This window comes from Paenarthrobacter nitroguajacolicus (assembly GCF_029952445.1).
In the GTDB taxonomy this organism is placed as follows: Bacteria; Actinomycetota; Actinomycetes; order Actinomycetales; family Micrococcaceae; genus Arthrobacter; species Arthrobacter nitroguajacolicus_B.
Genome location: NZ_JAQPPK010000012.1, coordinates 56,519 through 114,189, shown reverse-complemented (window position 1 = coordinate 114,189; position 57,671 = coordinate 56,519). Strand labels below are relative to the sequence as shown.

The 57,671-nt window shown below is 61.1% G+C and carries 44 protein-coding genes (2 of these 44 running past the window's edge); 30 read left to right on the top strand and 14 right to left on the bottom strand.

Going from position 1 to position 57,671, the window contains the following annotated elements; genetic code table 11:
* Positions 1-843, top strand: the 3' portion of a protein-coding gene (locus tag PJL15_RS10885; RefSeq protein ID WP_281451157.1) for a hypothetical protein. It extends 192 nt beyond the left edge of the window; the window shows 843 of its 1,035 coding nt (coding positions 193-1,035); the start codon falls outside the window, past its left edge; its stop codon occupies positions 841-843.
* On the opposite strand, the gene PJL15_RS10880 is transcribed toward PJL15_RS10885, so the two are convergent.
* The 6 genes from PJL15_RS10880 to PJL15_RS10855 are packed head-to-tail and all read right to left on the bottom strand — an operon-like array spanning position 840 to position 6,844.
* Entirely contained in the window at positions 840-1,559 is a 720-nt protein-coding gene (locus PJL15_RS10880; RefSeq protein WP_281451156.1) for a DUF4166 domain-containing protein, read from the bottom strand. The genes PJL15_RS10885 and PJL15_RS10880 overlap by 4 nt on opposite strands.
* Before the next feature lie 24 nt (positions 1,560-1,583).
* Positions 1,584-2,876 (bottom strand): DUF58 domain-containing protein, encoded by a 1,293-nt coding sequence (locus tag PJL15_RS10875; RefSeq protein WP_281451155.1) that lies wholly within the window; start codon positions 2,874-2,876, stop codon positions 1,584-1,586.
* 29 nt (positions 2,877-2,905) lie between these two features.
* Entirely contained in the window at positions 2,906-4,042 is a 1,137-nt protein-coding gene (locus tag PJL15_RS10870) for an AAA family ATPase (RefSeq protein ID WP_281451154.1), read from the bottom strand.
* Positions 4,039-5,238 carry a DUF4350 domain-containing protein gene (locus PJL15_RS10865; RefSeq protein WP_281451153.1) on the bottom strand — a complete coding sequence of 400 codons (1,200 nt, stop codon included), beginning with the start codon at positions 5,236-5,238 and terminating at the stop codon, positions 4,039-4,041. The genes PJL15_RS10870 and PJL15_RS10865 overlap by 4 nt, the downstream gene beginning before the upstream one ends.
* Complete coding sequence (locus PJL15_RS10860) at positions 5,235-5,873, bottom strand: DUF4129 domain-containing protein (protein ID WP_281451152.1); 639 nt, start codon at positions 5,871-5,873, stop codon at positions 5,235-5,237. The genes PJL15_RS10865 and PJL15_RS10860 overlap by 4 nt, the downstream gene beginning before the upstream one ends.
* Positions 5,874-5,923: 50 nt before the next feature.
* Positions 5,924-6,844 (bottom strand): glycerophosphoryl diester phosphodiesterase membrane domain-containing protein, encoded by a 921-nt coding sequence (locus tag PJL15_RS10855; RefSeq protein ID WP_281451151.1) that lies wholly within the window; start codon positions 6,842-6,844, stop codon positions 5,924-5,926.
* 499 nt (positions 6,845-7,343) lie between these two features.
* Here PJL15_RS10855 and mtrA point away from each other — a divergent pair, with 499 nt between their 5' ends.
* From mtrA to PJL15_RS10840, 3 genes are read left to right on the top strand one after another with little or no spacing between them, the layout of a single operon-like run.
* Complete coding sequence (mtrA, locus tag PJL15_RS10850; RefSeq protein WP_144649950.1) at positions 7,344-8,018, top strand: MtrAB system response regulator MtrA; 675 nt, start codon at positions 7,344-7,346, stop codon at positions 8,016-8,018.
* On the top strand, positions 7,990-9,948 hold the full coding sequence (mtrB, locus tag PJL15_RS10845) for an MtrAB system histidine kinase MtrB (protein ID WP_281451150.1): 1,959 nt from the start codon (positions 7,990-7,992) through the stop codon (positions 9,946-9,948). Before mtrA ends, mtrB begins: the two co-directional genes overlap by 29 nt.
* Complete coding sequence (locus PJL15_RS10840) at positions 9,945-11,663, top strand: LpqB family beta-propeller domain-containing protein (RefSeq protein WP_281451149.1); 1,719 nt, start codon at positions 9,945-9,947, stop codon at positions 11,661-11,663. The genes mtrB and PJL15_RS10840 overlap by 4 nt, the downstream gene beginning before the upstream one ends.
* Before the next feature lie 409 nt (positions 11,664-12,072).
* On the opposite strand, the gene PJL15_RS10835 is transcribed toward PJL15_RS10840, so the two are convergent.
* The gene (locus PJL15_RS10835; protein WP_281451148.1) at positions 12,073-12,321 is read right to left on the bottom strand and encodes a hypothetical protein; all 249 of its coding nucleotides are present in this window, start codon (positions 12,319-12,321) and stop codon (positions 12,073-12,075) included.
* Positions 12,322-12,420: 99 nt separating this feature from the next.
* Between PJL15_RS10835 and PJL15_RS10830 the strand changes: the two genes are divergently transcribed.
* The 4 genes from PJL15_RS10830 (at position 12,421) to secA (ending at position 17,768) form a co-directional block, all read left to right on the top strand.
* Positions 12,421-12,750, top strand: coding sequence for a phosphoribosyltransferase family protein (locus PJL15_RS10830; RefSeq protein WP_281451147.1), 330 nt, complete (start codon positions 12,421-12,423; stop codon positions 12,748-12,750).
* Positions 12,751-12,939: 189 nt separating this feature from the next.
* Entirely contained in the window at positions 12,940-13,668 is a 729-nt protein-coding gene (hpf, locus tag PJL15_RS10825) for a ribosome hibernation-promoting factor, HPF/YfiA family (protein ID WP_281451146.1), read from the top strand.
* A 26-nt stretch (positions 13,669-13,694) separates the two neighbouring features.
* A complete protein-coding gene (locus PJL15_RS10820; protein WP_281451145.1) occupies positions 13,695-14,984 on the top strand; it encodes a winged helix-turn-helix domain-containing protein in 1,290 nt (429 codons plus the stop codon).
* 42 nt (positions 14,985-15,026) lie between these two features.
* Positions 15,027-17,768 (top strand): preprotein translocase subunit SecA, encoded by a 2,742-nt coding sequence (gene secA / locus PJL15_RS10815; protein WP_281451144.1) that lies wholly within the window; start codon positions 15,027-15,029, stop codon positions 17,766-17,768.
* Between the two features lie 133 nt (positions 17,769-17,901).
* On the opposite strand, the gene PJL15_RS10810 is transcribed toward secA, so the two are convergent.
* Entirely contained in the window at positions 17,902-18,225 is a 324-nt protein-coding gene (locus tag PJL15_RS10810) for an Rv3235 family protein (protein ID WP_281451143.1), read from the bottom strand.
* Positions 18,226-18,482: 257 nt separating this feature from the next.
* Entirely contained in the window at positions 18,483-19,253 is a 771-nt protein-coding gene (locus tag PJL15_RS10805; protein WP_281451142.1) for a LysM peptidoglycan-binding domain-containing protein, read from the bottom strand.
* 153 nt (positions 19,254-19,406) lie between these two features.
* On the opposite strand from PJL15_RS10805, the gene PJL15_RS10800 reads away from it, so the two are divergent.
* Complete coding sequence (locus tag PJL15_RS10800; RefSeq protein WP_281451141.1) at positions 19,407-19,976, top strand: hypothetical protein; 570 nt, start codon at positions 19,407-19,409, stop codon at positions 19,974-19,976.
* Here PJL15_RS10800 and PJL15_RS10795 read toward each other — a convergent pair.
* Positions 19,973-20,212: a helix-turn-helix domain-containing protein gene (locus PJL15_RS10795; RefSeq protein WP_281451188.1), complete on the bottom strand. Its 240-nt coding sequence runs from the start codon at positions 20,210-20,212 to the stop codon at positions 19,973-19,975. The two genes, PJL15_RS10800 and PJL15_RS10795, sit on opposite strands and share 4 nt — an antisense overlap.
* Before the next feature lie 158 nt (positions 20,213-20,370).
* On the opposite strand from PJL15_RS10795, the gene PJL15_RS10790 reads away from it, so the two are divergent.
* The 4 genes from PJL15_RS10790 to PJL15_RS10775 are packed head-to-tail and all read left to right on the top strand — an operon-like array spanning position 20,371 to position 28,736.
* Complete coding sequence (locus PJL15_RS10790; protein ID WP_281451140.1) at positions 20,371-21,015, top strand: SAF domain-containing protein; 645 nt, start codon at positions 20,371-20,373, stop codon at positions 21,013-21,015.
* A complete protein-coding gene (locus tag PJL15_RS10785; RefSeq protein ID WP_281451139.1) occupies positions 21,012-22,322 on the top strand; it encodes an AAA family ATPase in 1,311 nt (436 codons plus the stop codon). Before PJL15_RS10790 ends, PJL15_RS10785 begins: the two co-directional genes overlap by 4 nt.
* A 57-nt stretch (positions 22,323-22,379) precedes the next feature.
* Positions 22,380-27,236 carry an NAD-glutamate dehydrogenase gene (locus PJL15_RS10780; protein WP_281451138.1) on the top strand — a complete coding sequence of 1,619 codons (4,857 nt, stop codon included), beginning with the start codon at positions 22,380-22,382 and terminating at the stop codon, positions 27,234-27,236.
* Positions 27,237-27,266: 30 nt separating this feature from the next.
* Complete coding sequence (locus tag PJL15_RS10775; RefSeq protein WP_281451137.1) at positions 27,267-28,736, top strand: sensor histidine kinase; 1,470 nt, start codon at positions 27,267-27,269, stop codon at positions 28,734-28,736.
* A gap of 125 nt (positions 28,737-28,861) precedes the next feature.
* On the opposite strand, the gene PJL15_RS10770 is transcribed toward PJL15_RS10775, so the two are convergent.
* Positions 28,862-29,110: a WhiB family transcriptional regulator gene (locus PJL15_RS10770; RefSeq protein ID WP_003804966.1), complete on the bottom strand. Its 249-nt coding sequence runs from the start codon at positions 29,108-29,110 to the stop codon at positions 28,862-28,864.
* A 238-nt stretch (positions 29,111-29,348) separates the two neighbouring features.
* Here PJL15_RS10770 and PJL15_RS10765 point away from each other — a divergent pair, with 238 nt between their 5' ends.
* The gene (locus PJL15_RS10765) at positions 29,349-29,837 is read left to right on the top strand and encodes a hypothetical protein (protein WP_281451136.1); all 489 of its coding nucleotides are present in this window, start codon (positions 29,349-29,351) and stop codon (positions 29,835-29,837) included.
* Positions 29,838-29,864: 27 nt separating this feature from the next.
* On the opposite strand, the gene PJL15_RS10760 is transcribed toward PJL15_RS10765, so the two are convergent.
* On the bottom strand, positions 29,865-33,989 hold the full coding sequence (locus PJL15_RS10760) for an FtsK/SpoIIIE domain-containing protein (protein ID WP_281451135.1): 4,125 nt from the start codon (positions 33,987-33,989) through the stop codon (positions 29,865-29,867).
* A gap of 262 nt (positions 33,990-34,251) precedes the next feature.
* On the opposite strand from PJL15_RS10760, the gene PJL15_RS10755 reads away from it, so the two are divergent.
* The 10 genes from PJL15_RS10755 to PJL15_RS10710 all read left to right on the top strand — a co-directional run bounded on the left by PJL15_RS10755 (position 34,252) and on the right by PJL15_RS10710 (position 45,532).
* Positions 34,252-34,869, top strand: coding sequence for an acyltransferase (locus PJL15_RS10755; RefSeq protein WP_432443813.1), 618 nt, complete (start codon positions 34,252-34,254; stop codon positions 34,867-34,869).
* Entirely contained in the window at positions 34,866-35,957 is a 1,092-nt protein-coding gene (locus PJL15_RS10750) for a DegT/DnrJ/EryC1/StrS family aminotransferase (RefSeq protein WP_281451133.1), read from the top strand. The genes PJL15_RS10755 and PJL15_RS10750 overlap by 4 nt, the downstream gene beginning before the upstream one ends.
* Complete coding sequence (locus PJL15_RS10745) at positions 35,957-36,943, top strand: Gfo/Idh/MocA family protein (protein WP_281451132.1); 987 nt, start codon at positions 35,957-35,959, stop codon at positions 36,941-36,943. The genes PJL15_RS10750 and PJL15_RS10745 overlap by 1 nt, the downstream gene beginning before the upstream one ends.
* Positions 36,944-37,127: 184 nt before the next feature.
* On the top strand, positions 37,128-38,312 hold the full coding sequence (glf, locus tag PJL15_RS10740; protein ID WP_281451131.1) for a UDP-galactopyranose mutase: 1,185 nt from the start codon (positions 37,128-37,130) through the stop codon (positions 38,310-38,312).
* A complete protein-coding gene (locus PJL15_RS10735; RefSeq protein WP_281451130.1) occupies positions 38,309-40,315 on the top strand; it encodes a glycosyltransferase in 2,007 nt (668 codons plus the stop codon). The genes glf and PJL15_RS10735 overlap by 4 nt, the downstream gene beginning before the upstream one ends.
* Positions 40,316-40,317: 2 nt before the next feature.
* Positions 40,318-41,175 carry an ABC transporter permease gene (locus PJL15_RS10730; RefSeq protein WP_281451129.1) on the top strand — a complete coding sequence of 286 codons (858 nt, stop codon included), beginning with the start codon at positions 40,318-40,320 and terminating at the stop codon, positions 41,173-41,175.
* Complete coding sequence (locus PJL15_RS10725; RefSeq protein ID WP_281451128.1) at positions 41,176-41,907, top strand: ABC transporter ATP-binding protein; 732 nt, start codon at positions 41,176-41,178, stop codon at positions 41,905-41,907.
* 74 nt (positions 41,908-41,981) lie between these two features.
* On the top strand, positions 41,982-44,084 hold the full coding sequence (locus PJL15_RS10720; protein ID WP_281451127.1) for a DUF6541 family protein: 2,103 nt from the start codon (positions 41,982-41,984) through the stop codon (positions 44,082-44,084).
* Between the two features lie 2 nt (positions 44,085-44,086).
* Positions 44,087-44,572 (top strand): GtrA family protein, encoded by a 486-nt coding sequence (locus PJL15_RS10715; protein WP_281451126.1) that lies wholly within the window; start codon positions 44,087-44,089, stop codon positions 44,570-44,572.
* Between the two features lie 3 nt (positions 44,573-44,575).
* Entirely contained in the window at positions 44,576-45,532 is a 957-nt protein-coding gene (locus tag PJL15_RS10710; protein ID WP_281451125.1) for a glycosyltransferase family 2 protein, read from the top strand.
* Between the two features lie 79 nt (positions 45,533-45,611).
* On the opposite strand, the gene PJL15_RS10705 is transcribed toward PJL15_RS10710, so the two are convergent.
* Entirely contained in the window at positions 45,612-49,055 is a 3,444-nt protein-coding gene (locus tag PJL15_RS10705; RefSeq protein ID WP_281451124.1) for a chitobiase/beta-hexosaminidase C-terminal domain-containing protein, read from the bottom strand.
* Positions 49,056-49,266: 211 nt separating this feature from the next.
* Between PJL15_RS10705 and PJL15_RS10700 the strand changes: the two genes are divergently transcribed.
* From PJL15_RS10700 to PJL15_RS10690, 3 genes are all read left to right on the top strand, one after another.
* Complete coding sequence (locus tag PJL15_RS10700; RefSeq protein ID WP_281451123.1) at positions 49,267-49,875, top strand: hypothetical protein; 609 nt, start codon at positions 49,267-49,269, stop codon at positions 49,873-49,875.
* Positions 49,876-50,053: 178 nt separating this feature from the next.
* Complete coding sequence (locus PJL15_RS10695) at positions 50,054-50,590, top strand: hypothetical protein (protein WP_281451122.1); 537 nt, start codon at positions 50,054-50,056, stop codon at positions 50,588-50,590.
* A 214-nt stretch (positions 50,591-50,804) separates the two neighbouring features.
* Complete coding sequence (locus tag PJL15_RS10690) at positions 50,805-52,151, top strand: hypothetical protein (RefSeq protein ID WP_281451121.1); 1,347 nt, start codon at positions 50,805-50,807, stop codon at positions 52,149-52,151.
* Positions 52,152-52,234: 83 nt separating this feature from the next.
* On the opposite strand, the gene PJL15_RS10685 is transcribed toward PJL15_RS10690, so the two are convergent.
* A complete protein-coding gene (locus tag PJL15_RS10685; protein WP_432443812.1) occupies positions 52,235-54,781 on the bottom strand; it encodes a GH25 family lysozyme in 2,547 nt (848 codons plus the stop codon).
* Positions 54,782-55,252: 471 nt separating this feature from the next.
* On the opposite strand from PJL15_RS10685, the gene PJL15_RS10680 reads away from it, so the two are divergent.
* The 3 genes in view from PJL15_RS10680 to PJL15_RS10670 are tightly spaced (each overlapping or abutting the next) and all read left to right on the top strand, a layout consistent with a single transcriptional unit that may run on beyond the window.
* Positions 55,253-56,476, top strand: coding sequence for a CpaF family protein (locus PJL15_RS10680; protein ID WP_281451119.1), 1,224 nt, complete (start codon positions 55,253-55,255; stop codon positions 56,474-56,476).
* Positions 56,476-57,330 carry a type II secretion system F family protein gene (locus tag PJL15_RS10675; protein WP_281451118.1) on the top strand — a complete coding sequence of 285 codons (855 nt, stop codon included), beginning with the start codon at positions 56,476-56,478 and terminating at the stop codon, positions 57,328-57,330. The genes PJL15_RS10680 and PJL15_RS10675 overlap by 1 nt, the downstream gene beginning before the upstream one ends.
* A protein-coding gene (locus tag PJL15_RS10670) for a type II secretion system F family protein (RefSeq protein WP_281451117.1) crosses the window boundary here: on the top strand, positions 57,327-57,671 show its 5' end (the start). The gene runs 597 nt beyond the window's last position; the window shows 345 of its 942 coding nt (coding positions 1-345); the start codon lies at positions 57,327-57,329; its stop codon lies beyond the right edge, outside the window. Before PJL15_RS10675 ends, PJL15_RS10670 begins: the two co-directional genes overlap by 4 nt.

Below are 57,671 nucleotides of genomic sequence, written 5' to 3'. Positions count from 1 at the left end.
GACATCGATGTCCAGCCGTATGGTTGGCGATTGGTGGACAGGCCGGGCAAGGATGCCCAGCGCGCCCGTTCTGCGCTGTCAACGGACATCAATATCCTGGCCGATGTCGCCGGCGCGGAGGACGTTTCGGCGAGCGAGCTCAAGGTTCAGCTGATGGGACCCCTGAGCCTTGCCGCGAGCCTCCACCTCCACAACGGCGAACGGGCGCTCCTTGACTACGGCGCCCGGAGGGACATCGCGGAATCGTTGGCAGCCGGCGTGGCGGACCACCTCCGCAAGGTTTCGGCGGCCGTGCCCGGTGCCCGGATTGTGGTCCAGATTGACGAGCCGGATATCGCCTCGGTCATGGCGGGGACCATCCCGACGGCGAGCGGGTACCGAACGCTCCGATCCATCCACGGCGAGGAGGTCACTGGAGCCTGGCGGTTGGTGATCGAAGCCCTGAAGTCCGCGGGCGCCGTCGAGACCGTCATCTCCGTGCCGGAGATCGAGGCACCCATTGATCGCATCCTCGCAGCCGGCGCCGATGGCGTAGCGGTGCCGCTTAAGGCCCTGACCACCCGCCAATGGGAGCAGCTTGCCGGTGCCGTTGAAGGCGGCAACCGTTTGTGGGCCGGTGCCTTGCCGACCGGCGAGCCCAGGGCACTCTTGCCCAGGACCGCCGAAATTGTGGAGAGTATCTGGAAGCCGTGGCGCCAGCTCGGCCTGCCTGCGTCAGGCCTGGCAGGGCTCCGGGTCACTCCCTCAACGGGGCTGGAAGACTTCACTCCCAAGGCGGCCATGGAGGTTCTGGCCAAGCTGACACAGGTGGCCGATGGCCTGGACCAGCTGGCGCAGGGTTAGATTCGTTCTTCCCAGCGGTCCGGTTCGGCGTAGCGCGGCAGGGCCGTGCCGGGTGCAGCTCCCGGGAGGTATCGCGCGAGGCGGTAGTCGAAACGTCCGGCGTAAACCAGCACAAGGCCGATCTGCGGTTGGATGACTTTGACCTGGATACGGTGCTTGCCCTCGGCCTGGTCCCACCACTGCTCGGCGTAGGCCCGGGCATCCAGCGCCGCCGGAAGGGGAAGGCGCAAGGGACCCAGCAACAAGCGGCTCGCCTTCGAAACTCCGCGAAGACGGCCTTCGGGGGTGACCGTGACATCGAGGTCGGTGACCAGGCGTCGGTAGCGGCCAACGTGGTCCACCAGCCGTGCCCGGTGTTCGTGGTCCTGCCCCTCGGGGAGAACGGCGCTCGTCGTGTCGTGGAAAAGCCGGGTGCGGCGGGGGAAATGGATCTCCCGCCGGGCGGTCAGGGCAGGTCGGCCGAACGGATCTATGTGGGCATGGTTCTCAACCCGGAAAGGAATGCCCTCACCGTACTCCGGGAAGAATGCTTCCTCGCTTCCCGTGAGGGCGAGCAGCGGCCGAAGCCATTTTTGCCGGCAACCTACGACGTCAAAAACGCCCTCCCCGATTCCGTACGTGCCAGAGCCGGCGGCCAGTGAAAAGTAGTCCTGCAGCTCCGGGGCCAATCGGGTGAAGTCTTCACCGAGGGCCAGCTGGTAGATGGGTGCGCTCATGGCGGTCCTTCCTGAATCCGGGGACTAAAGGCGACCGGCTGCTTTGAGCCGGATATAGGTATCAGCCAGCAGGGGTGGAACCTCCAGCGGTTCGGCGTCCACCACTTCGGCCCCAAGCTGCCGCAATTGGGCAGTGACTGCTGCGCGCTCCAGGAGTGCGCGCTCGGCGGCGGCCGCCCGGAACACCTGGCTGGCGGTGGTCCGTTCCGCTTTCATCTCCGCAAGCAGGGGATCGCGGACCGAAGCTACGATCACCACGTGTTGGCGGGACAGTTGCGCCACGGTGGGGAGCAGGCCTTCTTCGGGGGCGCCGCCGTCGAGCGCCGTCAAGAGCACCACCAGCGAGCGGTGCGCCGACACGGCCCGGACTTGTCCGGGGATCTGCTGCCAGTCCAGTTCGATGAGCTCTGCCTCCAGCGGGGCCATGGCCTGGACGAGCTGCCCCAGCAGGTTCCCTTTGGATGCCGACTCCACCCGCGCCCGGAGCCGCCGGTCGTACGCGAGGAAGTCGACCCGGTCCCCACCCCGTTCGGCGAGCACCGCGAGCAGCAGCGCTGCCTCTATTCCGGTGTCGAGCCGCGGTTCGTCCTCGATCCTGGCGGCCGCCGTGCGCGAAGTGTCAAGCACGACGACGACGCGGCGATCGCGTTCCGGGCGCCAGGTCCTGACCACTACGGAGGTTCGGCGTGCCGTGGCGCGCCAATCGATGGAACGGACGTCGTCGCCCCGGACGTAGTCGCGAAGCGAATCGAACTCGGTGCCCGCACCACGGATCTGCACCGCGGCCCTGCCGTCCAGCTCCCGGAGTTTCCGGAGCTTGGACGGAAGATGGCGTTTCGAGTGGAAGGGAGGCAAAACCCTCAGTTGCCCGGGGAGAGGCCGCGTGCGCTGCCTGGCGGCTACGCCAAGCGGACCCAACGAACGGATGGTCACATGCGGACTTTGCAGGTCACCGCGCCTGCCGGGCATCAGCGTCACCGTCATCCGGCGGCGTTCTCCTGACGGCACTGCCATGCGCTGTACGGCATTGGTGGCTCCCGCGGACGGCTGCCACGCATCCCTGATCACGGCGTTCAGTTTGCGCCGGGTGGTGTTGGTCACCGAGACCACCGACTCCGCCCTGCCCGCCAACGTGACATTGCCGGGCTGCTGGCGCTCAACGACGAGCTTGGCCGGGGAGGCCGCCAGAACCAGATCAAAGACCAGCGCCAGCAACAAGACCAGGCACACCAAGAGCACCGTGATCCAGGCCGGAAACATCACCAGCGGCACCAACCCTGCTACGGCCAGCGCTACGAAGCGACCCGTGATGGCCATTCAGGCCCCCTCGGCCAAGCGGACTCTCATCACCGCGGCACCGGAACCGAGGCGAGGATGCTCCCCAGGACATCATCCACCTGGATACCGTCCATCTGGGCTTCCGGCCTCAGGCCCACCCTGTGCCGGAGGCAGGGGAGCGACAAAGCCTTGACATCGTCAGGGGTCACGAAGGTCCTGCCGGACAGCCAGGCCCACGCCTTGGCAGTGTTGAGCAACGCTGTGGCACCACGGGGGGAGACGCCGAGCTGGAAGGAAGGAGCCGACCTCGTGGCCCGGACAATGTCAACGATGTATGACAAAAGTTCAGGTGCTACCGCAACCTGCGCCACTGCCGCCTGGGCCGATGCGAGGTCCGCGGCTCCCGCCACCGGCCGTACCCCGGCTGCGGCCAGGTCGCGCGGATCGAAGCCATTGGCATGGCGTCGGATAACTTCGATCTCTTCCGAACGTCCGGGAAGCGGCATGGTCAGCTTGAGGAGGAACCGGTCAAGCTGCGCCTCGGGGAGGGGATAGGTGCCCTCGTATTCCACGGGATTCTGGGTTGCCGCCACGATGAACGGGACAGGCAGAGGACGTGAGACTCCGTCAACCGAAACCTGCCGCTCTTCCATCGCTTCCAGCAGGGAGGCCTGGGTCTTGGGGGGCGTACGGTTGATTTCGTCCGCCAACATGATGTTGGTGAACACGGGGCCCTCGCGGAATGTGAATTCGGAGGAGTGGGAGTCGTAGACCAAAGAACCTGTGACGTCGCCCGGCATGAGGTCCGGGGTGAACTGGACACGCTTGGTATCCAGGCTCAAGGCAGTGGACAATGCCCTCACGAGAAGGGTTTTTGCCACACCGGGAACGCCCTCCAAAAGGACATGACCGCCACAGAGCAGGGCAATCAGCATGCCCGTGACCGTAGGATCCTGCCCCACCACCGCTTTCCCCACTTCGGCGCGGACATTCAGGAGCGACTGGCGGGCCGGGTCTTCGGCCACGTGACGCTGACCGCCTTCGACGCCGGCCGTCGCCGAGCCCGGTTGTGGTGCTGCGCTTTGTTGTGGTGCTGCGCTTTGTTGTGGTGCTGCGCTTTGTTGTGGTGCTGCGCTTTGTTGTGCCGCCGCGCCACCTGTGTACTGGCTGTTCGTGTCCGTGTAGCTGTTCGACTGGCTGTTCATCGGGACCTCGCCTCCTCTTCCATTCGTTCAAGTTCTTGTGCCCACTGAACCAGTTGGCCTTCAGTTTCCGGTGTGAAGTCGATCAATACCGCCCGTATCTCCGGAGCAGGCCGCTCCAAACGCCGGGCGGAGGCATCCACGACGGAATCCTTCGTGGCGTCGGCGCCGAGGTTGAAATGGCGGGCAAGGCGGGTCAAAGTCCCTCCCCGCAGGTTGTCGGCCGCACGCCTTACGGCACGCGCATCCTGGTAGAGCCGGGCCCTTCCCTCGGCAGTTTCGGCTGCCTTGACTACAACGGGGAGGGGCTCGAAAACCAGGGGTCCCATGCGTCGCCCACGCCAGGCAACCGCCAGCAGTGTCACAACGCCAAGCCACGGCCCTGCGTAGGCCAACCACTTGGGTGCGAGGTCGCTGAGGGTGGGATCGGTATCAGAGGCGGAGATGTCCTTGGCCCCGGGCAGGTACCAGATGAGATCCGGGTTGTTCCCGAGGGTCCGGAGGGCCAGCGCCGCGTTGCCTTGAACGGCAAGGTGTTCGTTGTCCACCAGCTCCGTGCTGCCCAGGACGATCAACCGGCCGTCTTCTGATGCTGCGTACAAACCGGGCCCATCAACGCGGCTGGAGTAACACACCTCGGGTCCCGAATAGATGGAGCCCTGCGCGGAAACCGGGCCCGCCGCAGCGGCGTCCTCCACCGCGCAGGCGGGTTCCACCACCGTTTGGCCCTCGGGAATGACACCGCCGGGCCGGAAACCGGGGCCCAGCCCGTTGAGAGTCTTAAGCCTTGGCTTGACCACCACCACCCGGTCCGCGAATTCGGTAAGGTCCTCAACCTGGAACTGGTCCAGGTATCCGCGTGGGTCATAAAGAAGGACGGTGGCATGGTCCTTGCCTGACAAAGCCGACATGGTGTCGTCGTACGAATCGGTAGTAGTCAGCGCTACTCCGTGACGTCCCAGGATCTCCGCTGCGGCCATCGCGCCATCTGGTGCGGGGTTGCGCGCGGACATCGCCCGTGGGTCCGTCGTTCCGGACATGCTGGTGACGGCGAGATAAGCTGCCAAACCCACCAGCACGGCTCCGAGGGCAATCCACAGGAGGCGTTTGCGGAACCATGCGGCAAAACCCTGCATGGACGAGGACCCCGGAGAGCCCGCTTCCCGGCCCTGCGCAGCTTCGTTCGTGGCCAGAGTCATCGAGGCACCGCGAATCCTGTGCTCTGGGCGCCGGTGAAGTCAGGCTTCATCGTCAGCAATTCGGCATCGAGGTCGCGCGTGGACTCGTAGTCTGAACGGGTGGCGCCCTGCTCGCCGTAGCGGACGGCGTCGAAAAGTCGGGCCGCCGCATCCAGGCGCTCCTGCGCTGCGCCGAAAACCTGACCCAGCTGCGCCGAAGCTTCGTCCGCGGTCCTGCCGGCGCGTACGTCGATCACGTCGCGCTCTTCTGCCGAACGGACCAGGGCCCGGAACTGATCGACGACGGCGGCCGCCCAGTCGCCGTCGTCGGCAGCCGCCAACGCCCGCTTCCGGTAGTCGTCGGCATCCATGGTGCTGTCTGCGCCATAGATGTCCTCATGCCGGGATGCCCGGCGCGCATTCAACCGGGGGCGGACTACGAAAACGGCAACAATAATAAGGGCTACGGCCAGGACGACAATCACGGGCAGGGCAAAGTTGGTGTCCGAACCTGTACCGTCCCCTTCCAGCGATGACAACCAGTCAAGGAAATCACGCCACAACTGCTCAAGCCATCCGGGTTGGGCGTCGGGATATTGCGGTTTTGAGAGTTCTTCAATGGCCCAACGCCGGGCTTCGTCGCGGTCAGGAGTCACAGGTGGTTCCATGGCAAGCAAAGGGCCAAGGATGTGCGTATGTACTGCCGTCATACCGAAGGCCAGGTGGTTGTCCCCGGCTGGGCCGAGGGCCCACCGGGAACTCCATCAGGGTTGCTGCCGGTTTCCAACATCCGCATCAGTTCAACATCCAGGCCATCACGGCGCATGCGGAGGTCCATGTACAGCAGTGCGGAGACAGAGGACTGGAAGGCGAAGGTAACAGATCCCACCAGGGCCTGGACCAGAGCCGAGATGACGGTGGTGATGACCAGCATGGAGGCAGCGGTCTCCGTGTCGGGATGGGGGGCCACGGTCTCGCTGATCAATCCAGCGGCCAACGACGCCGGAATCTGTACCACCTGGGCGATGATCCACAGCATGATGGTCACCACGAGGGTGATCCCGAAGATCCGCCACCAATTGTTTCGGGTCAGTTGCCAGGACCGGAGAAGGCCGTCATAGACACCCGTCTGCTCCACCACGATGACTGCGGGCGCAAGCATCAGCTTCAGGCCGATCCAGAGAAAAACCACTACTGAGCCCAGACCCAGGGGAAGGACGATAAGGAAGGCTCCGGGACCCATGGCCGTGAACAACAGCACAGCGATGCCCACTACTGCCGCGGCAGCCAGTATCCCGCCAAAGGTCAGTAGGGCTGCAACACCCAACAGCGGCAGGACCCGTTTTCCGGCAAGCTTCCACATTTGCTTGAAACCCGTCCGCCTGTTCAGGACGGAACGGGCCACGGGAACGGCCAACACGCCTTGGAGGACAGAGCCAAGGAATCCGAGCAGGACCGAGACACCCAGGACTCCGGCCATCACGGCGAGGAAGGGGCCCATGATGTCGTTGACTTCCGATCGGGAACCCGCGGATTCCAGGGCGACCGTCATCTGGAGCATCCCCACAGTGACAACCCCGATGAGGACCGCTCCCAGCGCCTGCACGATCAATGCCGAGCCAAACATCGAAGCAGCATTGCGGCGGATCGTTTGAAAGGATCCGTCCAGTATTTCGCCGAACTGCAATGGACGAAGGGGGATAACGCCCGGCTTGGGTGGGGCGATGTACTGGGGCTGGCCGTAGGGAGGTCCAGGGGGCCACCCGGATCCAGGCTGAGCTTGCCAATGTTGTCCCTGTCCCTGTCCCTGGGCCGGCCACGCCGACGGTCCACCCCACTGCGGCTGGTTTCCCCACGCCGGTTGGCCGTTTGGCGGCTGGTTATGGCCGGGCTCAGGCTGTGACACGTTTCCTCCCCATGAGGTCCGGTCCGCCGACACTCGACGTCCCCCATGCGGACCTTCGCACCCAGCCTATAGTCCCGCCGTCGTCCCTCCTAGCCCGCCGCACGGCTGGCGTTTGCGGTTATGCCGATGCGTGGTGCAGTACGGTGGAACTGCCCTTGTGCGCCATGCCGTGCGCGGCGCCCAACAGGACAAAGACTTGGTGATAAGGGAATATATAACTATGAAGGCACGCATTCTGGTAGTTGACGACGACGAAGCACTCGCAGAGATGATTGGCATCGTCCTGCGGAATGATGGCTTCGAGCCGGTGTTCTGCGCAGATGGCGGCCAGGCTCTTGAGGTGTTCCGTTCATCCAAGCCTGACTTGGTGCTGCTGGACCTCATGCTGCCGGGTTCTGACGGCATCGAGGTGTGCCGGCAGATCCGTGGGGAGTCCGATGTCCCGATCGTCATGCTCACAGCGAAGTCGGACACCTCGGACGTGGTCCGCGGACTCGAGTCCGGTGCCGACGACTATGTGCCCAAGCCCTTCAAACCCGCCGAACTTGTTGCACGTGTCCGTGCGCGGCTCCGCCCGGGTGAGCAGAAGGCCCCTGAAACCCTCCGTATCGCGGACGTGACCATCGACGTCGCGGGTCACCTGGTGACCCGCGGGGGAGAGCGAATCTCCCTGACTCCCTTGGAATTCGATCTGTTGGTTGCCTTGGCACGGAAGCCGTGGCAGGTCTTCACCCGCGAATTGCTCCTGGAACAGGTGTGGGGATACCGGCACGCTGCTGACACGCGTCTGGTCAACGTGCACGTCCAGCGGTTGCGCTCCAAGATTGAACGAGATCCTGAAGCGCCCGAGGTCGTTTTGACGGTGCGTGGTGTCGGATATAAAGCAGGTTCCTGAGTCCCCGGCCGGGGAAACCGGCAAGCCCGGCCAAGGCCAGGGGTCACCAAATCCTGACGCGGAAGCTGTGGGGACCGGCAGCCCAATTCCGGCCACCGCCCCCGAACCGTCATCTCCACGGCAGAAAAGGGATCTGCGCTGGTTCTTGTCCCGCGCCCGGATTTGGACCCGTCGAGGGTTGATCCTGATCCTTCGTGTTTCCCGCCTTGTCTCCATCGGCGTGCGCCAGATCAGGCCGGGCCTGCGCTTCCTGTGGCGATCGATTCTCCGCCGCTGGCGGCGTTCCCTGGAGTTCCGAACCGTCCTGACCACTCTGCTGCTGGCGGTGACCTCCTTCGCCATTGTTGGCGCCTACCTGTCCAACCAGATCGCCAACAACCTCTTCCAGGAGCGGCTGGCCCAGGCCGAATCCGAGTCACGCTACAACGTCAAACAGGTCCAGGACACGTTCGACGGCGCGCAAGTCACCGACCAGTCCAGCGTCATCACCCTTGTCTACGACACCTTGACTGCCGTGGAGGGCCGAGGCTCTGTCATCCAGCGGAGATATGTATTTGAAGCGGCGCCGGAACAGACGAAGCCGCGAAACCGGTGGGTGGAGTCGCGCGCCTCGGATCAGTTGACCATCCGGGTGATTCCGCCTGACCTCCGCAAAGCCGTGCAGGAGGGTGGCAAGCAACAGTTCTGGGCTCCCACGCAATTCCCTGTCGGCAATGAGGACCGCCCCGGGATCGCAGTGGGAAACAAAGTAACCTTCAACGGCACTGTCTATGAGCTGTACCTGATTTATGACCTCAACACCGCCCAGCAAACCCTGGACGAGATCCAGAACGTTTTGTGGGCCGGTGGCGCAGCCCTGGTCCTGATGATCGGGGCGATTGCCTGGTACGTGACCCGGAACGTCGTCAGTCCGGTGAGCCATGCCGCCGTCGTGTCCGAGAAGCTGGCCGCCGGGCAGTTGCAGGAACGGATGGTGGTCAAGGGTGAAGACGAAGTGGCCAGGCTGGGGGCATCCTTCAACCACATGGCGGCAAGCCTCCAGGAGCAGATCACACAGTTGGCCACGTTGTCGCAGATGCAGCAACGGTTCGTCTCCGATGTGTCCCACGAACTGCGTACCCCGCTGACCACGGTGAGGATGGCGGCGGAGGTTCTCTTCGACGCCCGTGATGAATTCGACCCCATGAACAAGAGATCGGCCGAGCTGCTCTATTACCAGGTGGAGCGCTTCCAGTCCCTGTTGTCGGATCTGTTGGAAATTTCCCGCTTTGATGCCGGTGCCGCCGTACTCGACGCCGAACCCCAGGACATCTTCCAGGTAGTTTCCCACGTGATCGAAGGCGCGGCGCCCGTGGCAGAAGAGTATGGTTCTGAAGTCCGACTCAACGCCCGGCAGAAGGGCATCATCGTGGAGATGGATTCACGGAGGATCGAAAGGATCCTCCGCAACCTCTTGCTCAACGCCCTCGAGCACGGGGAGGGCAAGCCGATCCATATTTCCGTCGCTGCAAACAAGGACGCGGTGGCCGTATCCGTCAGGGACCACGGAATTGGCATGACCCAGGCTGAGGCCGCGAGGGTATTCGACCGCTTTTGGCGTGCGGACCCTGCCCGTGCCAGGACCACAGGTGGCAGCGGCTTGGGGCTGTCGATCGCGGCGGAAGACACCAAGCTCCACAACGGTTGGCTTCAGGCGTGGGGCAGCAAGGGTTCCGGTTCCAATTTCCGGTTGACCCTGCCCCTGCGCCAAGGCGGTTCCATTGCCAAGTCCCCGCTTCAACTTGAGCCCGCGGACATAGATTTTCCAGGTGCCGCGAGCGAGCGACAGGTATTCGTCCTGGGTACGGAAACCCCAAAGGCCCTGCCCGGCTCTTCCTTGAACACCGATGTTTCGACATCTGCAGATCAGGACGCAGGGGAGAAGCGATGAAAAAGCCTGCACCCCAGCGCATCAAGGCCATGCTTGCTTTGCTGGCTGTGATCGTGGTCCTCCTCTCTTCGTGTGCTCAGATTCCCCGTTCCGGCCCTGTTGGCAAGAGCAAAGACGAGGGTGCCGGAAATCCCAACGCCCCGGTGTTCTTCCCTGCAGCGCCACGTGCCGGTTCCAGTCCTGAGGCGATCATCGAGGATTTCTACATGGCCGGCAGCGGTTATGAGGATGACTATCCTGTGGCCCGCCAGTACCTGACGCAGGCACAATCGGTTACGTGGAAGCCGGATAAGAGGGCACTCGTTTTCCGTGAGGCCGAAGTGGTGAAGTCAGCCACTGAAAATGAGTATCTATACGTGCTCGACGTCGCCTACTCCGTGGACGCCGACGGCGTCGCAACACAGTATCCGCCGGGAACGAAGGAAACCATTCCGCTGACGCTTGAACAGGTGGAGGGGGAGTGGCGGATTTCCAAGGTCCCGGATGGAACAGCGATTCCGGAGGAAACGTTCAAAGTAATTTACGGCGCCTTCCCCATCTATTTCTATGACCCGACCTTCACGTACGCGGTGCCCGATTATCGCTGGTTCATTAAGAAAAACACGGTCAAGTCCATGACCAGCGCCTTGCTTGCCGGTCCGGCCCCCTACCTGCGGGGTGCCGTTGTCAGCGCCTTTCCCTCCGGGATGAAGCTCGCACGCGAATCCGTGCCGGTGGTTTCAGGTGCAGCACAAGTGGATCTTTCCGCGAAGGAATTGTTCGACGCGTCTGCCGAAGACCGCCAAAGAATGCAGAACCAGCTGGCTCTGACATTCCGGAGCCAGCCAGATGTCATCAACGTGCAATTGCGCGCCGACCAGGACCTGGTCCGGGTGGAAGACAACGGCACCGTCCTGCCGCCGGTGGTGGATAAGACCGTCGCTGCCCACCAGATCGCTGTGAACAACGGCGAGCTCGTGCGCTATGAAAACAACCGGATTACGCCCCTGCCCGACATCCAGTCGGTGGCCGGGCTTGGACCGCATTCGCCCGCTGAGTCCCCCGCATCCCAGACCGCTGCTTTCCTGAACGGCGACAAGACCACGCTCTACTCGATCGAACCTGGTCAGCCTGCCCGTCAACTGACCACCAGAAGTACTCTCACAGGGCCTTCCTTCAGCCCACAGAATTGGGTGTGGACGGCGGGTCCGGGGGCAAACGGTGCTGCCGAAGTAGTGGCCTACAAACCCACTGGCATCGCGCCGGGCACGGCAGTTCCCAACGTCACGATTACCCCGGCGTGGCTGGCTGGTCGAACCGTGAAGGATTTCAGGGTTTCAAGGGAGGGGACCAGGGCGCTGATCATTTCGGAGTTGAACGGAAAATCCTCCGTGCAGATCGCAGGCATAGTCCGGAATCCCGATGGGGTCCCCAAGGACCTCACCACCCCCATCACGCTGCTCACCACTGGAGCGGTGGACCAAGGCGTTTGGGTAAACGCGTCGACCGTGGCCGTGATGTCCGGTTCGGCGACTTCCACGGTGGTTCCTGAATTGCTGTCTCTTGCATCCGGTGAGGCCCAGCAGCTTGCGCCGTGGGATGGACTGACCAGCATTAGTGCCGGCAACGGTCCGGACCAGATATACGGCCAGTCCGAGGCTGGGGTCTTCCAACGCGTTGGAAACGGCTGGGAGCTTCAACTAAAAGGACCCATCGAGCCGGCCTTCCCGGGCTAATCACCTTTCCCGGCTTGGGCGTGCTTTCGTAGGTCCTGGGGTGGATTTCGGAGATTCGGCCACGTTGTCCACATAGGACGCAGCATGGCTTCTTTACCGGAAGGCTGTGGCGCAGGCTCGCTTCATGACTGTTACACCCCACAGCCCTCTCTTCGGTGGCCAGCGACATTTGCGGGCCAAGGATCCGGATATCGGGGCCCCTGATCCTGGCCAAGCGCGTCGTCGGGGCAGGGACTCCAGCCGGCTTGGGCGCTTTGCGGCAGCAATGGAAGGCTCACTGGACGAGCTTCGCGCCATCATTGTTCCGGTCGAATGCATCTGTTGCGGCGCGGAAGACACAGTGCTGTGCACCGATTGTGCCAAGCGAGTGCGCCAGTTTTGCGCCCAGCCTTTCCGGGCGGAACAGCAATCACCGGCCCTTGTCACCGTGCACGGAGTGCCGAGGATCAAGGTTGTTGCGGCGGGGCCATATCGTGACGAACTGGCGCAATGCCTGCTGTCGTTCAAGCACTCCGGTCAGTGGCGGGTAGGCGGTGTCCTGGCAACGTGCCTGGGCAAAGCCGTTGAAGCAGCCCTTGGCCATCAGGCCGGATATTGTCTTGTACCCGTTCCAACCAGCGGCGCCGCATACCGTAAGCGTGGATTCAGCCCGGTACACCTTTTGCTTCTCATCCTGCGCTTACGTCGGATGACGCCTCACTGCCCGCAATTGGACGTGTTGGAGAAAGTTCGGGCTTTTCCACTACGAAAAGGAGGCATGACATGGCTCCGTGAGTTGCCTTTGAGGCTGGTTGACGTCGTGCTCGGACGCGAGGGCAGAGGTGGGGGAACCGGCCAGAAAGGACTGGGCCGGGGCGATCGCGCCCGGAAAGTCAGAGGATCCATGCGCGTCAGGCCCACTCGGATCAAGCTGGTCCGGGGCAGGAAATGCATCCTTGTGGACGACGTCCTTACCACCGGAGCAACGCTCTCCGAGGCGGCACGTGCTGTGGGCGCTGCCGGTGGGGTTGTCTGCGGCGCTGTAGTGCTGGCGGCCACGAGGCCACCAGCCTACGCCGTGTTGAGAGCGGCAAGCGACCACCTGTGAAGTCATTAAGACTCAATCAAAAAATAAGTGGCCAAAGGGTGAATAACACGTGGCGATGAACTAACGTCGGTTGTGGGTACCAAGAAAAGATGTACCTGTCGATAGCGGCTCGGAAAGGGGCTCGACTGTCCGTCAGACCAGCCCCCACCAGTGCCGTTGTCGTGTCACCTGAGTTATTTGGAGGGCACCATGGAGTTCATGATCAGCGGACGAAATCTGACAGTTTCAGACCGCTTTCGCGAATACGCCGGCGAGAAAATCTCGAAGATTGAATCGTTGGGGGACAAGGTCCAGCGAGTAGACGCCAAGGTTTCCAAGGAAACCAATCCCCGGCAAACGCCGGGCCAGCTCACCGTTGAAGTGACAGTCCTGGGCCGAGGCCCTGTTATCCGTGCCGAGGCCACAGCCGCTGACAAATTCGCTGCCTTCGATCTCGCGTACAACAAGCTTCTTGAGAGGCTTCGGCGTGCGAAGGACCGGAAAAAGGTGCACCACGGCCGCCACACACCCAAGGCCGTGCGGGAAGCTACCGCAACTCTTGAACCGGCAAGCGCCAATGAGCCTCTCTACGTTGAGGCCAGCAACCACCAGGAATCCGCTGGGCAGGCGGAGGAGCGTTCTCCCTACGAGATCGATAACGACATCCCGGCCGGAGATTCACCCGTCTTGATCCGCCGGAAGGTTTTCCCGGCAGCGTCCCTGACACTGGACGATGCCGTGGACAATATGGAACTGGTGGGACACAACTTCTACCTGTTCCTGGATAAGGAAACCAACGCACCCTCGGTCGTTTACCGACGCAATGGTTGGACCTACGGCGTAATCACCCTCGATTCCACTTGTGAGCCTGGCGAAGACGCCGTCGAGGAAAAGATCATCGCCTATCGCTCGGACGATCAGGCAGCCACCGCCAAGTAAGGCCTGAACCTGACGAAGGGATACCAATGACCGCTTCGCTGAGCCTTTCACAGGCACGGCGGATCGCGTTGGCAGCTCAAGGATTGGCAAAAGTCCGGCCCACTGGACCCGTGTCTCCACGGTCAGTGGGCCGGACTTTTGCCCAACTGCAGCTTGTCCAGATCGATTCTGTAAACGTGGTTGCACGGAGTCACTATCTGCCGTTCTTTTCCAGGCTCGGCAATTACGACGTGAATATCCTTTCCACGATGTCCGCCCGGAAGCCCCGGAAAATGATGGAGTACTGGGCGCACGAGGCCAGCTTCATCCGTCCTGAGCACTTTCCGGATCTCCTCCTCTGGCAGAAGCGCGCGTGGGTGGGAGCGCATCGCCTGGATCCCGGTATACGCCGGGATATGGAGGACCGGATTCTGGAATCGCTCGCCGCTGGGCCTCCCATGACGGCCTCGGAACTTACAGCGAAGCTTGGACACTCGCCTGCAGCCGATCGCGACAACTGGGGTTGGAACTGGAACATCGTCAAGAGGGTGCTGGAACACCTCTTTGAAGAAGGCCGCGTTTCGGCCGCTTCCCGAACGCCGCAGTTCGAACGTAAATACACCCTCACCTCAAGAGTGCTTTCCACTTACCCGACTCCGGAAGTGGATGCCGAGGAAGCCCTCGACCGGCTTATCGGCGCAGCGGCCCAGGCCCACGGCATCGGCACCGTCCGGTGCTTTTCCGACTACTTCCGGACGCCGCTCAAAGCCGGCGCGGACTCGGTCCGACGACTGGTGGGCGCAGGCGTCCTGGAACCTGTGTCGGTTCGAGGATGGGAACGGGAGACCTTCAGGCATGTCGACGCCAAGCTCCCGCGGAGAGCCGAAGGGCGGGCCCTGTTGAGCCCTTTTGACTCCCTTGTGTTCGAGCGTCGACGTCTTGAAGAGTTGTTCGGCTTCCACTACCGCATCGAGATCTACACACCCGCACTGAAGCGCAGGTTCGGGTACTACGTACTGCCATTCCTGCTCAGGGAGCACATCGTTGCGAGGGTTGACCTGAAGGCTGACCGCACAGCGGGTCAATTACTTGTGCGCTCGGCCTACGGGGAACGGGACGCGCCGGCTGATACCGCCGTCGAGCTTGCAGCCGAACTTGGGCTCATGGCCACGTGGCTTGGCCTGGAGGAAGTGGTGGTGTGGCCGGTGGGGAATCTCGCGGGGGACCTGGCGGAGGCGGTCACCGGGGTTGCCGGTCATCGCGACCCGGAATCCCAGGATGCCAGTCCGCTCAGAGGTGAACCCGGACACGCCGCCTTGGTCTCTCCCGTAGACTGAAACAGCCAGAATTCGGCAGCATGAGACTGGGAGCACTTTCACGTGGCATCACTAATCGAAAAACTTCTCCGCACGGGTGATAAAAAGACCCTCAAGCAACTGCGGAACTATGCCGATTCCATCAATGCCCTGGAAGACTCGTTCAAGTCCTTCACGGATGCCGAACTCCGAGAGGAAACCGACCGGCTCCGGTCACGGCACCAGGATGGGGAGACGCTGGAGGCGTTGCTGCCCGAAGCGTTCGCTGCAGTGCGTGAAGCCTCGTCCCGAACCCTGGGCATGCGCCACTTCGATGTGCAGCTTATGGGCGGTGCAGCCCTTCACCTTGGCAACATCGCTGAAATGAAGACCGGTGAAGGTAAAACCCTCGTTGCGACCGCGCCGGCATACCTGAACGCGTTGACCGGCAAGGGTGTCCACGTCGTGACGGTCAACGACTACCTGGCTGAATACCAGTCCGAACTCATGGGCCGCGTCTACCGGTTCCTGGGCCTCACCAGCGGTTGCATCCTCTCCAACCAGGATCCAACGGTCCGCCGGGAGCAGTACGCCGCGGACATCACCTACGGAACCAACAACGAATTCGGCTTTGACTACCTCCGGGACAACATGGCCTGGGATGCCAGTGAGCTGGTTCAGCGCGGACACAACTTTGCGATTGTGGATGAGGTTGACTCCATCCTTATCGATGAAGCACGCACGCCACTGATCATTTCCGGTCCTGCCCAGGGCGACACGAACCGCTGGTACAGCGAATTCGCCAAAGTTGTCCTCCGGCTTCAGCCTGAGGTCGATTACGAAGTGGACGAGAAGAAGCGTACTGTTGGCGTCCTTGAAGCCGGCATTGAAAAGGTAGAGGACTACCTGGGGATCCAGAACCTTTACGAATCCGCCAACACGCCGCTGATTGGTTTCCTGAACAACGCCATCAAGGCCAAGGAACTTTTCAAGCGGGACAAGGACTATGTCATCCTCGACGGCGAGGTCCTGATCGTCGACGAGCACACCGGCCGCATCCTGGCCGGACGCCGCTACAACGAAGGCATGCACCAAGCGATTGAGGCTAAAGAAAACGTCGAAATCAAGGCTGAGAACCAAACCCTCGCCACCGTGACGTTGCAGAACTACTTCCGCATGTACTCCAAGCTTTCAGGCATGACCGGTACGGCTGAAACCGAAGCCGCGGAGTTCATGAGCACCTACAAGCTCGGCGTGGTTCCCATCCCCACCAACCGGGACATGCAGCGCATCGACCAGTCGGACCTGGTCTACAAAAACGAAGTAGTGAAATTTGACGCCGTAGTAGAGGACATCGCAGAGCGCCACGAGAATGGGCAACCTGTGCTGGTCGGCACCACAAGCGTTGAAAAGAGCGAATATCTCTCCAAACTGCTGGCCAAGGAAGGCATCCGCCACGAAGTCCTGAACGCCAAGAACCACGCGCGGGAAGCATCCATCGTGGCCCAGGCAGGACGCAAGGGCGCGGTAACCGTGGCAACCAACATGGCTGGCCGCGGTACTGACATCATGTTGGGCGGCAACGCCGAATTTACCGCCATTGCCGAACTGGCCAAGCGCGGGCTCGATCCGGAGGAAAACTCTGAAGAGTACGAGGCCGCGTGGCCTGAGGCCCTCGCTGCAGCCAAGCAGGCCGTCAAAGATGAACACGAAGAAGTGCTGAACCTCGGCGGGCTCTACGTCCTGGGCACGGAACGACACGAATCCCGCCGGATCGACAACCAGCTGCGTGGTCGCTCCGGTCGTCAGGGCGACCCCGGTGAATCCCGCTTCTACCTCTCCCTGACCGATGACCTCATGCGCCTGTTCAACTCAGGTGCAGCTGAACGGCTCATGAACAGCTCGGTGCCTGACGATGTCGCGCTTGAGTCAAAGCTTGTTTCCCGAGCCATCGCCTCAGCGCAAGGACAGGTGGAGGCCCGCAACGCCGAACAGCGTAAGAACGTCCTCAAATACGACGACGTCCTGAACCGCCAGCGTGAAGCCATCTATGGCGACCGTCGGCGGATCCTTGAGGGCGATGACCTGCACGAAAAGGTCCAGTACTTCCTTGAAGACACGATCAACGCTCTCATTGACGCAGCAACCGCTGAAGGCAATGGCGACGATTGGGACTTCAACCAGCTGTGGACGAACCTCAAGACTCTGTATCCGGCCACGGTCACACCTGAAGAAGTCATTGAAGAGGCTGGCGGCAAATCACGAATCACGGCTGATTTCCTTCGTGAAGAGATCCTCTCCGACGCGCGCCTTGTTTATCAAGCGCGCGAAGAAGCCATCGGTTCAGAAAGCATGCGCGAACTGGAACGACGCGTTGTGCTCTCGGTTCTTGGACGCAAGTGGCAGGAACACCTCTACGAGATGGATTACCTCAAGGAGGGAATCGGCCTCCGTGCAATGGCGCAGCGCGACCCGCTGGTTGAATACCAGCGTGAAGGTTTTGTGATGTTCCAAAGCATGATGGAAGCGATTCGCGAAGAGAGCATCGGTTTCCTGTACAACCTTGAGGTGGAAGTGACACCGGCAGAGGATGTCGTCGTGCCGGATGATTCAGCCGCCGGGGGACATACAGAACATCACGATCCCCAGATCCGGGCTGCGGGGCTGCAGGCTCCGGAGAAGCCGGCCCAGCTGCAGTACACCGCTCCCGGTGAGGATGGCGCTACGCAAACGCGGATAGAGGGCCGCGCTTCGGGTCGTTCGGGGAACCCTGCCAAGGCGGCAAGCCAAGAGCAGCGTAAGCCTGCGAAGAAGAAGCGCCGCTAGCCGGAATCGAACCAGTCACACAAATGGGGCGATCCCACGGATTCGTTGGTCCGGGGATCGCCCCTTTTTCGGGCTCCGAAGGTCGATGGGCTGCGGATCGTCCCCTGGCCTGCGGGTCGATTTGTTTGTGACGTCAGCCGATCTCGAGCGCCGTAACCTGCCATATGCCGTCGGCCCGCTCAAGTCGCATGGCTATGGCGCGGCACCTGCCTTCCTCGGCGACAACGATACTGGCTTCGCAAATTGATTCACTGATGGAACAGGCGCGAACGGAACGGACCATCGGGCTGAGGTGCGGTTGCGGATTTCCCTTGCTGCGTGCTGCGTGTTTCCGGGTCAGGACCGCCCGATGCTGAAGGGCCAAGTAGCATTCCGGGTTAAGTGAGCGGGAAAGTTGAATCAGCGGGCGGGTGCCTGCAAGAACCTCGAGGGCGGCTTGGGCGATACTCCGTGCCACTAGCCGGATGTCTGTGTCGCCCCCACTTTTGGCGGCAGATGAAGTGCTGGCTCGTCCCGCGCCCGGGCGGATCGGGGGTCGGCTTGCTGTTGCAACGGACATGGTCATACCTCAGGCATTCACTACATGAGCCAAAGCGCGGGGAACGCTTATGCTCGGGTGGCTTCTGCTGGGATGACGCTGGGGTTGACTATGAGGCTTGGTGCCGCCCCTGAGTGGGTGGCTGTTCTATGGAGTCAGGGTTTGGACTTGCGCTGTTACGCGGGTTCGGGCGGTTGAAGGATCTGGCCCGGACGCAGCACGGCGGGGTTATCCCCAATGACGGAGCGGTTTGCGGCGTACCACTTCGGCCAAGCGTCAGCCACGTCCACGTCGGTTGAAAATGGTCCAAGCCTCGCGGCTGCTATGGACCATAGGGTGTCGCCTGCTTTGACCTCTACGCCGTTCCCGGTCGCGGCGGTCGCGTCGCGTGAGCCGGGCCGACTAAGCAGCCCTGGGCCAACTACGGGTGGCCGGGGCTGCCAGCTGGGATCGTGAGCGCTTGTCTCAATGTTGTTACCGTCAGCGATGGTGTTGAGGGCGCTACCGGCACCGCTTTTGGAAGCCGGAACGGAGGCAGCGAGGACTACCCCGCTGTGCGCGGAAGTAGGAAACCATTCAGGTGTTGGTGCAGCGCTTGCCTGCGCCAGTCCACCGCCAAGGAGGTTCATGCCCAGGACGGCTATCGCAAGCCTGACCATAAAGGCGGGACTGAATCGCGAGAAGATGTCAGCACCGTTGCGGGCACCTGCCCGATGCAGGATAGCGGAGAGAAATGCCATCACCAGGGAAAGCACCCACCAAGCCACTACCGCAGTTCCCATGGCGCTGGCAGCAAATCCGGCCAACTGGTCAAATGGGAAACTCTGATGATGTCGCTGGGCATTCTGCCACTGGCCGACCAGGGTGTTGCCTACCAGGGCAAGGATCAGCCCCAGCGCCAGAATCGTCGCAGCGAGTCCGGTGTCCCTGCGAAAGGATCGTGCCATTCAAAGCCCCCAAGCTTCGTTTGATGTAGTTTGATGCAGTTTGACTAATCTGGAGTCCATTCTGAGCACACTTTCCCATGCCTGTCCAATCGCAAAGCGAACCCTCCAGGCAGTGATTGGCCTTGTCTCCGTAATGCAGCCTAGTCTGAGCACATGAGATGGGACTCTCTCTTCAACGATTTGGAAGCACAATTTTCGGCTGAACGTGCCTTGGAGAGGGAAACGGAGATTACTGAACGCGCCAGGGTGGAACTGGCAGGGATCGAACTCGCCGATCGGTTGCGCGGCCTGGGGGACGGGCGGGTCAAAGTGGTACTGGCCAGCGGAGCCACACTTCTCGGTAACGTCAGCCATCTGGGAAGCGAGTGGTTCGTCCTGGTCGAAGGCCTCCGGCAATGGCTGATTCCCTTCCCTTCGGTTCTGAGCTACCAAGGGTTGGGGCGATTGGCGCTGAAGGCCACTCCGAGGCTTCTGCGGCCTTTGGGCCTCGCCGCCGCATTGAGGGTTTTGTCCAGGGACCGCGCCCCGGTGGTCCTTCATTTGGGATCGACCGCAGGGGGCATCGAATTGCGGGGCGTCATCGACAGGGTAGCCCGGGATCACTTTGATGTAGCCGTTCTGCAAGACGGCGAAGTGCGGCGCGCAGGCAATGTGGCGGGTGTTGTGACTGTCCCTTTCAGCTCGCTCGTTGCGCTCAGCTCAGCCAGCGGCCCGGAGTTCTAGCCTCTGGGGCTAACTGGGGGTTGGCCTGATTTGGATTTGGCTTCTTCGATCATTCGGCTGGCTTCGGCGTATCGGTCCTGGATGTATTGCTCAAGCATTGCTTCTTCAATACGCCATTGCCCACGCCCTCCCACCTGGATGGCTTTGAGCTCGCCGCTGCGCACTAGGGCATACGCCTGGGGGGAGTTTATCTGGAGTTGTTCGGCGACATCGGCCAATGTCAGGAATCGGGGCATGGCTCCATTTTGCCATTCATGCTGGTGTTTGGTGTAGTTATCCACAGTTTCGCCCCATTTGCAGCCAGACGCTTTGGGTTGGATGCAGGCCGCCGGTAAGAATGAGGAGGCAGGTCCGCCGACCTTGCCTCGAGCCAATTTCCGGGGGAGTAAACACAATGGGTCCCAGCGCAACTCTTGCGGCCGCGCGAATCAGCAAGCCTTCTTGGAAGGATCCCCGGCTGCTGATAGGGATACTGCTGGTTTTCCTCTCCACTGCCGGGGTGGTGGCTTTGGTCGGAAGCGCTGACAAGACGACACAGGTGTACGCCGCCCGGGAAGAAATCGCTGTCGGCCAGCTTGTAACGGCTGACGACCTTTCCATTGTCAAAGTCCGTTTGGACGAGGTTGAGGCTGGCTACATTACTGTCGAGAATGGCCTGGCTGCCGGCCAGGTCGCCCTTCAGCGAGTCGCCAGGAACCAGCTGCTGCCGCGTGAAAGCCTCGGCACAGTTGACGCGTTGAACAGGAAGCCCGTGGCAATTTCCATGGACGAGGAGCTGCCGGCCCAAGCTGGCCCCGGAGCACGGGTGGACGTCTGGGTGGCAATGCCGGGATCAAGTGCGGCCTACGCGGACCCGCAGTTGCTGTTACCGGGTGCGGAGATCACTCAGATCATTCCCGGCTCGGCCACCCTGGGAGCATCAAAGACCACAACGGTGCTCGTCCTGGTCACAGATGAGCAGATGCCGAAATTGCTGGGTGCGCAGGCCAACAAGGCCAAAGTTTCCGTCGTCTGGAATCCGGCGGGCCTGGCATCATGAGCATTCCCGTCGTTACTGTCGGCGCTGCCCAGGAGTCCGTGGTTGAAGGGCTTGAGCGCCTCCACGGCCCGGTGACCGTGGTTCGTCGTTGTTCGGAACTCGCCGAGCTCATGGCTGCCTGCCAAAGTGGCCTGGCGATGGCAGCCATAGTTGGGGAAGGCTCCGAAGAACTCACTAGCACGCTCGTGGACAGGCTTGGAGCTGTTGGCGTCTCTATCGTTGCCTTGACCGAAAGCCCTGATGAGGCCAGCCGGCTTCGCTCGATCGGGGTAGTCGTTGCCTCTTCGGATATCGAGCCCGCTGCCCTCGCCTCGGAGATTTCCCAACTGGTGGAACAGGCTAGCAAATATGGTCGCCCGGGCGATGGCCGCAGCGTGGGGTTCGCAGATCCGGCGGTCGATTTGCCGATGTTGCCATTGCCGGACGAGGTGGCGGAAGAGCAGGGCAGTTCGGGGAGGATCTTCGCTGTGTGGGGTCCGACGGGCGCCCCGGGCAGGACTCTTGTTGCGGTGAATATTGCGGCCGAGCTGGCCTGCGAGGGGCAGTCCGTCATCCTCGTGGATGCGGACAGCTATGGGGCCAGCGTATCGGCGATGTTGGGCCTACTGGACGAGTCGGCCGGTTTGGCCCAGGCGTGCAGGCTTGCAGACCAAGGCTTGCTCGATGTCGATGCGTTATCGGCTGCGGCCAGCCACGTCTTCACCACGTCTGGTTCTTTTCGCGTGTTGACCGGAACTACCCGGGCCGACCGTTGGACCGAGCTGCGGGCTGCGGCCCTCACTCTTGTTCTTGAGAGAGCGAAGCAACTGGCCGACGTCGTGGTGGTTGACACAGGCTTCTGCCTTGAGTCGGACGAAGAATTGAGCTTTGACACCTTGGCCCCCAGGCGTAATGCTGCCACCCTTCGCAGCTTGGAGCTGGCGGACGTGGTGTTTGCTGTGGGTGCTGCTGACGCAATTGGAGTGCCACGGCTTGTGCGGGGACTGGCGGAGCTCGAAATGGCCGTTCCCCACGCGTCGCCCCGGGTAGTGCTTAACAAGGTCAAGCGCTCAGCTGTCGGATACGCGCCAAGGCAGCAGTTGGACGATGCTTGGAACAGGTACGGCCCGGGCGTTGGCATTGAGGCTTACATTCCTTCCGACCCGGCCGTTTGCGATGCCGCGCTACTTGCAGGCTCTGTCCTCCTGGAAAGTGCACCAGACTCGGACGTGCGAGTGGCCATCGCCGGGCTCGTCTGTGCTCCTGTCCATCAAAAGAGGAATTCCTTTGGACGAAGTACCAGAGCCCTCCATCGCCTTAAGCGCTAGGCTCGGCATGTGGGCTGCAGAGTCGCAGCAATCAACTTGTGATGGAGGCGTTTGTCGATGTCGTCAGGATCCAGCGTGGAGGATCGGTCCGATGCAACAGTTGTCCGTGAAGGGTTCTTCGGTGACTACTATGAGCACCTCGCGGAGGATGACGCCCGTGCGTATTCTCCGGAGCTGCTGATAGCAAGGGCCACCAAACACAAAGCGGTTGCCCAGTCCCGTCGGCCCGGAAACGCGTTGGTGGAGATCGGCAGCGAGTCTGACCGCAACGTCGTATACATCGTTACGGACGACATGCCCTTCCTGGTTGACTCCGTCAACGCGGAGCTCGTCCGCCAAAATTGCGCCATCCGCATGGTCATGCACCCCTTGTTCGTTGTGACCCGTGACCGGGTTTCGGGAGAAATGGCCAGCGTTTCAAGGGTTCCGTCCACTGTGGGAATCTCCAGTGGTGACACGGCGGCACTGCCCAGCATCGCCCACCTACTCGGTGAGGGCGACAACGCATCGCACATGGAGTCGTGGATAGCCGTCGAAATTGACCGCATCAGCGATGACGCCCGGGGGCAACTGATTGAAGGCCTGCACCGCGTCCTGGGTGACGTGCGTGCCGCCGTCGAGGACTGGCCAAAAATGCGCAGCAAGGCTTTGGAGCTGGCCGAGGCGCTCGGAGGAGTCTCCCACCCCGAACAAGTTGCCGAACTGAGGCAGGCGCAGGACCTTCTGCGGTGGCTGGACAACGGCAACTTCACCTTCCTGGGATACCGCGAATACGACCTCGTGGACGAAGACGGCGAAGACGTCCTGCAGCTCCGTGAAGACAGCGGGCTGGGGCTTCTCCGCGCAGGAGACACCACACGCCAGGTCCAACACCTGACGGATGCCGGCCGCAAGCGGGCAAGGGAGAAGCGCGCCCTGGTTATCACCAAGGCGAACTCGCGCTCCACCGTCCACCGCCCCGCCTACCTCGACTACATCGGCGTCAAGAGCTTCGACGCCCAGGGCAACGTCAATGGCGAACGCCGGTTCATCGGCTTGTTCGCCACGAGCGCCTACACCGGTTCCGTGCGCAGCATTCCGATCGTTCGCGACAAAGTGGACGCTGTTCTGAGGAACGCTGGCTTCCCGATAGATTCCCACTCCGGCAAGGACCTTTTGGGCATCCTTGAGACGTACCCCAGGGACGAACTGTTCCAGATCGAAATACCCGACCTGGCCGCAACGGCCTTGGGTATCCAACGCCTGCAGGAGCGCCGCAGGACAAAGCTCTTCCTGCGGCCCGATATTTATGGCCGCTTCATGTCCGCGGTTGTCTACCTTCCCCGCGATCGTTACACCACCAGCGTCCGGCTGAGGATCGAGCAGGAACTCCGTGAGACGTTCCAGGCCGAGACCATCGACTACGAGGCCCGTATTACCGAATCTGCACTCGCCCGTGTCTTCTTCCGGATCAGGCTGCCACGTACGGCTGAGCTGGCAGAAGTCAACGTAGAAGAACTCGAGCACCGGCTGATGCGGGCCTCGAGGTCCTGGAGCGAAGGCATCACAGAGGTCCTTCGCGAGCATCACCCTGCCGATACCGCAGATGCCCTGTCCGCCCTCTGGGCCGAGGCGTTCCCCGCAGGCTACCGCGTGGATTATGAGGTTGAGGACGCCCTTCAGGACATCGAGCGCTTCGAGAAGTACGGCTCCCAGGCGGAGCGGGCCGGAGAACCCACCAGGAACGTTAAACCCGGTGTTCACGTCTATCTTCCCGAAGGAGCCGGTGAGGCACTGGAGGAGGACGCCCGGGTCAAGCTGTATCTGATGGAGCCCAAGAGCCTGAGCCAGATCCTTCCGTACTTCCACAACCTCGGTTTGGAAGTACTGGACGAGCGCCCATTCGAGATCGAAACCGCGGATCACCGTGACTTCTTCCTTTATGACCTCGGGCTCAAGTACCCGGCAGGAGTGGATCCCCTTGCCACCGGAAACCTGTTGGCCGAATCCTTCGGCGCTTCCGTAACCGGCGTCGTGGAGTCTGACAACTTCGATCGCCTGGTGCTCCGGGAGGGCATGCAGTGGCGTCAGGTAGTGGTACTCCGGGCGTACGCCAAATACATGCGCCAAATGGGAAACACGAACTCGTTCGGCTTCATCGCCGATACCCTCCTCGGCAACCCGGATGTTGCGCGTGGCCTGATTGAACTCTTCTCGGCACGATTCGACCCATCCGTGGCGGACGACGTACGGAACGAGCGCCAGGACGCAGCACGGGCTGCCCTCACCGAGTCGGTTGAGCAAGTTGCCACCCTCGACGCCGACCGGGTCCTGCGCACCTTCATCAACCTCATTGAGTCCACGCTGCGGACGAATTACTTCCAGAACAAGGAATACCTCAGCTTCAAGCTGGATCCCACCTCAATCGAGGGACTGCCCTTCCCACGCCCGATGTTCGAAATCTGGGTTTACTCCCCACGCGTGGAGGGAGTTCACTTGCGCTTTGGCAAGGTCGCCCGCGGCGGTCTTCGTTGGTCGGACCGCAGGGAGGATTTCCGTACCGAGATTCTTGGGTTGGTGAAGGCACAGACCGTCAAGAACGCCGTTATTGTCCCCACGGGTGCCAAGGGCGGGTTCTTCGCAAAGAAACTGCCCAATCCCGCAGCAGACCGCGCCGCATGGATGGCCGAAGGTATTGAAAGCTACAAGACTTTCATCCGGGGCCTGCTGGATATTACCGACAACCTTGTGACGTCGACCGACGGCGAAAGGCTCGTCCCGCCGTCGGACGTTGTCCGTCACGACGGCGACGACTCTTACCTGGTGGTGGCTGCCGACAAGGGAACGGCCACCTTCTCCGATACGGCGAACGGGTTGGCAGCTGAGTATGGCTTCTGGCTGGGCGACGCCTTTGCCTCCGGCGGATCCGTCGGTTACGACCACAAGGCGATGGGTATCACGGCCCGCGGAGCCTGGGAGTCTGTCAAGCGTCACTTCAGCGAGCTTGATCTCGACACCCAGACCGAAGAGTTCACCGTGGTTGGCGTCGGCGACATGTCAGGGGATGTCTTCGGCAACGGCATGCTGCTGTCGCAGCACATCCGTTTGGTGGCGGCATTCGACCACCGCCATATATTCCTCGATCCCACACCGGATGCTGCGTCATCCTTCGCCGAAAGGCAGCGCCTGTTTGAGCTGCCCCGATCTTCATGGGACGACTACGACCGCACCCTCATCAGTGAGGGCGGTGGCGTGTATGCCCGCCAGGCAAAGACGATCCCGGTCTCGGAGCAAGTGCGCAAGTCCTTGGGCCTGCCCGAAGGAACTACCCAGCTCAGCCCGCCGGAGCTGCTCCGGGCGATCTTGCTGGCACCGGCGGACCTGCTTTACAACGGCGGTATCGGTACCTACGTCAAGGCAAGCACCGAAACCCATGCGGCCGTCGGCGATAAGGCCAACGACTCCATCCGCGTGGATGGGCGTGACTTGCGCGTCAAGGTTGTTGGCGAAGGCGGAAACCTCGGTTTGACGCAGCGTGGACGCATTGAAGCCGCTTTGCAGGGCGTGATCCTTAATACGGATGCGATCGACAACTCCGCGGGCGTGGACTGCTCGGACCACGAGGTCAACATCAAGATCTTCGTTGATCGAATGGTAGCGGCCGGCAAGTTGGAGGCCGCTGAGAGGGCAGCCTTCCTCGCCGACATGACCGATGAAGTGGGCCGTCTGGTTCTTCAGGACAACATCGACCAGAACATTCTGCTGCTCAATGACCGGACCCGGGTTGCCGATTGGAGCCCCAGTTACGAACGACTCATGGACTGGCTGGAGAAATCTGCAGACCTCAAGCGCGACCTTGAAGCGTTGCCCACCACGGACACCCTCCGTGCCCGCCTGGAGCAGGGCCAAGGCCTGACCTCACCCGAACTTTCTGTCCTCGCGGCCTACGCCAAGATTGAACTTGGTACCGCGTTGCGGGAAAGCAACCTGGCTGACGACCCCTGGTTCGCGGACACCATCCGCAACTACTTCCCGAAACAGTTGCGTGAAAAGTTCGACGCCGAGTTGGATACCCACCCGCTGCGGCGCGAGATCATCGCAACCGTGGTGGCCAATGACATCATCAACCTCGGTGGCATTACGTTTGCGTTCAGGGCCATCGAAGAAACCTCGGCCAACGAGGTCGCTGTTGCCAAGGCATTTGTAGCCCTGCGCGAAATCTATGACCTCGACCCGATGGTGGCAGAGCTGAACGCACTACCGGCTTCATTCCCCACCGAGCACTGGAGCGAAGTACACCTGGACATCCGGCGCCTGCTTGACCGGGCAGTTCGTTGGATCCTGGGACAAGGAATGGCTTCGCAGCCGATTGCAAGCGTCGTGGATGCGTTCAAGCCGATGATGGCTCCCTTGCGTGCCAAGCTCCTGGACTACCTGCGTGGCGAGGACAAGGTCCGCATCAGCGGTTGGCTGGATAAGGCGCTGGGTTGGGAACTTCCCGAGCACCTTGCCCGGAGGTGGGCGGAGCTCTTCGAAAGCTATGCGCTTCTGGACATCGCAAGGATTGCCCAGACGGGCAACGACAGTGTGGAACATGTTGCACACGTCTACTACACCGTGTTCAACCGCTTCCACGTGGACTCGTTGCTGGAACGCATCAGCTCGCTTCCACGCGATGACCGCTGGCAGGCCTTGGCCCGTGCAGCCCTTCGTGATGACCTGTACTCAACGGTTGCCGACATGACTACTTCAGTCCTTGAAGCTACCGAACCCAACGCATCCGCCGAAGACCGGCTGAAGGCCTGGGAAGGGTTGAACGCCGAACAACTGGGCAGGGCCAAGACCATGTTCGATGAGGTCAACGCCCTCGAGGCCGACGACATGGCCTCACTGTCGGTAGCATTAAGGCTCTTGAGGTCAATCGTCCGGCGCTAGGAACTCTCCGGCGTCGCAAATGGAGGTGCAGTGGCAATCTTTACAGACCCCATCAGGGAACACGCTGATTTCGGGCCTGGAGATGCCGAATGGCTGCACCTCCTCGTCGGTGACTGGCAAATGGTCGCTGACCTGGCTTTCGCGGACCTCGCACTGTGGTTCCCGCACCCCGAGTTTGGCTACATTGCCCTCGCCCACGTCCGTCCGTCGACATCGCATACGGTGTTCCACGCGGACTTCGTGGGCGAGGGCATCCGCTCGGACCTGCGTCCGCTGGTAGAGAAGGCGTGGAACAGCAGGGCCATCGAGCGCTCCAGTGAAACAAGCTGGAGCAGCGAGATGGCACTGCGGGTTGAAGCGGTTCCCATGGTGCGCAACGGAAGAACCCTCGCCGTCGTGACTTCGCATATGGACCTTTCCAGCTCCCGCATGCCGTCCAGGCTGGAACTGACCTACCGCCAGTGCGCCTACGATCTCCTCCGCATGGGCACCCTCGGACTCTGGCCGGACTTCGCTTCCCCGACTGGCTCACGCCGCGGGGCGCCCCGTGTCGGTGACGGGTTGATCCGGCTCGACGCCGACGGCATAGTTCAATACGCAAGTCCCAATGGCGTCTCGGCATTCCGCAGGCTCGGTGAAGTTGAGTCCTTGGAGGGCCGTTCACTGGCCGAGGTGACAGCAGGACTGCTGAAGGACCGGCGCATGGTGGACGAAACCCTGCCCCTGGTGGTTACGGGCCGCATGCCGTGGCGGAGTGAAATTGAATCCAGGGGCGTCAGTCTTTCCCTGCGTGCCATCCCATTGCGCGACGAGCAACATCGTTTCGGCGCGCTGGTGCTGTGCCGGGACGTCTCGGAGCTCCGGCGCAGGGAGATGGAACTTGTCACGAAGGATGCAACGATCCGTGAAATACACCACCGGGTCAAAAACAACCTTCAGACAGTGGCTGCCCTTCTTCGCATGCAGTCCCGGCGCATGGTCAGCGACGAAGCAAAGCAGGGGCTTGAACAGGCGATGCGACGGGTGGCGACAATCGCCCTCGTCCATGAAACCCTGTCGCAAGGCCTGACGCAGAGCGTTGATTTTGACGAGTTGATCGGAAGGCAGTTCCGGCTATCGGCAGAGGTGGCCTCGCCATCCCAACAAGTACGAACTGAGCGTTCAGGACTGTTCGGCGAATTGCCCAGCGATTTTGCTACACCGCTGGCTTTGGTCATCAATGAACTCGTGACCAACGCCGTTGAGCATGGACTGGAAGGCCGGACCGGCACAGTGTGGCTGGTGGCGGACCGGGCTGAAGGGGACGGCACGGATGAATTCCTGACAGTCACCATTGCCGACGACGGCGTAGGGCTGCCGGATGGTCAGTACACAGAGGGTCTGGGGTTGCAGATTGTGCGTACCTTGGTCACCAGCGAGCTTGGGGGAAGCATCCAGTGGCGTCCGAGGGAGGGCGGCGGGACAGCAGTGGAGATTGTCCTCAACCTCGCAAGGGCCTAGGTTCCCGGTATCCTGCCGGCCATGGATACATCTGCCGGGCTTAGCCAGCGCTGAATGGATCTGCCAGTAATTAAACAGAAAGGCCGCGGACCGAATGGTCCGCGGCCTTTCTGTTTACTTGGAAATCAGGAGGCGCGACGTGCGCGTGCTGCGCGACGCTTGAGCGCACGCCGTTCGTCTTCACTCATTCCGCCCCAAACGCCTGCGTCCTGGCCGGACTCCAATGCCCACTGCAGGCAAGTGTCCACCACGGGGCAGCGGCGGCAGACGCTCTTGGCTTCCTCGATCTGGAGAAGTGCTGGTCCCGTGTTGCCGACTGGGAAGAAGAGCTCCGGGTCCTTGTCGAGGCAGGCTGCGCGATTACGCCAATCCATGCTGATCAGTCACTCCATTCGTGAGAACTAGAAGGGCCTTTTGTGAAAACATTCACGAGAGGCTCCAAAGGAAAGGGGCCCGCATGGGCCCCCTTGGTCGTCTGAGTCAAGCGTTTCATGTTAACGCCTTGTAAACAAGGGGTGTTAGTGGTCGAAATGCTCGGAATCCGTGAGCGATGCATCACATCAGCCGCCAGTGCCCTCACTGCTAGATGACTATCTCCGGTAGTGTGCCAGTGTGTCAAGACCTCCTGTAAACCCTGCCCAACCCCACTCCGCCGCTGACGGAAACGACGATTCGGGCCGACCGGCTCCGAGTGCTTCCGGGACCGCGCGGCCCCGCGGGATACTCATCATTTCCATCGTCGTTGTACTCGAAGCCGCGGCATTGTTCGCCGCTGCGGCTTGGTACGGTTTCGAACTCCTGACTGGCGCTCCGGTGCTGACGTTTTGGGGAGCGGTCTTTACGTTGGTCCTGCTGCTGGCCTTCTCGGCTTGGTTGTTCGCGGTAGGGCATTTCTTGTTCCGTGGGTTCAGATGGACGCGCGCGGCTGCATTGGTGGCCCAATTATTCGTCCTCACCATTGGCTTCCCGACTATGACAGGCGGGCTCGTGCTCCAGGGATTGGCGATGATCATTCCTGCGTTGGCCGCTATCATCTTCCTCTTCCAGCGAGATGTCATCTCATATGCATCGCGTACCGGCGGTACGGCAGGAGCGCTATAGCTGTTGGGCCCGATGCTGGCGGTCCGGTCACTTTGGAGCCGGAAATCCCGCTGTCAGTACTGTCTGACAGGGTGTGGCCTTTCCTCGGTTGATGATGAAACCCCGACCGGGGTGCCGCGCAGGGTCGGCTTGGAGTCTGACTCCCAAAAGCTCGCCATCGTGCGGGGTTCCAGGCGCCAGGATCATCCCCATGCCTGAGACCTGAACTTCCTTTGCCAAGGGAAGTTGGTGGTGAAGACCTGGGCCGAACGTAGCCGTCAGGATGATGCCGGAGACTTGTCCGGCAAGGGCGGTAAGGGCCTGGCGGGCCTGGGCATCCAGAGTGTCGGCGTCATCCACCAACAGAATGCTCCCGGGGTTCAGGTTTCCCCCAGCGGCTTCTGAGGAGGTTGCAGCCCAGAAAGCTCCGGCAGGGGAGGAACCTGGCGGGAAGACCCATGGAATCTCCGGGTTCAAGCCCACCAGCGACCATAGGACGGTGGTCTTGCCGGAATTTGGGCTACCCAGGATTATGCTGACGCCCCTGTCTCTGAGGGGGAGTGCGGCAGGCAGGGCCTCGTCGCCCGCAACGCCGATCCACAGAGGCCCGGGCACCCTTCCGTCGGACGTCGCGACCGCTGGGGTTGGGCCTTCCGTTGACGCGTTGGCCGAAGTGCCTGTGCCAGGGGTGGCGCTGTGGCTTGGCCGGAGCCCCGGCGACGGTCTATTTCTGAGCTTGGATGACGCTTCCATGCGGCCGGCGAAATCTTCAGGCGTCAGCAGCTGGGGGAGTGGGCGCAATCGAAAAGGCGGTTCGGCCGGAGCCAGGGGACAAAACGGCCACGCCCCGAATTCGGGCGCCTCCCTGAACTGCGCTGTTGCCATCTGACCTCCGACGACGTTTCCCGATACGACCGCACGGCAAGGAACGGGTTCCACCTCGGGGAGGCGGGGCCAGTGGAACCTGGACTCCTCAGTGGTCCCTAGGGGGAAATAGGCGCGGTTTGGGATCGCGGCAAACAGGCGCGAACTGACTAATTCCCGCTCGCCTGAAATCAACAGTGTGATTCCCAGAGGGCTTCCATCCCTGGCAATATCGTGCAAAAGGCCTTCTGCCCACTCATAGGGTCCGCCTCGCAACGCCGATGCCCAAGAACACCAGCCAGCCACGAGCAGTACTAACGGCGTACACGCGCTGATGGTGCTGCCCAAGGCGCGTCGCCGTTCCATCTCAGCTGACACCCGGGTCAGGATCCGGGCCGCGAAGGCAATTTGGCTGACACCCGCAGCGGCCCCAATGCCTTCGTGAATCTCCACCTGACCCAGCAGGCGATTTGCGTCCAGAATGTAGAGATGGGGTTGTGGTGTCTGGGCTGCCAGTGTCGCGGCGATGGCCCGGAAGCTTTCATGCACACCACTTGACGGGCTGCCAATCATTGCGAGGTGTCCGTGCCTTACGGGCGACCAAAAGAGGCGTTCAACCCGTTGCTGGGCAGGCTTGTCGAGGAGCGCCACTGGCCCCACCCGCCATGATGCGTTCTCCCGTTCTTCCAGACGCTGAGGTTCGTCCGCGGATACAAGATCATCATGCCAGGAGATTGACAGCGGCAGGGGCGCTGCAATGGGACTGCGGGGAGAACGCATGCCGAAACGTTGCCATGCTTCATTGACAATGGACACCACATTCCTGGCGCCGGTACTTGACTGGAATACTGATGCTGATTCCTTGTCAATATATTCCAAGTCCAAACCCATGGCTGGTCCCACCAGTGCTTGAGTCGTTGACCGAACCGCCATTTCGAGCGAAAGGGGATGTTCGTGTGGCATGGCTCCGGAGCTGTACGAGATGCCACCGGGATGCAATACGTCCAAGGATGCGGACTGGAACTCCTCAGCTTCTTTCGATGCTGTGGCAAGGAAGGCCCTGCCTGGAACATCAACGCCTATGGATGCAGCAACCTTGGAATTGATGATGTCCACGGACTCCATCTCGGACTGCACCCGAAGGGCAATGCTGGAAGTTACATTTGCCCGGATGTCGGCGGTGAGTGCGCCTTGCGGTCTCTGCGTGGCCATTACTAAGTGGATCCCCAGCGAACGTCCTATGGTGGCTATACGCATGAGTTCGCGGAGCGCGCCCGGAGCCTCGTCGACAAGAATCCTGAACTCATCAATTACCAGGATCAGGTACGGGAGTCCGGTGTCGTTGGCCCTCCCTGTTTGTTGGTATTGACCGAGATCGGCGGCTCCAGAGGCAGCGAACAACTTCTCGCGGTGCTTGATTTCTCCGCGCAGCGATTCCAATGTCCGGTCCAGATGTTGTTGGCTGAGATCGGTCAGCAGGCCAACACAGTGTGGGAGAGCGGCCAGCGGACCCAGGCCTGACCCGCCTTTGAAGTCAAAGAAAAGAAAGGTCGCGTGCTCCGGCGGGACAGTCAGTGCGATTGAAGCAACGAGCGTCTTCAAAAGTTCCGATTTTCCGGAGCCGGTGGTGCCTGCAATCAAGAGGTGTGGACCGTCCAACTTGAAGTTGAAGGTCAGGCATCCGTTGCGGCCTTCGCCCAGTACTGCTGTGAGACCGTCCTTCCAGGAGGCTGTGCGCCATCGGCCCAGGACCCGGCGTGGACCGTAAGGAAGCAGCTCCGCCAATGACGAACGATGCGCAAGCGTGCCGTGGCTCTGGGGTCCTGTGGCACCCACGTTTGCTGCCAAGGTGCGGCAGAAGTGGTCGAAAACTTCGGCTGGAACGAGGTCGGGGACAAAATCAAGGCGCTCACCGCCCGATTCAAAAGCCGCGGCTACTCCGGAGGACTCGATGGTGATGACGGCGTTGGTGGTTCCGGCTTTGGCATGGCAACGCAGTATCTGCCACTGGGCCTGATGCGCCGCCCGCATGATTCCGATAAGAGCCTCATTGTCATGATCCGCCGGACTTTCCATCAGGACCAGCCTGCCTCGCCGGGTATGTCGGAGCCCATTCAGGGCCGCAAGGGCTGCCGTGGAGTCCGAAACCAGTGTCACTTGAGGGAGATAACGGGCGCTCAGGGGGAGCTTTTCGGCCGATCCCAAGAACAGGACAGGCGCGCTGGCCGAACCCGGGAAACTTGCCAGCTGCATGACAATGAATCGAAGCAATGCGGCCACGTGCTCGTCACCACCAAGGATCGCCACGCTGGCATGGCTTGGATCCAAGGAAACAGGGCATAATCCGATAGGTGGCGGCATGAAGCGTGGGTCCTCAGGAACCACGCGGATGTTCGCCGTCGAATGCGCGGTGCCCAGCCGCAACCAAACCGGGTAATCCTCCTGGCCGTGTCCCGCAGTGGAGTGCGGCGCCGGCGTCGGGCCATATCCACCCGGTCCGGATCCAGGAGATCCAGGGTTTTCGACCACCACGGGACGGCGGTTGGCCGAGAGTATTTCTGCTGCAGACGGAGAACAACGACGGCGCCGGGCAATGTCTTCGAGGACTGCCCGATCAAGGGCAAGGCGGTATTCACGCCGGCCCTTCCTTCCCAGCAACAGAGGGAAAACCAGGCCAAGCGCAGACATGGCAGAGAACCCCAAATACATCCACATACCGGTGGCCGCTGCCAGAACGACTCCGGCGAGAAGCGGCACCCCGGCCGCAAGGGCAACTGTTGCGCGGCTGCTGTGGCCCCTCGCATGGGATACTTCTATCTGTTCGTCTACAGGGCCACCCGCATCCGGTGCCAGGGGAAGGAAGCTATCGCTGTCAGGCGAGACGCTGAAGGTCGTATATCCGCAGCGGATTGTGGAGTTGGAATTGATCAGGGACCTTCGGGTACGCCGTCCGTCCACGTAAACGGGATTCGCATCGGCAATGGTGGCTATTTCCAAGCGTTCGCCCGAGACGTCCAGCACTGCATGTTCCCTGGACATACCGGGATCGGGCAGCGAAATACCGGCTGTTCCCCGGCCGATGCGGTGGTGGCCGCGTTGAATCGCGAAGACAGAGCCAGCGCCCGGGCCGGTATGAGTGAGCAGCATCGGAATCAAGGGTGGGGCCGCGTTGAGTACGGGCGAAGTGAGACCATCCACGAGCACCGCCCCGGACACCAGTGGAGGCAGTCCAACAGTCAGTGTGGCCAGGTCCTGCCCTGCAACTGAAAGCGGCCCGGTGTTGCGCGCCGCTTTGAGGACGGAACTCAAATGGGCTCCGGAGGTGCCCCGGCGGCAGGGCGATGGAAAGTTCCTCAGGATCTGCTGATGTTGACGCAGCGGGTCCTCGAACCAATGTGCACTCCAACGACATTGCCGTGTCCTCTCTTTTCTTACCCACCATCGTTATGGAGCGCGCGGGCAAAGCGCAGGGCCACATCCTCGTATGTGGACAACTTCGGCCAGAGACTGGCAAACGCCGCCTTGACGCTGTGGCTTTGTGTCTCAGCTAAGATGAAACTCGTTGTCGCGTGTGCTCAATGAGGAAGGACCTTCACCGGTGATAGTGGTTGCGGAGAGCGCCGATGTTTCAGACAAGGCCGTAATTGGTGATGGATCAAAGATTTGGCATCTTGCCCAAGTCCGCGAGCAGGCCGAATTAGGCGTCAATTGCATCGTCGGACGGGGTGCCTATATCGGCACCGGAGTCAAGATGGGGGACAACTGCAAAGTTCAGAACTATGCGCTTGTCTATGAGCCCGCGGAACTGGAGGCGGGAGTCTTCATTGGACCCGCCGTAGTCCTGACCAATGACACTTACCCCCGGGCCGTTGCGCCCGATGGAACGTTGAAGAGCGCCCACGATTGGGAGCCGGTTGGCGTCACCATTCGAGAAGGCGCATCCATCGGCGCCCGCGCCGTTTGTGTTGCGCCCGTCACGATTGGACGTTGGGCCACAGTGGCAGCAGGCGCTGTCGTGGCCAAGGACGTCCCGGATTTTGCTTTGATGGTCGGAGTTCCGGCCAAGCGCCATGGTTGGGTCGGCAAGGCCGGTTTCCCGCTGCAGCGCAGCGGTGACAACTGGGTATGCCCGGAAACCGGCGCCACATATGTTGAACAGAACGACACCCTTCGAGAGGTAGAGGCATGAGCCCCGAATTCATTCCCCCCGCCAAGCCCATCATCGGTGATGATGAGCGCAAGGCCGTAGAGGCCGTTCTGGCTTCCGGCCAACTTGCCCAGGGTTCGGAGGTCGCGTCCTTTGAACAGGAATTCTCGCAGGTCCTCCTTGACGGCCGGGCAGCCGTCGCGGTCAACTCCGGCACGTCCGGATTGCACCTCGGACTTTTGGCTGCGGGCATTGGCCCTGGCGACGAAGTCATCGTGCCGTCGTTTACTTTCGCTGCAACCGCGAACTCGGTCGCTCTGACGGGCGCAACGCCTGTCTTCGCCGATGTCGACATGGACCACTACACGCTGGATCCCGCGTCCGTCGAGTCGAAGATCACGGACCGTACTGCGGCCATCATGCCGGTTCACCTTTACGGTCACCCGTTCGACGTCGACGGAATCGGCGCAGTTGCCGCCAAGCATGGCGTTAAGGTCTTCGAAGACGCGGCCCAAGCGCACGGTGCGGCCGTCAACGGCCGCAAGGTGGGTACCTTCGGCGACTTCGCCATGTTCAGCCTGTACCCCACGAAGAACATGACCTCCGGCGAAGGCGGCATGGTCAGCACCGGCCTGGCCGACGTCGAACGCCGGCTTCGGTTGCTCCGCAACCAGGGCATGGAGCGCCAGTACGAAAATGAACTGGTTGGCTTCAACGCCCGCATGACCAACATCCACGCAGCAATCGGTCGCGTGCAGTTGACCAAGGTCGAAGGCTGGACCAAGACCCGCCAGGAGAACGCTGCATTCTTCGATGCAAACATCGAAGGCGTCATTACGCCCAAGGTGGTGGAAGGCTATGAGCACGTGTACCACCAGTACACAATCCGCATCGCTGAAGACCGTGACGGCTTCGCCAAGGCTTTGCGCGAGGAGTACAACGTAGGCTGCGGCGTCTACTACCCGATTCCCAACCACCGTCTTGCGCCTTTCCAGACCTCCGATGACCTTCCTGTCACGGAAGAAGCTGCAGCCACGGTGCTTTCGCTCCCGGTTCACCCGTCGCTCAGCCAAGATGACCTCGACAGGATTGTTGCTGCTGTCAACGCCATTGCAAAGGCAGGTAGCTAGTGGCGAATCTCCGCGCGGGCCTCATCGGACTTGGCATGATGGGTCGTCACCACGCACGCGTTATCCGCGAGCTTGATGGTGTTGACCTTGTTGCCGTCGCTGATTCCTTTGGTGACCCTCACAACGTAGCAAGCGGCTTGGAGGTCTGCAGTTCCGTCGAGCAGCTCATCGAGCAGGGCATCGACATGGCGGTTGCAGCCGTGCCCACGATCCTGCACGAGGAAGTTGCCCTGCAGTTGGCCGAAGCCGGCGTTCACTGCCTGGTGGAAAAGCCCATCGCCAACGACTCCGTGTCCGGTCGACGAATTGCGGAGGCTTTTGATTCCAAGGGCTTGATCGGCGCTGTCGGGCATATTGAACGCTTCAACCCTTCGCTGCAGAGCCTTCGTGAGCGTCTTGGCAACGGCGACCTCGGTGAGGTCTACCAGATCTCCACCCGCCGCCAGGGTCCTTTCCCGTCACGTATTGCCGATGTTGGCGTCGTCAAGGACCTCGCCACCCACGACATAGACCTCACAGCATGGCTGGCCCAGAGCAACTTCATTAACATCGTCGCGCACACCACTTCCCGCAGCGGGCGTGAGCACGAGGACATGGTCACCGCGATCGGGCACCTCAACGGCGGCGTGGTCACCAACCACATCGTCAACTGGCTCTCACCCATGAAGGAACGCATTACCCTTGTCCTGGGTGAGCGCGGCGCCTTCATCGCCGACACGATTTCGGCAGATTTGACGTTTATCGAGAACGGCACTTTCCAGACCGACTGGGATTCCGTCGCGGCCTTCCGCGGCGTCTCCGAGGGATCCTCAACCCGCTTTGCTTTGGCCAAGCGCGAACCCCTGAAGATGGAACACGAGGCGTTCCGCGACGCGGTCCTCGGCAAGTCCATGAACATTGTCACAATGGCCGAAGGCCTTGAAACCCTCCGCGTTGCGGAGGCTGTTCTGAAGTCAGCCGAAACCGGCGCCGTCGTCGCGCTTTAGGACGGCAATATTCTGAATATTTGAACGGGAGGCTGGCGCTGGCCACGCCTCCCGTTCGTTTTTCCGGTCAAACGCCGCCTTCCTTCCGTGCGCCCCCGAATCGGGATTCGATCGTAACGTCGGGTAGCCTTGACCAGTAGACGTGGGCATTTTTGTGCCCGCACGCCAATACACAGGAGAGTTTGTGAACGCTGATCTCGTCGTCGTCGGCTCGGGTTTCTTTGGCCTGACCATTGCAGAACGCGCCGCTACCGAGTTGGGGCTGAAGGTTGCGGTGCTCGATCGCCGCCACCATATTGGTGGAAACGCCTACAGCGAGAATGAAGCGAAGACTGGAATTGAGGTGCACCGCTACGGAGCCCACCTCTTCCACACGTCCAACGAACGCGTCTGGGAGTACGTGAACCGGTTTACCACGTTCACGAACTACCAGCACAAGGTTTACACCAGCCATAAAGGCGAGGTGTACCCGATGCCCATCAACCTGGGCACCATCAACCAGTTCTTCCGCTCGGCCATGAGCCCCACGGAAGCCAAGGCACTTATTGCCGAACAGGCCGGTGAACTCGCCGGAACCGATCCGCAGAACCTCAACGACAAGGGCATCCAGCTGATCGGACGCCCGCTGTACGAGGCTTTTATCAAGCACTACACGGGCAAGCAGTGGCAGACGGACCCCAAGGACCTGCCGGCCGAGATCATTTCCCGGCTCCCCGTGCGATACAACTATGACAACCGCTACTTCAACGACACTTACGAAGGCTTGCCGGTCGACGGTTACACGGCCTGGATTGAGCGGATGGCGGATCACCCCAACATCGAGGTTGTCCTCAATACTGATTTCTTCGACGACGGCGAGTTCGGCCGCTCGTCGGTCCTCGGACAGGTGCCGGTCATCTACACAGGCCCTGTGGACCGCTACTTTGATTACGCGGAGGGCGATCTCTCATGGCGCACGATCGACCTTGAAGAAGAGGTCCTGCCGATTGAGGACTTCCAGGGCTGTGCTGTGATGAACTACCCCGATGCCGAGGAAAAGTACACCCGCATCCACGAATTCCGCCACTTCCACCCGGAGCGCGACTACACCAAAGACGCCACGGTCATCATGCGGGAGTTCTCGCGTTTCGCGGAGAAGGGCGACGAGCCGTACTACCCCGTCAACACTTCCGACGACCGCCAAAAGCTGCTCGCGTACCGCGATCTTGCCAAGGACGAGAAATCGGTTCTGTTCGGTGGCCGGCTCGGAACATACAAGTACCTCGACATGCACATGGCCATCGGCTCCGCACTGTCCATGTACGACAACAAGATCAAGCCGCACTTTACCGGCGGCGCCAAGCTTGAAAGTGGGGGAGTGGACGCATGACCGCCACAACAAACGAAAGCCAGGAGACTGCCATGACGGCTGAACAAGCCTCGGACGCCTCAACGCAAGAAAGCCTGCGCATCGTTCAGCGGGTCATCTTCCCCGCCAACCGTGACCTCGACACGTTGCCACTCTATGTCGACCCGGACACCAGTAAGGTGCAGAAGGACGACGGCGGCAGCAGCGCCGTCGTGCAGGCGGTCGGAATGGCCCGAAAGCTGCACCCGGAAGACATCCTGGACCGTGGCTCGGTGCAGGTACGTCGTGGTGAGCGCCTTTCGTTCGGGTCCTACTTCAATGCCTTCCCTGCCAGCTACTGGCGGAAGTGGACCATTGCCACGAAGACTGTCCTTCACCTTGAGACTGAGGGCGAAGGAACGGTTATCGTCTACCGCTCCAACGCCCGAGGCGCCTCGCAGCGCGTGGATTCGGTGCTCGTGGAAGGTTCGGCCAGTAACGATTTCGAACTGACTCTTGCGCCTTTCGGCGACGGCGGCTGGTACTGGTTCGACCTGATTGCCGGCGGGGACGGGATGACCCTTAATACCGCGCACTGGGCGGTGCCGGATGAAGGCCGCCCGCAAGGCCGCGTAACGCTCGGGGTAACCACTTTCAACCGAGCCGACTACTGCCTCGAAACCATCAAGTCGATCGACGCTGACGCGGGCCTCCGCGAAATCCTCGCCGAACTGATCATCGTGGACCAGGGCAACAAGAAGGTCGCCGACGAAGCCGGTTTCGACGTTGTCGCAGAGTCCATGGGCGAGCAACTGCGCATCATCAACCAGGGCAACCTTGGCGGTTCAGGTGGCTTTGCACGCAACATGTACGAGATGCTCGTCTCTGACAAGAGCGATTACGTCATGCTCCTGGATGACGACATTGAACTGGAAACCGAAGGCGTCATGCGTGCCGTCGCGTTTGCGGACCTTTGCCGGAAACCCACGATCGTGGGCGGGCACATGTTCGACATGTACAACAAGTCCGTGCTGCATGCCTACTCCGAGGTCGTGAACTTCTACCGCTTCCTTTGGGGTCCGGTGGAGGGACTGGGCAACCACGACTTCTCCGCAGCCGGCCTGCGTTCCACGCCCCAACTGCACCGCCGCTGGGACGCCGACTACAACGGCTGGTGGATGTGCCTGATTCCCAAGACGGTCGTAGAGACCATTGGCCTGTCGCTGCCGGTCTTTATCAAGTGGGATGACGCCGAATACTCGCTTCGGGCACGGGCAGCCGGCTTCCCGACTGTGACGCTTCCGGGCGCAGCTGTATGGCACGTCTCCTGGGCAGACAAAGACGATTCCGTGGACTGGCAGGCTTACTACCATGAGCGCAACCGCCTCATAGCGACCCTCCTTCACAGCCCGTTCCCCAAGGGTGGTCGAATTCTTCGCGAGAGCCTGAACACGGACGTCAAGCACTTGGTATCGATGCAGTATTACCCGCAGCAGGCCCGCGTTATGGCGCTCCGGGACGTACTCGCTGGACCAGGCGATCTTCACAAGCAGCTGCCCACCATGATGCCGAAACTCCGGGCCATGCGTGAAGAGTTCCCCGACTCCCAGGTCAAGACTGACCCGGCCGCCTTCCCGGAGGTATTCCGGAAGCGCCCGCCGAAGAAGCCCCAGTCCTACAAGCAGCCCGGTGCGCTCGGCTTGCTCCCGTGGGCAGTCAAGACGGTCCTGAAGCAAACCATGGCTCCGGTGCGCGACACCGCCAAGGCGAACCCGGAGGCCCAGGTGGCCCACCAGGACGGTAAATGGTGGAGCCTGGCGCACCTGGACAGCGCTGTTGTTTCGAATGCCGACGGCACAGGTGCTTCATGGCACCTGAGGGACCCGAAGATGGCCCGCCAGCTGGTGGTCGAATCAGCCAAGCTCCACGCGCAGCTTTTCTCGAACTGGGAGACCCTCCGCGCACAGTACCGTGAAGCACTCCCCGCGATCACCTCGATGGAGTCGTGGCGGGAAACGTTTGAAGCATCGGAGCCTAACAAGTAGCAATGGCCACTTCCACTGATACATACGCTGTTCCAGGGGTAGGTGCCGGTCTGCTGGACGTCTATCGACGCCGGTACCTCCTGAAGTTGATCGTCCGCAAGGAACTCCGCGTCCGTTACCGGGGCTCTGTCCTGGGATTGGCCTGGTCCTACGTCAAGCCCCTGGTCCAGTACGTGGTGTTGTTCTTCGCCCTGGGCATTGTGCTCCGCGTCGGTGACCAGATACCCAACTACGCGCTGTACATGTTTTCCGGCGTCATCGTCATCAACTTCTTCTCGGAAGCGTTCTCGAACGCCACCCGGTCCATCGTGTCCAATGCTGCGTTGGTGAAGAAGATTTACCTGCCGCGTGAGTTGTTCCCGGTTGCCTCTGTCTGGGTTGCCGCGGTTCACTTCCTGCCGCAGCTGGTGGTCCTGCTTGCAGCCGCGCTGCTCACGGGCTGGCATCCGGACGTCCTGCAACTCATCGGGGCGGCCCTGGGCTTCGTCATTGTGGCTGTCACAGCGACCGGTCTTGGGCTGCTGGCTGGTGCCATCAACGTCTTCTTCAGGGATGCAGAGAACATCGTCGACATGCTGATGATGATCGTCACTTGGACTTCACCGGTCCTTTACGACTGGACCATGATCCGGCGCCTCGCCCCGGAATGGGTGCTGGTGATCTACCAGCTGAATCCAATTACCGTAGCCGTCGAGCTGTTCCACTGGGCCTTCTGGTACCCCACGGTCAACCGGCCTGTCGAGCTTCCCCCGCATTTGATGTGGACGGGGCTGCTCGGTCTTGGGATGGCTGCCTTGTTCCTTATCATCGGCCAGCTCGTGTTCCGACGGCTCGAGGGCCACTTTGCGCAGGAGGTCTAAATGGGTGCTGCAGTAATCGTCAAGGACCTCAAGAAAACATTCAACCTCCGCCACTCGCACTCCTTGAAGGAAACGCTGGTTTGGCTGGTTAAGGGACGCAAGGGCGATCTCACCAAAAGGTTTGATGCCCTTCATGACGTCAGCTTTGAAATTCAGCCGGGGGAGACCGTGGCCCTCCTGGGCTTCAACGGTTCTGGTAAGTCCACCCTTTTGAAGCTCATTTCCGGCGTCATCCTTCCTGACAAGGGAACGGTCCGAACCAAGGGCCGGGTGGCAGGCCTCATTGAAGTAGGGGCGGGGTTCCACCCGGATCTCTCCGGGCGGGAGAACGTCTTCTTGAACGCGGCAATCCTGGGTATGACGGAACAGGAAATCAACGAGAAGTTTGAAGAAATTGTTGCCTTCTCCGAGATTGAGCAGTTCATCGATACCGAGGTGAAATTCTATTCGTCGGGTATGTTCCTGCGTCTCGCGTTTGCCGTAGCGGTTCACACCCAGCCGGATATCTTCCTCGTAGACGAAATCCTGGCCGTGGGCGACGAGCCGTTCCAAAGGAAGTGCCTCGCCAAGATCAAGCAACTTTCTGATGAGGGACGGACCTTGGTGGTTGTGAGCCACGACCTCGACATGATTTCGCGAATCTGTGACCGCGGGGTCGTCCTGTCCTCGGGGACGGTGCAGTTCGAGGGTCCTGCGGACCAGGCTGTGGCCTGGCTGCGGGAACGAAACTAACCGGCAACCATTTGCAAGAGAGTCGTCTGTCAACGGATGGCTGGTAGAAGCATCTAAGAAAGGCGATTGTAGGAATGGGTATCGGCCCCCTGCTTTTGTGTGTACTCCTGATCGTTGTGTTGTGGTGGGGCCCGGGCTGGATCCTCGGCGAAGCCCTGGGTGTCCGACGCGTGTTGTTGCCCGTGGTGGCTCCCTTGCTTGGCATGGGTGTCCTTACGGTCATTGGCGTCATGGGCAACGCACTGGGTTTGAGCTGGCAACTGCTCCCCGTCATGGTGGTCCTGTTGCTGTTGTCGGCAGTACTCTTCGGTGCCAGGCTCGCTCTTCGCCGGCGTTTCCCGGATAAGTTCGAAGCAGCTCCACGGCAGAGCATCTTTGGCAAGCACCACTTCAAGGGATCCTGGTGGGTCATTGGTGCGGGGCTCCTCGCCGGCGGTGCTGTTGCCGCGGTGTGCTGGACTGTAGGAACAGAAGGACTTCTGGGAATCAACCAGGACTGGGACATTCCGTGGCACGCCAACATGATCCGCTTGATTTCGGTCAACCATGAGTGGGACCCGAGTATTGCAGGCAACTTCGCCTACTACGACACCAATATCGCCGAAGCTCCCATCCGGAGCTACCCGATAGCCTTCCACGCCGTACTGTCACTGTTCTGGCCGATGAGCGGGGTGAGCATCCCCGTCTTCCTGAATGTCTTTGTCCTGGTGATGATGGCAGTGCAACTGCCCCTGAGCACCATGGCACTGACCATGGTGATTACCCGCCGCCCGATCGCTGTGGCGGCGGCTGGGGCAGTATCGGGCTGGTTCACGGTCTTCCCCTATGACCTGTTGTGGCGGGGACCGTTGATTCCGTTCTTTGCCGGCATGCTGATGGTAGGACCCTTTGTTTACCTGGCCGTCAAGGGAGCACTGGAGCGCCAGAAATTCTGGATCCCCGGTATCGCTTTTGGGGCAGTGGGTCTGATCGCAGTCCATCCTTCATTGGCCTTCGCAGTACTTCCTGTCCTTGTCTTTTGGATGCTGTCTGCACTTGTCCGCCGAAAGGGCAGGATCCTCGGCATCACGGTATACCTGGCCGTATGCGGCGTCCTGGCCGTGATTCTCGGATTGCCGATCATCGCCCAGATGCTGAAGGAATCCGAGCGCGTTTCCAAACAGGTGTGGGCAGCGGACACAGATCGCAATGGTGCCATCCAGAACATCATCTTCCTGAACCACGGCTCCATGGCCATGCCGATCCTGACCGCCATGGTGGCATTGGGCTGCCTGGCATTGGTCTTCAGGATCCGTATGTGGTGGTATTTCGGGCCTGTCCTGGCGTTCGCATTCCTCTCCGTTTACACCATGGGCACGGACAACCCCCGGTTCATGACCCTTACAGCGCCCTTCTACGACGACCAGTGGCGGATATTCGGCATTCTGGTCATGCTGCTCGTGCCACTGGCCGGATTGGGTGTGGCCCAGTTGGCGGAGGCCGTAGCTTGGCTGTGGTGCAGAATCCGTGCCGCACGTTCCACTGGGGATGGAACAAAGGGGCGACGGAACCTCAGCCATGTGGTGACCGCGGGCGCTGCAGCAGCAATAATGTTGGTGACCGGTATTGCGGCCATCCCCTACTTCAAGCAGAATGCCCAGCGCATCAACATCAACACGAAGGTTGATGGCCCCACGTTGAGCTCGTCTGAGGTTGACCTGCTCAGCACCATGGACAAGTACGTGCCGCAGGACGCCACGGTTCTCAATGATTCCTGTGACGGATCGGTGTGGATGTATGCGCTCGGAAACCGTATGCCCATGATCCGGCACTTCGAAATTCTTCCTACCAATCGACAACTCCTGGTCCTGCAGAAACTGCCGGAACTGGCAACCGATGAAGCTGCCCGCAGTGCTGCCTCGGAGCTTGGCATCGAGTGGGTTTACATTGCCGACGGCAGGATTCGGGCCTGGGATGAGCCAAAGCCGGGTCTGACGCAGCCAGACTCCATTCCCTACCTTAAACTCGTGGTGCGTGAAGGTAACGCCGCTCTCTACCAGATTGACTGGAGCCAGCTTCCCGGTGGCAAAGAAGCGTTCGATGCCGCTGCCAAGGACCGCCTTCAGCTTGACGGTGTCTCGGGGATCCTTGAAAATACGAGGCCGGACGGCATAGCGCCGCTAGGAAGGATCTGCTGATCATGAAGGCTTTCATCGGAAAGTTCATGGGTTCCAGTTTGTTCAAGTTCCTCCTGGTTGGTGGCTTGAGCTTCCTTGTGGACCTCGGTCTTTTGGCGTTGTGCTTCCAGGTCTTCGGCTGGCCTTTGTGGCTCGCCACGGGTGCCGGATTCTGGGGAAGTTTCTTCTTCAATTACTTCCTCCAGCGGCATTTCGCCTTCAGTGGCGGAGGCACGGCCCTTGGCGGGGTGCTGCGGTACTCCGTCCTTCTGGCGTTCAATACCGTGGCCGTTATGGGAATTGTGGAACTTTTCCAGCTCATGGGCGCCGGTTACGTTGTGGGTAAAGTAGTTGCGACGATTGTCACCATGGGGTGGAACTACTTCATCTACAAGCACTGGATCTTCCCGCAGAAGAAGCAACTGAAGAGCGCCGACGAACAGACAGGCGGCCAGGCGGACTCCGGCCCACCGGCCCAAAAACTCACACCTAACAGCAGCGAAGGATAATCGATGTATCGAGGCGTTCGAATTGCCGCGGTAGTACCGGCCTATAAAGAAGAAAACCACATCGCGCAGGTCATCGAGACGATGCCTGATTTCGTCGACGACATTGTCATCGTTGACGACTGCAGCCCCGATGACACTTCGGGAGCTGCACGTCGCGCAGACGACGGCCGTGTCACCCTCATCCGCCATGAGGTCAATCAGGGTGTGGGTGGTGCAGTACTGACGGCCCACAAGGCTGCCATGGAACTGGGCTCCGACATCAACGTTGTGATGGCCGGCGATGCGCAGATGGATCCGGATTACCTTCCGCAGCTGCTTGATCCTGTAGTTGATGGCTATGGTTTCGCGAAGGCGAACAGATTCTTCTCTGGTGAATCGTTTGCGGGCATGCCCGGTTACCGTATTTTTGGCAACATCGTCTTGTCGTTCATGACCAAGCTTGCGTCCGGATACTGGCACATTTTCGATCCCCAGAACGGCTACACGGCCATTCGGACCGAGGTGCTTCGCCGTCTGCCGATGAACAAGGTGGCCGCGCGTTACAGCTTCGAGAATGACCTTCTCATCCACCTGAACATTTTGGACGTCCCGATTGTGGATGTGCCCATTCCGGCGGTCTACGGAAATGAAGTTTCCAGCATCAAGCTCCGCAAAGTCATCCCGGAACTTCTTGCCATGCTCTTCGGCGGTTTTTGGCGCCGGGTGTGGTGGAAGTACATGGTGTGGTCCTTCTCGGCTGTGGCCCTGCTGCTGATTGCCGGCATCGCCCTGATCGTGATGGGGCTCGTGGCTGGAATCTGGGTGCTTGCTGCAAGCGTGGGTTCACCCACGGCGGGGTCGGTGATGTTGGCTGTCGTGCCCTTTGTGCTGGGAGTACAAATGCTGCTGGTCTCCCTGCAACTGGATATACAAGCAAGCCCCAACAGACCCTCCATGCACCCGATGAAGGAACGCGCTTAGCGCTTGTAGTCTTAGGGCGCATATATAAGGGCAGGGCCCGGACGCTTCTGGCGTCCGGGCCCTGCCCTTATATGTACCTCTATGGAAGGGAGGTGAATCCTCCCCAACCCCAGCCCACTTGACTGCGGCTGAGCCACCCGGAGGTCCCGTTGCCTGGGTAGAGGAAGAGGTTGCCGCCCGCATCCCTGGCCAGGACGTCGTTCTTGCCGTCGCCGTTGAAGTCGCCCGGGCCGAGGATTGCGGTCATGGCGCTCCAGCCACTTCCAACCTGGAGCCTGTTGAGCCAACCTCCGGTTCCGTTGCCGGGGTACAACCACAGGATGCCCGAGGTGTCCCTGGCCAAAACGTCGGTTTTGCCGTCCCCGTTGAAGTCCCCGGTACTGAGGATTGCGTTCATTGCGTTCCAGCCCGTTCCGACCTGGACGCTGGAGGCAAATCCGCCAGTGCCGTTGCCACGGTAGAGCCAGAGGACGCCGGCCGAATCCCTGGCCAGGACGTCAGCCTTTCCGTCGCCACTGAAATCGCCGGGGGCCAGGATCGTTGTCATCCCCTGCCATGCGGTGCCGGCTTGGACCCGCGTTTGCAGGCCGCCGGTGCCGTTGCCGGGGTACAGCCAGAGGACGCCGCCGGTGTCCCGCGCCAGCACGTCGCTGCGTCCGTCCCCGTTGAAGTCCTTGGTGGGGATGATGATATTCAGCGAGTTCCAGCCGGTTCCCACCGATTGTTGTGCCAGCCACCCGCCGGATCCGTTGCCCGGGTAGAGCCACAAAGTGCCACTGTTATCCCGTGCCAGGACGTCGTTCTTGGCGTCGCCGGTGAAATCCTTCCAGGTGGCAGTTGGCGGTACGGCCACCGTGTAGTTCTGCGTGACGATTGCCGAACTGTTGTTGGAGACATCAACTGCGAAGTACTTCAACGTCATGGCCGCTGTCAGGGTGATGGCGGAGGAGTACTTGTTGGCAGCGGTCGCCGTCGGGTTGGTGCCGTTGGTGGTGAAGTAGATACTTGAGCCCGGTTCGTTGGTGGTCAGCGTAATCTGCTGGTTTGCAGGGTAGCTGCCGCCAGGCGGGGTTGCGGTTACCACCGGGGGCGTGGCGTCCAGGATGGTGTAGATCCTGGTCGTTACGGCCGACGCGTTCCCCAGGGCATCCACGGCCACCGCTTTGACGGTGGTGTTGGATGTGAGCGGGAAAGCTGCGCTGTACGCCTTGGTCGTGCCGCTGACCGATGTGGCTGGTGGGGTGCCATCCGTGGTGTAGAAGATGGTCCCCGCTTCAGTGGCAGTTATGGTGACCTGCTGTCCGGAAGCGTAAGCTCCATCGACGGGGGAGATGGTCACGGAAGGCGCGACGTTGTCCAGGACGTACGTTTGGGTGACGACCGATGAGGTGTTTCCGGCTGTGTCCCGGGCAAAGTACTTCAGCGTCATGGACGTCAGGGGGATAGGCCCTGAATAAACCGGGCTGGAGGTTGTCGGCGTCGTTCCGTCAGTGGTGACGAAGATCGTAGCCGCTTCATTGACCGAGAGATTGATGGTCTTGTTGGCTCCGTAAGTACCTCCAACAGGGTCAGCCGAAACTACCGGCGGCACCGTGTCGGGAGCGAAAACGGTCACATTCCTCGTCGCCGTGGACGTGTTTCCCGCGCTGTCCCTGGCTTCCACTGTGAACGTTGCAGGCCCGCTCGGAACGTCTGTGTAGACCTTGGGCGATGTGCACTCGGTGAAAGCGTTGGAGCCCAGCTTGCACCTGAAGCCCGCAATGTCCGGAGACGAGGAAGCGAAGGTGAAGGATGGCGAAATGCCTACCGTCGCGCCCTCTACCGGTTCAGTGACGGTTACCAGTGGAGCCGTAAGGTCAGCCGTCACGGTAACCGACGCGACGGGGCTGATGTTGCCAGCCATGTCCGTCGCCCGTACACCCAGCACGTGTTGGCCCGCGGTTGCGAGGTTGAAGACATAACCGTTGCTGCAGGCCGTGAAGACGGTGGTGGAGTCCACGGAACAACTGAGGGTGGAGTCCGGATCCGAGGTGACCCCCAGGACGGGCTTGCCGTTGACCGTCGACCCGGCAAGGGGTGAGGTGATCACTGGCATGCTCGGAGCAGTCACATCGATCGTGAAGGAACGTGAAACGGGCAAGCCTGACGGTGCGGCCCGTACCGAGAACGTGTAGGCGCCGTTGGCCAGGGCGGTGGAGGGTGTGAAGGTTCCACCCGTGCAAACCTGCCATACCGGCGTTGCAGCGCTCAGTTGCAAGCTGCAGTCAAGTGCTCCGCCTGGAGGGGTGGAAGCGACAGTGAACGTCGGGGTCGAATCGTTGGTAAATGCCGGGTTCGCGGCCTGGGTTCCATTGGCCGCCGTCGGGCCGCTGATGATGGAGGGGACCACGCCACCGAGCGCGAGCAACCTGCCGCGTTCGCTCGGCTTGGCGGGGTCAAGCAGCCCGGGATCTTCCATCACCAGCAACTTGCCGTCGCGCATGGCCAGGCCACCAACTTTGCTAAAGCCCAGCGCCCATTGGTTGTCCACGGTGTCCGTGCTCAAGTCGATACGTGAGATGGTGTCCTTGCCGGCGTCGGCCGTTGTGGTCCCACCGCCCGTTCCCGTGTAAAGCACCAGCGGCGACTGCCAGTCATAGTAGATCGCAGTCGGCTTGCCGACGTTGTAGAGCGGCGCGGGCACGAAATTTGTGAGCACACCGTCGTCGGGCGCCGTGAAGACGGTAAGCCCGGATGTCTCGGCCACGTACACCACAACGTTGCCGGCGCTGTTGCGGTGCGTGGCGGCCAAGCCCAGGGACTTCGAATTGACCGATGCGATGGATTCGATGCTCGGGTGCAGGGCCGTCGGGTCCACTATCTTGACGATGGACCGCGCGTTGGCAAACGACAAGTAGATATTGCCGTCCGGTCCGTCACTGACGGCATTTGGCCTGAGGTCGCTGTCGAAGATCGTCAAGGAACCGTTGTAATCGAAGACTGAGGTGGCTTTGTTCCAGCGGGCGCGTACGACGTCGGAACTTCCGACGGCGGCATCCGGCAGGAACGCGATTTCGTCGCCACTGCCAGCGGACGCAGGTGTCGGATCAATCATGGCCGGGGTTCCGGCCAAGGCAGGGCCGTCCTTGTGTCCGGGGAGGGTACCGCCAAGGCAGGTAGAGGTTTCAATGCCTCCCGCAGTACTTCCGGTGGCTTCGGTCACCCGACAGAAGCCCGCGCGGGCGTCAGAAACCCACAGCCGGCCCTTGGGGTCAACCACTGTTCCTGAGGCTTGCGTGAGGCCAGTGGCCACGGTTTGACGGGCTTGGTCCGCGAAGGCCGGTCCGGCGGCCAGCACACCTGTCAGGGCTGCTGTGGCAAGACTGGCGGTGGCAAGGACCGCAGTGATCTTGTGTTGACGCCGTCTTGTACCCGCTCCATGGCGGACCGAGTTACGGGAGGTTGGATGAGAGGTTCTTGAGCGACCGGCGAAGGCAAGACATGCCAAACCAAGCTGAAGAACACTGCGATTGCGCGTGTCCACCGAGGGATCCCCACTTCATTCGGATGCTCCCCAGCTCCGCATGCATTGGTTATTCGCCCCACACCGTTTCCGGTTGCGTCTTAGTACATCTTGCACCAATTTCCCCATTTGTCACTAGTGGATCGGGGAAACTGTCCACATGGCGTCCAATTGGCGCCAGGAGTGCTTGACCCATGGGGGCCGGCCCCGCACGATGGTGATGGAGGTTTCAATGCGCAAACTGTTGGTGATTGCAGTGCCCCTTGTGATGCTGCTGGCCGGCTGCACCACGCCCTTGCCACAGCCAACTCCGTCGGCCACTGCCTCACCCTCGGCAAGCGTCAGCGCAAGCGCCCAACCCAGCCAGCCGCCGTCGGAAGTTTCATCGCCGCCGACGGTTTCCACCAGTGAGCCTGCTGAAACGCCTGAACTTGGCGGCGACGACGAGCCTGGCCGCTACGCATACCGCTGCGGCAGCCTGGACGCGTCGCCTGAGGTCCAGTTGTCCAGTTTGGCTGAGGTGTGGGCAGCCACCAACTACACCCGGATGGCATCCTGCGACGTCAGCTATGAGGGCGGACAGCCCTTTGAGCCAACTTCCGCGGAAGAACAGGCAATTTCCACGGTGACCCCTGGTGCCCGCCCCGAGGAAGGGCTTGCCGTGATGCTGGAGGTACTGCGTTTGTGCACGCGGGTCAGCGATGAGACCGGTCCGGGGGGTTTCAAGGAAGCCGGGCACGAGGCATTGGTTGCCGCTGCCGCGTTTTGTCCGGACGCGCCCCAGGCGAAGATCATCAAGGGGTGGGCGGACGGCACCAGGACCGGCGCTCCGCAACAGTAGGTTCCTGCCTGTGGGACGTCGCGTAAGCGGTCCTTCACACGTCTGAAAAGAAATGCCGTGACAAATCCAGGATTTAGGGGATGATGTACTAAGACGCAGCCGGAAACGGCTTGGGGCGAATAACCAATGCATGCGGAGCTGGGGAGCATCCGAATGAAGTGGGGATCCCTCGGTGGACATGCGCAGGCGCAGTGTTCTTCAGCTCGGTGTGGCAGCAATTGCCTTGACCGGCTGTTCAGGAACCAATACAAAAACGTCCCAACTCTCTGGCCTGGATCTGGCGCCTGTTGTCGCCACGGACAATAAGGTCGCCGTCGAGCGCCCTGAGCCGAAGATCCGGTATCAATTCACTTGTACGGCCGAAGACGGCAGCCTTATAGGCAAGTTCTCGAGCCTGGACGAAGTGTGGGCTTCAACGCGGTACATGCACATCGCCGACTGCCAGGTGACTTACGTCGGCAGCGGACCGCTTGTGCTGACGCCTGAGGAAACTGCAGCAGTAAATGCTGCGGTTGCTGCGGGGGCTCCTCCCGGACAGGCATCGGAGCTCTGCCTGCGAATCGTGAGGGCATGCACCCGCACGGATCACAGAACCCTCCCGGCCGCCTTGGCTGCCTACGGTGTGCCTGTGGTGAAAGGCGCCTTGACGCTGGCGCCAATGGCTCCGCAGGCGGCTCTGTTCACCCGTTGGCTCAAGACCGCTGTGGTTGGCTGACGCGCTGCACGGATTGGGTGAACCGGCCCAAAATGGCTAAACGGAACACCACTTTCATATGTAGTTTCGTCATCTTTATCCACACTAAATTGCGGGCCCACATGGTGTAATGAAGATGGTCCCGCGCATTGGCATTTCAACGTTTTCGGGAAGCTGACTTTGTTTGGTGGCAAACGAAGGTCACCCGTTGCGCACAATCGAGGAGTGATCTTTTATGGCGTTTCGAATTGGAACTGCAAGCGCTGACATAACGCCGTCGCTAAGCACCAATCCCTACATGGCGGGATACGGTTCCACGGACGGTGGCCGCGAGGCAACAAGCAGCTCGCCTTTCGAGCCCCTGTATGCGCGGGCCATCGTGATCTGGGAAGATGCGAATCCGCACATCATCATCAGCCTGGACGTCCTGGCGTTGCCGAGGGCCATGCATCAGAGGATCCGCGACAGGATCATCGGACTTTCCGGCTGGGCCAGCAGCGACATTCTGATCCAGGCCACCCACACCCATAACGGGCCCGTCCTGATCGATACCCTCCACCCCTATATGGCCTACGGCTTGTCCGATCTCGGGTTGGTTCGCTCCTACAGCGCCGACCTTGAAGACACCATCGTGGATCTGGCGCAGGAAGCCTTGGACGCTGACGAAACGGCGGTGACTTTCGACTACAAAGTGTCGAGCCAGAATTTCGCTGCGAACAGGGTTGGCCTGCCCTATACCGAGACTGCTGTTCCCATCCTGGTGGCCAGGCGTTCAAACGGTACCCCGGCTGCCGTGATCTTCAGCTATGGGTGTCACCCCATCAGCGCGGGGCTGCGCACATTGTTCGACGGAGACTTTGCGGCTGGCGCTTGCAACTACATCGAGAACAGGAACGCCGACTGCTTTGCGATGTTTATCCAGGGTCCCGCCGGTGACCAGGATCCTGGGGGAGTCCGTAGTTGGGAGCTCAGGGACCAGCACGGCGATGCCCTGGGGGCGACAGTGCACAACAACATGCAGTCTGCTGGCCGGGCGCTGAGTGGACCGTTGGTCACCCGATACCAGGAGGTCCAACTGCCTTTGGACATTACACCCACGGCGGGCAATCTCGCTGCCGTGAGGGCAGCGTACGTGGCCAGGCTGGCGAACCCCAACGGGCAGCCCCAGTGGTACCAGCGCCATGCCCAAGTGATGATCGGGCGCATTGACAGCAACAGTGTTGCTACTGCCGTTCCTTCGCCGTTCCAGGTGTGGAAGTTCAATGGCAGCCCACAGTTGAAGATTGCCATGATCGGCGGTGAACTGGTCAGTGGTTATGCCGCCTACTTCCGGAACAATAATGGCGGAACCAACGGAATCATCGTGGGTGGATACGCGAATGAGTCGTGCTGCTATATCCCCAGCAATGAATTCTTTCCCTCGTCCATGCCTTTGGGAAGCTATGAGGGCGGATGGGAGCCTGACTTCCCGGGCATTGCCGGTGGTTCAATGACCGTCTATGGGCATATTGCGCATTTCAAAGCGGGAACCAACGGAGTGGAAACCACACTCATCAATGCCATGAATTCTTTGTTGGCCTAAATCGCTCACAACGCCCGTACGCATTAAGGGCCAGCCAACTATTGGCTGGCCCTTAGCGCGTGGGGAGTTTCGCTCACATAGTTTCAGGGTGCAGCCGGCGCCAAAATTGTCAGCCCGTTCCAGCCTGTCCCGATGCGTGTCGCCGTACCCCAGGCCTTGTTGGCGCCAATGGGGTAATACCGGAGTTCCCCAATGGTGGTCCTGGCGATAATGCCTGTGGAGCCCGCGCCGGCAAAGTCGCGGACTGCGCCAAAGCTCGAAATGATGTTCCACCCGGTGCCTTCGAGTGTTGCGGCGCCGGGCATGAAGTTCCCCGTGCCGTTTGAGCGGTAGAGAATCAGATCCCCCGTGCTGGTTTTGGCCAGCAGGTCGGCGTTGGAATCTTTGTCAAAGTCGGTCTGAATGATGTCCAGGCCGGTCCAACCCGTGCCGATGGAGACTCCCGTGGAGACAGTCTTGCCGGAGGCGTTGTTGAAGTAGTACAACCGGCCGCTGGAGTCGTAGCCAACGATTCCAGGGTGGGCGTCTGCCTTCTTCCATGTTCCAACAGTCAGGGTCCATCCCTTCCAGTTGCTTCCAAGGGCGATGGGCGCTCCGAAGCCCTTGCCGTTCCTGCCCGGGTAGACGTTCAGGCGTCCATCGGACCATTGGGCCACGACGTCCAGCGCGCCGTCGCCGTTCCAGTCCGTTACGAATCCTGCGGTGAGGCCCGCCCAACCTGTCCCTATAAGTTCCTGCGGCAGCAGCGCTGTGGTGCCTGTACCGGGGTACCGGTAGAGATTGGCATCGGGACGGACTGCCAAGACGTCCTCCGGGTCTACGCCGAGCGTTGTGTCAACGTCCAATGCAGCGCCGCTGATGAGGCTGGCGTCATTCCATCCCAGTCCGATGAGGCTCCGGTCGCCCCAACTTCCCGAGTATGCGGGGTAGTAGTAGAGGTCGCCGTTGGCGGCCCTCGCCTGAAGTCCTTGCGAGTCGGCTCCTGTGAAGTTCGTTGAGGAACTGACGGCTGTCATGCCTCCCCAACCCGATCCGATGACCCGGCTTGGTTCACTGTAGAAGTTGCCCGCCCCGTTGGAGCGGAACAAGCGCAGTGTGCCGTCCGCGGTTCGGGAAACGATGTCCTGGTTGCCGTCGCCGTCAAAGTCGATCTGGTTCAGCTGGTGGCCGCTGAAACCTGTTCCGATCTGCACCCCGTTGCCCAGGCCTCCACCTCCGGTGTTGGGGTAGCGGTACAAGGTGCCTCGGGAGTCCTGTCCAATGACTCCCGGATAGCCATCCAGGAAGTTCCACCACCCAACAGTCAGCGACATTTCCTGCCATCCTGAACCCACTTGGATAGGAGCATAGAACCCCCCACCTGGAGCACCCCGGAAGACTTTAAGGGTCCCGTCTCCCCACTGGGAAAGGATGTCTTGAACGCCGTCCTGGTTCCAATCGACGACGAACAAGGACTTGGCTCCCGCCCATCCGGATCCTATTCTGACCGGCCCCGTGATCCGTCCGCTGCCGTTGGCCGGGAAGACGTCCAGCTGGCCTTCAGCGTTCGTGGTGAGGATATCGGCCCCCGATTTGACCGAAGGGTTGGAAGGGGTTCCTGTTCCACGGGCGAACGTACGCAGTTGGTCATAGCTGCCATTGAAGATGTTCGAGTCACCTTCGAAGGGCCCCGTGCTGCTGTATTGCCACATGGAGTAATTTCCCCAGCTGACCGGCAACGTTCCGGGCGAATTGGTGGGGTTGTTCCAATAGGAGGCAATCCAGAGCGGGTAGCTTCCAAAGGTGCTGTTGCCTACGCAGGTGTTCCACCAGTCGGTGGTGCTGTAGATAACCGGGAACCGCCCGGTCAAGGCCTTGACAGTGTTGCCGAAGTCGGCTGCCCATTGTCCCAACTGGGCCTTGGACATGTCATAACAGGTATTGCCGAAATAGAAGCCGTTGATGGTACGTCCGGCGTAGGGGTTGTACTCGATATCCAAAACGGGCGGCAGCGTAAACCCGTCCGCCGACCAGCCGCCTCCGTTGGCCACGAAGTACCTTGCCTGGTCCGCCCCGGAGGACCAGTTCGGGATGGCGAAGTGGTAGGCACCGCGAACCATGCCTACACTCCGGGAACCGTCGTACTGCTGCGTGTAGTTCTCGTTGAGGTAGTAGTTTCCTTCGGAAGCCTTGACGTAGGTCCACCGGGAGCCCTGGCTCCACTGGCTTTGCCAGTCGACGTTGCCCTGGTGTGCGCTGACGTCCTGGCCCTGGATCCCCACGGTGGGTCGCCAGTGGCCCTGGTCTGCTGCCATCGGAACCATGGACTGGACAGCGGCCCCCACGGACTTGCCTCGGGCAGGCGCGGCGGCCTCTTTGTCCTGTTTGCTTGTCACGACCCTGGGGGAGCGCTGGCCCATTTCGGCGCCGCCCGCTGGAATGGCAGCGCGCATGGCGGCCTTCATGCTTTCGGCGTCGGGGGCGTTGCCTGGCATTGCCTTGGTTTGCGTCCCCTGCGCTTCGGCCTTGCTGGAGGGATCCGCGGCAGGCGCGGACGACGGACCGGGCGAAAGTTCGACGCCGGTGATCGGCGCCAGCTGGTCGGGCAGCTTCCCTGGCTCAGGGGTGTTTTCAGCAGGAGCTGGTGCCACGCCGTTTCCAGCCGGTTGGGGCCCTTGTCGTGACCCAGATGACTGCGATGTGGGCGCCGGCTGCGGTCCGGGGGTCTGTGCCCATGCGGGCGCACCGAGGAAACTGCCTGCGGTAAGCGCCAGGGTGAGCGCCAGCCCAGCCCGCATCATGGAGGTGTGCCCGACCGGGTCCATCGAATTTCGTTTCATCATCACATCCGGCCCTGAACCGCGGCTCCGCGGTGCATGGTGTGGCTTAGGGACAAGCTCCGGGGCGCCTGCGCGTGAGACCAAAGGCCAGCTCCTAACGGGCTTTACCCTAACATTCTGAGACAGGAGTGACTAGTGGGATTCAGGTTGCTCCCGTGACAGAAGATTCGAAGTTATCCACATGCCGCCGCCACTGGCTTGAGGCGGCCCCACGGCTGGGCCTAGCGTAAGTCACTCGAGATGCGCCTCTCGTTTACGCAATCGTGACCATCGGGGAGAGATGTGGATGCTGTAAAGATCGTCGAGGGGGAAGTCCGGGAGCTCATCCGGCGTCGTGGTCTGGATCCGCTGGAACAAGCTGGGGATGTCCGCAGCCTGGTGGAGGCGGCGGTCAACGACTACGACGAGCGCGCACTCCTGGCCCCACTGCCTCCTCTGGGCCACCTCGAGTCGGCCCGCCGCAAGATCTACGACGCCGTTGCCGGCTTCGGGCCGCTGCAGCCACTTCTGGACGACGACTCGATCGAGGAGTTGTGGATCAACGCTCCCCATGAGGTCTACGTCGCCCGTAACGGCGAATCCGAACTAACCACACTGAATCTCAGCGAGCAGCAGGTCCGGGACCTTGTCGAGAAAATGCTCAAGACTTCGGGTCGCCGGCTGGATTTGTCGTCGCCCTTCGTTGACGCAGCGCTCCCCGACGGATCAAGGCTCCATGTCGCGATCCCTGACATCACCCGGAAGCACTGGGCTGTGAACATCAGGAAGTTCATCGCACGGGCCAGCAGGCTTGAGCATCTGGTTGAGCTTGGCAGCCTGACCCCACAAGCAGCACGATTTTTGGGCGCGGCGGTGGCCAGCGGACTCAACATTCTTGTCTCGGGAGCCACCCAGGCGGGAAAGACCACCATGCTCAATTGCCTGGGGGCACACATCGGTTCACGCGAACGCGTCATAACGGTTGAGGAGATCTTTGAACTCCAACTGCCGTTGAGGGACGTCGTTGGCCTTCAATGCCGTCAACCTAACCTGGAGGGTGAGGGCGAGATCCCGCTTCGGCGGCTGGTCAAGGAAGCCCTGCGGATGAGGCCGGACAGATTGATTGTGGGGGAGGTCCGGGAAGCCGAAAGCCTGGACATGCTGATCGCGCTGAACTCCGGCCTGCCCGGGATGTGTACCGTGCACGCGAACTCGACCCACGATGCCGTAACGAAGATCTGCACGCTGCCACTGCTTGCCGGAGCGAATATTGCCAGCGCGTTTGTGGTCCCCACCGTGGCGTCATGCATTGATTTGGTGGTGCACTGTGGCCGGCATCCCACCGGACGAAGGCAAGTGACAGAGATCCTCGCTTTGGGACGGAGGGTCGAAAACGGGATCATCGAATCCTCCGGCGTCTTTGGGATGGCAGCGGGCCAGCTGCAGCCCCGGCCGAACGCGATGCCGGCCGCGGAGAAGTTCGCCCGCGCCGGATTCGATGTATCCGCCCTGTTGGAGGTGAACTGATGGCGCCGCTGCTTGGAATGCTGTGTGGTCTGGGGCTTTTCCTGATCTGGTGGTCCACATGGGACCAGCCAGCATCAGGGCCAAGGAAAAACAAGCGTCGTCGCCTGGACCAGTTGCTCCTGTCCGCGGGGATAGAGAAGGTGACAGGGCCCGCCTTACTTCTCACCTGCGGGGGGTTCGGCCTTGCAGTAATGACGATCTTCTTCATCACCACAGGGTCGCCGGCCGTTTCGTTATGCTTTGGCTTGTTCGGCTCCTGGACTCCCTTGGCAACCGTCCGGTGGAGGGCGCGAAAGCGACGGGCAGCGCTTCGCTTACTGTGGCCAGACGTTGTTGACCACTTGCGCTCAGCCATTCGCGCCGGCCTCGCCTTGCCTGAAGCACTCATTCAACTTGGACACAAGGGACCGGAGGAATTGAGGGCGCTTTTCCTTGACTTTGGCGCCGACTACCGGTCAGGCGGGCATTTTGAGGCTGCCCTGAACAGGCTTAAGGACCGCCTCGCGGATCCGGTAGCCGACCGCATCGTGGAAGCCCTTCGAATGACCCGCGAGGTAGGTGGATCCGACCTCGGCAGGATGCTGGGCACATTATCTGACTTTCTCCGGGACAGCGCCCGGACCAGGAGTGAGCTTGAGGCCAGGCAATCGTGGACCGTCAATGCAGCGAGATTGGCGGTAGCTGCACCGTGGATTGTCCTGGTGGTGATGGCCAGCCGGCCCGAGGCGATGGCGGCATACAACTCGGGCATGGGAGCAATGGTGCTCCTCGGCGGCTTGTTGGTTTCGGTGTTCTGCTATTCCCTGATGCTTCGTGTTGGTGCGCTGCCTGATGACGAGCGCGTTCTTCGATGAGCGCGTCAACCGTCCTGGCCGCGTCTTGCGGCGCCGTCCTCGCCTTAGGTTGCTGGCTGATTCTGAAGCGTCTGCCGTTCTTGCGTCGGATGACTTTTTCGGATCGCATTGCTCCGCAGTTGAAATCCAAGCGTCTTGAATCACGTCTGCTGCTTTCGACAGAACAAGACCTCACGCCGTTTGGGTCGTTGGAACGGATTCTTCGCCCTTTTTTCCGTGATGCAGTGTCCTTTATTTCCAGGTTCAATATCGGCACCGGCGCTGCGGCAAAGAGGCTTGCCCGTTCCGGCTCCACCAAATCAATCCTTGATTTCAGGGTCGAACAGATTCTTTGGTCCGGC

Excerpts from the sequence above, each read along its gene's own strand:
- PJL15_RS10880 (WP_281451156.1), bottom strand. The coding sequence starts at position 1,559 with ATGAGCGCACCCATCTACCAGCTGGCCCTCGGTGAAGACTTCACCCGA.
- PJL15_RS10875 (WP_281451155.1), bottom strand. The coding sequence starts at position 2,876 with ATGGCCATCACGGGTCGCTTCGTAGCGCTGGCCGTAGCAGGGTTGGTG.
- PJL15_RS10870 (WP_281451154.1), bottom strand. The coding sequence starts at position 4,042 with ATGAACAGCCAGTCGAACAGCTACACGGACACGAACAGCCAGTACACA.
- PJL15_RS10865 (WP_281451153.1), bottom strand. The coding sequence starts at position 5,238 with ATGACTCTGGCCACGAACGAAGCTGCGCAGGGCCGGGAAGCGGGCTCT.
- PJL15_RS10855 (WP_281451151.1), bottom strand. The coding sequence starts at position 6,844 with ATGTTTGGCTCGGCATTGATCGTGCAGGCGCTGGGAGCGGTCCTCATC.
- mtrA (WP_144649950.1), top strand. The coding sequence starts at position 7,344 with ATGAAGGCACGCATTCTGGTAGTTGACGACGACGAAGCACTCGCAGAG.
- PJL15_RS10840 (WP_281451149.1), top strand. The coding sequence starts at position 9,945 with ATGAAAAAGCCTGCACCCCAGCGCATCAAGGCCATGCTTGCTTTGCTG.
- PJL15_RS10830 (WP_281451147.1), top strand. The coding sequence starts at position 12,421 with ATGACATGGCTCCGTGAGTTGCCTTTGAGGCTGGTTGACGTCGTGCTC.
- hpf (WP_281451146.1), top strand. The coding sequence starts at position 12,940 with ATGGAGTTCATGATCAGCGGACGAAATCTGACAGTTTCAGACCGCTTT.
- PJL15_RS10820 (WP_281451145.1), top strand. The coding sequence starts at position 13,695 with ATGACCGCTTCGCTGAGCCTTTCACAGGCACGGCGGATCGCGTTGGCA.
- PJL15_RS10805 (WP_281451142.1), bottom strand. The coding sequence starts at position 19,253 with ATGGCACGATCCTTTCGCAGGGACACCGGACTCGCTGCGACGATTCTG.
- PJL15_RS10800 (WP_281451141.1), top strand. The coding sequence starts at position 19,407 with ATGAGATGGGACTCTCTCTTCAACGATTTGGAAGCACAATTTTCGGCT.
- PJL15_RS10795 (WP_281451188.1), bottom strand. The coding sequence starts at position 20,212 with ATGCCCCGATTCCTGACATTGGCCGATGTCGCCGAACAACTCCAGATA.
- PJL15_RS10790 (WP_281451140.1), top strand. The coding sequence starts at position 20,371 with ATGGGTCCCAGCGCAACTCTTGCGGCCGCGCGAATCAGCAAGCCTTCT.
- PJL15_RS10785 (WP_281451139.1), top strand. The coding sequence starts at position 21,012 with ATGAGCATTCCCGTCGTTACTGTCGGCGCTGCCCAGGAGTCCGTGGTT.
- PJL15_RS10780 (WP_281451138.1), top strand. The coding sequence starts at position 22,380 with ATGTCGTCAGGATCCAGCGTGGAGGATCGGTCCGATGCAACAGTTGTC.
- PJL15_RS10770 (WP_003804966.1), bottom strand. The coding sequence starts at position 29,110 with ATGGATTGGCGTAATCGCGCAGCCTGCCTCGACAAGGACCCGGAGCTC.
- PJL15_RS10750 (WP_281451133.1), top strand. The coding sequence starts at position 34,866 with ATGAGCCCCGAATTCATTCCCCCCGCCAAGCCCATCATCGGTGATGAT.
- PJL15_RS10735 (WP_281451130.1), top strand. The coding sequence starts at position 38,309 with ATGACCGCCACAACAAACGAAAGCCAGGAGACTGCCATGACGGCTGAA.
- PJL15_RS10730 (WP_281451129.1), top strand. The coding sequence starts at position 40,318 with ATGGCCACTTCCACTGATACATACGCTGTTCCAGGGGTAGGTGCCGGT.
- PJL15_RS10725 (WP_281451128.1), top strand. The coding sequence starts at position 41,176 with ATGGGTGCTGCAGTAATCGTCAAGGACCTCAAGAAAACATTCAACCTC.
- PJL15_RS10720 (WP_281451127.1), top strand. The coding sequence starts at position 41,982 with ATGGGTATCGGCCCCCTGCTTTTGTGTGTACTCCTGATCGTTGTGTTG.
- PJL15_RS10715 (WP_281451126.1), top strand. The coding sequence starts at position 44,087 with ATGAAGGCTTTCATCGGAAAGTTCATGGGTTCCAGTTTGTTCAAGTTC.
- PJL15_RS10710 (WP_281451125.1), top strand. The coding sequence starts at position 44,576 with ATGTATCGAGGCGTTCGAATTGCCGCGGTAGTACCGGCCTATAAAGAA.
- PJL15_RS10700 (WP_281451123.1), top strand. The coding sequence starts at position 49,267 with ATGCGCAAACTGTTGGTGATTGCAGTGCCCCTTGTGATGCTGCTGGCC.
- PJL15_RS10695 (WP_281451122.1), top strand. The coding sequence starts at position 50,054 with ATGCGCAGGCGCAGTGTTCTTCAGCTCGGTGTGGCAGCAATTGCCTTG.
- PJL15_RS10690 (WP_281451121.1), top strand. The coding sequence starts at position 50,805 with ATGGCGTTTCGAATTGGAACTGCAAGCGCTGACATAACGCCGTCGCTA.
- PJL15_RS10675 (WP_281451118.1), top strand. The coding sequence starts at position 56,476 with ATGGCGCCGCTGCTTGGAATGCTGTGTGGTCTGGGGCTTTTCCTGATC.